A 56692-nucleotide genomic window follows, 5' to 3' on the forward strand; every position below is an offset into this window, starting at 1 on the left:
TCCCGCCGTAGATGCTGGACCCTTCCGGCAGCGAAGGGTGCGGGATCTCCTCAAGGCTCTGCTTCTCGGTTTCGGTCAACTCGGACACGTGCTCTCCTTTTGTTCGGTGGATACTCTTCTCACCACGGTGCTATCCGTAGAGCTTTTCGAAAGTGCCGCGGAAAACGAGGTCCGCGAGTTCACCGCCACCCGTGGCGGCGCGCAGCCGCGCGTACTCGCCCTCGTGGTCTCCCCAGGGCTGGTCGCTGGCGAACAGGATCCGGTCGTGCCCGATCCCGCGCCGGTCGATCTCCTGGGCCAGCCAGCGAGGCGCGAAACCGATCGACCACGAAAGGTCGGTGTAAACCCGCTTACCGGCCTCGATCCAGTCGAAGAACCGGTGCGAGACCAGCTTGATGTGACCGCTCATGCCGCCACCGAAATGCACCAGGTGCACCGCCACGTCGTCGCCGTAGGTGTCGACGAGGTTCCCGACCTCGTCGATATCCGAAGCCGCGCCGGGCGAGGTGTGCACATGGACCACGAGCCCGTGCTCGCGGGCCACCGCGAAGATCCGGTCCAGGCCGGCACGGCACGCCGGATCGTCCGGTCGGCCGCCGAGCAGGAAGCTGAGCTTGAGCGCCCGCACGCCCGGTTCCCCCGCCAGGGCCAGCGCGGCCGCGGTCCGCTCCGCGTCGCGCGCCAGCGGGGAGACCCACAGCCCGGCCCGGATCCGGTCGTCGCGGCCCGCCGCCTCCACGCACAATTCGTTGAAGGAGAAGGCGATATCCGGATCAGGAACACCGTAATTGGGAATGACGAGCGCCCGCTCGGTACCCTCGGCGTCCAGATCCGAGATGAGTTCGTCGATCGTCGCCCGGGCGCTGATGTCGGGCCGCACCGCGGGACCCCCGTAAAAGGGGTACGCGGGCATCACACCGATATGCCGGTGCGCGTCGTGAACGCCTCGGTCAGCCATGGCACCAATTCCACCGGTCGATCATTTCCGAATCATGTCCTCAGGAAAAAAGCGGCGTTTCATGACTTCAGGAAGGTTGGACCGCTTCAGGCCACGGTGCGGGTCGCCGTCCAGTACTCGTCGCTGGGAAAGGTGCTCTCCGGCGTCCCCGCGATCCACGGCACCTCGCTGGCGGCCCCGTCGCGCCGCGCCGACGCGATGCACGACGCGAGATACGCGGCGTCGTCGGCCACCCCGCAGAACCGGCCGGAGCCCCAGGTGTGCTGCCAGGGCAGCCCGATGAAGTACAGGCCCGGGCAGCTGGTGACGCCGCGCTCGTGTGCGGGATACCCCCGCCCGTCGAAGACGGGGACGTCGATCCAGCGGTAGTCCCGGCCGAACCCGGTGCACCACACCACCGAGGTGATCTGTGACGTGTTGACGTCCAGTTCGGACGGTTCCGCGCCCGGTTCCCACACCGGCACGTAGCGAGCCTCGATGGGGGCGTCCACCCCGCTGGCACGGATGTGGGCGTCGATCGCGTCCTTGATTCCCTCCGACACCGCGTCGGCATGATCGAGGTTCTGCTTCAGATCGGGTGCGAAGCGCAGCACCCCGTCGCGGATGTCGGTGAGCCTGCCGTACAGCCGCATCCCGCCGCGGGCGAACGCCCGCAGATCGATGTCTCGGCCGCCGTCGCGACCGGTGACATAGTGGTTGGCCCGGAACCGCACCGCGTCGGCGTCCTCGAACTCGTCGATGCTCCGCCGGTAGTACCCCATGTCCTCCAGCCAGGCGACCACGTCACGCCCCCGGTAGAACCGCGCGACCCGCGGCGCGCTGCCCACCGCGAGATGCACCCGCCGCCCCGCCAGATGGAGGTCCTCCGCGATCTGGCAGCCGGACTGGCCGGTGCCGACGACGAGTACCTCGCCCGGCGGCAGTTCCGCGGCGTTGCGGTATTCGGAGGAGTGCAGTTGCACCACGTCCGCGGGCATCCGCTCGGCGAGCCGCGGCTTGAGCGGCACCTGGTACGGTCCGGTCGCCAGCACGACCTGGTCCGCGGTCAGCTCTCCGTGCGTGGTGGCTATCCGGAACCCGCCTCCCTCGGCGAGCCGCAACCGGGTCGCGGTCACTCCCTGGACGAGCGGGACGTCGAAGGACTCCGCGTAGTCCTCGATGTAGCGCACGATCTCGTCGCGGACCATGAACCCGTCGGGATCGGCGCCCCGGTAGGGGAAACCGGGCAGTCGGCACTGCCAGTTCGGGGTGACCAGGCAGAACGAGTCCCAGCGCCGGTTCCGCCATTCGCTCCCCGGGCGGTCCCGCTCCAGCACGACGTGGTCGATGCCCGCCCGGCACAGGTGGTAGCTCGTGGACAGCCCGGCCTGCCCGCCGCCCACGACCACCACCGAGCGGTGCACCCCCTCCAGGTCCGTCTTCACCGCTCGAATCCCTCCACCACGACGCTCGCCTCCTGGTCGGCGAACTCGGCGGCCTTGCTCTCGATGTCCGCCATCTGCACCACCGTCTGCGCGCATCCGAATCCGTAGATCTCGCGCACCCGCTCCGAGGCGGCGGTCAGCGCCTTTCTGCTCAACGTGACGAACTCGGCCACGGAGTAGGAGCCGCCAGCGCGGAAGACGTCCTCGACCACGGTCGAGGGGGAGTAGCAGCGGTGGACCGAGTCGTCCGGCCAGCGCACGCGGAACAACACTTCAGGCACGATCGCCTCCTGCACTCCATTGACGACGGAGACCAGTGGACCGGGCGCCCGTTTCCGACCTGTTTCATCCGGAACATCTGCGAGTTATCGATCGCCGGAGGCCGTTACAGTACGGTTCCGACTCGTGCCGGTGGCAGAGGTGCGGCGGCTCGGTCGCAGCCGCACAGCACGGTCCCACGCCGCGTGGCGGCCGTCGGCCCCGATCACTGGCCTCGACGCCTCACCGCGCGGCTCTCCGGCCCACCACGGCATCCCGCTCGCGCCCACGCTGACCGGCACGGCGCCACCCGACTCCTGCCGCTGCTCGACGCGCTGTCGTCACAGCGGTGTGGGCACCGTCACCCACGTCGGCGCCGCGACCGTCCCGCTGGAGGTCGGCGGACTGCGCCTGATCACCGATCCGGTGTTCGACCCCGTCCACTCGGAGTACGACCACGGGTCGCGGTGCGCGACCGGAACGCGATCCTGGGCGCGGACCGCCACCTGCTCGCCGACCGCGGCTACCACGTGCCGCTCAGCGTGGTCGCGCGAGGCCGGTGTGCGACCGGGCTGCTCTGTACCGGTGCTTTCCCAGCCGTCCGCACCTCGCCCTCGCCGTGTTCGAGGAGAACTTCGCCGGACTGGAGGCCCTCGCCGCCGAACCGGACCCGGGCGCCTTCGCACGGCTGTGGCGCAGGCTGCCGGACCCCACCGTCGAGGAGACCGCGTTTGTCGAGATGGGATGGACGCCCGCCGCAGCGTCCCCGACCACGACGGCGACCGGCGACTGCGGGCGCTGGTCGAGGACCCGTTGCGCCGCGTCCGCCGGGCCGGACTCGTGGACGCCTACCCCACCCCCGACGACGTGCTGCTGGCCCAGCGCATGGTGCACGGCGTGGCCGTGACGGCGCTGGGCCGCTTCCCCGCGTTCGCCGGATCTCCGCGACGTCCACCCCGCTCTGCTGCGTCTTCTGTTCCGGCCGTGCGGCGGCGGGTGCGGCCGGTGTCAGGAGTCGCGGCGGGAGGTCCAGGGGACGGTCGGCTGGAGCACGGCCTCGGTCAGGGCACGGGTGCGCAGGCCGGTGATCTGCTGGTACCCGGGGTCGGCGACCATGCGGCCGAACGCCTCCCGGCTTGGGTAGCGCACGAGCAGCACCGCGTCCCAGGCCTGCCCCTCCTCGGCGACCAGGGGTGTCGCACCGTCCCCGGCGTAGAGCACCTCGGCTCCGTACCGCTTCAGAAACTCCCCTGCCCGCCGTGTGTACTCCGCGTACGAGGAGCGGCCGTCCGGGGTGAACCGCAGCAGGTTGAGCATGATGACGGGGCCGCCCGGGTCCTCGTCCAGCATGCGTGCGAGATCGGCTCCTGCGGGGTCGACTGCCATGGTGGCTCCTTGTCCTGGTCGGCCGCCGCGACGCGGCCGCACTCGCCGTGCCGGGGCGGCGGAAAGCCCGGGCGTGCCACGCCAGTCTTACATACCATCTGGTCGGTATCCGCGTCGGGGGTGCTTCCGTGCGGGCGTTCCGGGCACCGCCGCGAGAAATACGACAGGCCGCTCGAGCAAGCACGGGCGACCGGGTCGGAAGCAGGCGACACACCGCGATGCGGCGAACGTGTCCACCGCGGTCCGGGTGGGACGGGTCGCGACAGCGGAGACAACCCGTCCCACCGTGTCCGCGAGGGCCTCGGTCAGGTGCCGACGTAGGCCGCGAGGTGCTCGCCGGTGAGGGTGGAGCGGGCGGCGACGAGGTCGGCGGGGGTGCCCTCGAAGACGATCCGGCCGCCGTCGTGGCCGGCGCCGGGGCCGAGATCGATGATCCAGTCGGCGTGCGCCATGACCGCCTGGTGGTGCTCGATGACGATGACCGACTTGCCGGAGTCGACGAGCCGGTCGAGCAGGCCGAGCAACTGTTCGACGTCGGCGAGGTGGAGGCCGGTGGTCGGCTCGTCGAGGACGTAGACGCCGCCCTTGTCTGCCATGTGGGTGGCCAGCTTGAGCCGCTGCCGCTCGCCGCCGGACAGCGTGGTGAGCGGCTGGCCGAGGCTGAGGTAGCCGAGCCCGACGTCGGCGAGCCGGTTGAGGATGGCGTGCGCGGCCGGCGTGCGCGCCTCGCCGGCGCCGAAGAACTCCCCGGCCTCGGTCACCGACATCGCGAGCACCTCGCTGATGTCGCGGCCGCCGAGGCGGTAGTCCAGGACCGCCGCCTGGAACCGCTTCCCCTCGCACTCCTCGCAGGTGGTGGCGACACCGGCCATCATCGCCAGGTCGGTGTAGATGACGCCGGCGCCGTTGCAGTTGGGGCAGGCGCCCTCGGAGTTGGGGCTGAACAGTGCCGGTTTCACGCCGTTGGCCTTCGCGAACGCCTTGCGGATCGGGTCGAGCAGTCCGGTGTACGTTGCCGGGTTGCTCCGCCGCGAGCCCTTGATCGCACCCTGGTCGACCGACACCACGCCCGCGCCGGCGGGGACTGACCCGTGCACCAGAGAGCTCTTGCCCGAGCCCGCGACACCGGTGACGACGACAAGCACCCCGAGCGGGATGTCGACGTCGACGTCGCGCAGGTTGTGCGTGTTCGCGCCGCGGATCTCCAGCGTGCCGGTGGGCTTGCGCACCGTGTCCTTGAGGGCGGCCCGGTCGTCGAGATGGCGGCCGGTGAGGGTGCCGCTGGCCCGCAGCTCCTCGACGGGGCCCTCGAAGCAGACGGTGCCGCCCGCCGTACCGGCGCCTGGGCCGAGGTCGACGACGTGGTCGGCGATCGCGATCGTCTCCGGCTTGTGCTCCACCACGAGCACCGTGTTTCCCTTGTCCCGCAGCCGCAGCAGCAGGTTGTTCATCCGCTGGATGTCATGGGGGTGCAGGCCCGCGGTGGGCTCGTCGAAGACGTAGGTGACGTCGGTGAGCGCCGAGCCGAGGTGGCGGATCATCTTGACGCGCTGCGCCTCGCCGCCCGACAGCGTGCCCGCCGGCCGGTCGAGCGAGAGGTAGCCCAGCCCGATCTCCACGAACGAGTCGAGGGTCTGCCGCAGCGTGGTGAGCAGCGGCGCCACCGACGGCTCGCCGAGGTCGCGGACCCATTCCGCCAGGTCGCTGACCTGCATCGCGCAGGCATCGGCGATGCTGATCCCCTTGATCTTCGACGACCGGGCCGCCTCGTTGAGCCGGGTGCCGTCGCACTCGGGGCAGGCGGTGAAGGTGACGGCCCGGTCCACGAACGCCCGGATGTGCGGTTGCAGCGCCTCCCTGTCCTTGGACAGGAACGACTTCTGGATCCGCGGGATCAGCCCCTCGTAGGTCAGGTTGGTGCGGTCGATCTTCACCTTGGTCGGCTCGCGGTACAGGAGGTCGTCCAGCTCCTTCCTGGTGTAGTCCCGGATCGGCTTGTCCGGGTCGAAGAAGCCCGACTCCGCGAAGAGACGCACATACCAGCCGTCGGCGTTGTAGCCGGGGATGGTGAACGGCCCCTCGTTGAGCGACTTGCTGTCGTCGTAGAGCTGGGTCAGGTCGATGTCGGTCACGCTGCCCGTGCCCTCGCAGCGCGGGCACATTCCGCCGAGGAGGGTGTACGTCGCTTTCTTGGTCTTGCCCTTGCCGGCGCCGCGCTCGACGGTGATCGCACCGCTCGCCCGGACCGAGGCGACGTTGAAGGAGAACGCCTGGGGCGAGCCGATGTGCGGCTGACCGAGTCGGCTGAAGAGGATGCGCAGCATCGCGTTGGCGTCGGTGGCGGTGCCGACCGTGGAGCGGACGTTGGCGCCCATCCGCTCCTGGTCGACGATGATCGCGGTGGTCAGCCCGTCCAGTACGTCGACCTCCGGCCGCGCCAGCGTGGGCATGAAGCCCTGCACGAAGGCGCTGTAGGTCTCGTTGATCAGCCGCTGCGACTCCGCGGCGATCGTGCCGAACACCAGCGAGCTCTTACCCGAGCCGGAGACGCCGGTGAACACCGTCAGCCTGCGCTTCGGGATCTCGACACTGACGCCCTTGAGGTTGTTCTCGCGCGCGCCCTGCACGCGGATCAGATCGTGGCTGTCGGCAACGTGCGGCGTAGACGGCCGCGTGTCCGTCCTCGTGGCCATGCTCATCGTGTCTCCATCTGTCGCGCGGGGCCGCCTGTGCGGTCTCCGTCAGGTGTCGCCTGGCTCGATCCAACCAGTCCCCGGGGACACTTCCGTGCTCTCGTCGGCGTGGTCGCGGCAACGGTCCGTTGTCCGCCTGGTCGGCGGTGTCGGCCGAGACGTCAGACCAGCCAGCGGCCGTCGCGCATCAGCTCGCGGCCGGGCATCTCGTTCACCTCGCGCCACGCCTGGACGCGGCGCGGGGAGACGCGGAACCAGCGGTACGGCGTGGCCAGCGCACGCGGGTCGAAGCCGGTGCGCGCGGCGAACCGGTCGCCCCGCTCCCGCGGCAGCGCGTCGATCTCGAGGACCTCGACTTCGCCCTCGATCATGGACACGTCGCGGGTGTGGCCCAGCCCCAGCCGAACAGTCCGGTGGGCCGCCAGGTTCCTGCCGGTCGGGCTGTCCGTCGGCGTGGACAGCAGCAGTGTCTCGCCGTCCCAGTCGAAGGACAGCGGCACCAGGTACGGCGCACCGTCCGCCGAGGCACTGGCCACCCAGACATCGATGTCACGGGTGAGCCGGTGCTCGGTGTCGCGGCGGCGCTGAGCGCGGGAGCGGGGGGCGGCACTCATCGGTCCTGAATCAGCTCGGGGACATTGCCGTCGGGGCCGGTGACGGTGTCCGTCAGGCCGCCGGCGTCGCGCGCGGGCTCCTCCACGGTGCCGTCTGTACGGTCCACGGGGCGGCTCAGCGCAGCTCCTGGATGCGGACCAGGTTGCCCGCGGGATCGCGGAAGGCGCAGTCGCGGACGCCGTACGGCTGCTCGGTCGGCTCCTGGACGACCTCGGCGCTGGCCTGCAGCTTCTCGAAGGTGCCGTCGAGGTCGGGGGTGGCAAACAGGATGATGGCGTAGGTGCCCTTGGCCATCATCTCGGTGATGGTGCGGCGCTCGTCCTCGGTGATGCCGGGGTCGGCGAACGGCGGGTGCAGGACGATGGACGTGCCGGGCTGGCCGACGGGGCCGACCGTGATCCAGCGCATCCCGCCGTATCCGACGTCGTTGCGGACCTCGAAGCCGAGGGTGTCGCGGTAGAAGGCCAGGGAGGCGTCCGGGTCGTTGTGCGGGAGGAAACTCGCGTGAATGGTGATGTCCATGGCAGTCACGCTAGGCGCGGCCCGGGGGTCGGCGCTTCTCGATTCCTGATCGGTCTGGTCGCCTGTTTCGCCACGCAGGACGGTATCCCCGCTGTCGCGTGCGCCGCCTGGCGCCGGTAGACGCTGGGCGGCACCCCGACCAGCTCGGTGAAGCGGCTGCTGAAGGTGCCCAGCGACGAGCAGCCGACCGCGAAGCAGACCTCGGTGACGCTGAGGTCGCCGCGGCGCAGCAGCGCCATCGCCCGCTCGATGCGCCGCGTCATCAGGTAGGCGTACGGCGACTCGCCGTAGGCGAGTCGGAACTGGCGGCTGAGGTGCCCGGCCGACATGTGCTCCCCGCGGGCGAGCGCCTCGACATCCAGCGGCTGCGCGTACTCCCGGTCGATCCGATCGCGGACGCGGCGCAGTCGCGCGAGGTCGCGCAGGCGCTGCGCCGCGGCGGGTCTGCTGGTCACCTGCGTGATCGTGCCATGTCCCACCGGAGTGTTCAAGTCCGTTGACGTGGTGTATCCGGGGTGATCCTGCGGCTGGACCAGGCCGTCCCGTCCGCGGGGCGGCCGTGTCCGCTCCATGGTGGCTTCCGGGTTCCGTACTTCCCCGACACCACGCGGCGTCCGTCGGTACGCGGCGGCACCGCGAGTAGCCCGCGCGTTCCCGGCGGGGAGGAACCGTGGCCGGGGTCACGCGTCGGGTCCGCCGATCCGGTGCCCGTCCCGCACGTCCCCGAAGAGGTCGCGGTCGGGCTGCCCCGGCCCGTGCAGCACGCTGATGTCGCCGGTCGTCTCCAACACGACCGCGCGGACCGACTCCATGTCCCTGACGTTGGCGCTGCGCAGCTTCGACACGATGTCGTCCCGGGTGACGCGCGCCTTCCTCATGTTCTCCCGGAGCATCGTTCCGTCGACCATGAGCAGCAGGGGCGTGTTGTCGACGGCGCTCTTGAAGGGGGAGAAGCGGCGCAGCAGGGCGACGGCGACCTGCGTCAGGTACAGCACGGCCAGCGCGGTCATCCCCTCCACCAGGGAGACCTGGGCCACCGCGACGGTCGCCATGAGCGAGCCGACGGCGACGGTCATGGCGAAGTCGAAGCTCGACATCGTGGAGAAGCTGCGCAGCCCGGCGATACGCGTGTAGGTGATGACGGTGACGAAGATTCCGATCGTGGACACGAGCACGAGCAGCAGTTGGCTGCCCGGAACCAGGAGCAGGCTGTCTAGCATGCCGCTGCCCCTACCCGTCTCCTCCGGAGAAACGCCGCCGGGTGCCGGATCGGTGCCCTGCCGGGCAGGGGCTTCTGCGTGGAATGCCTTCGGGGCGTTCAGTCCGGTCCGGGGCCGGGCGGACGGGCCGGTGAGTCTGCCGGGGCGGTCCTCGGCGCGTCGTCCGCATTGTCCTGGTTGAGGAAGAAGGCGCCGAACGCCGCGGCGAGGGAGGCGAAGACGACCACCGAGTACACGGCGAGCAGCACCTCCAGGACCTGGGCGAAACCGTCGTCGGCGGTCAGCGGTTCCCCGTTGACGGTGGCGAGCGCCGCGTCGTGCAGTGCGGTGCCGTAGTCGGTGTAGGAGCCCGTGAGGTACAGCAGCTGACTGGAACTCAGCAGCACGATTCCGGTCACCGCGGCCAGCCAGGCGATGCGCCCGGACAGCAGCCGCCCGGCCGAACGGGAGCCCCGCACCGCCGCCGACACCACCCCGCCGAGCCGTGCCGTCCGCAGTAGCGTGAGGGCGCGGGCGAACCGCAGGAACGGCAGGACGAGGAAGAGGACCTGCCACCAGTTGCGTGCCCAGAAGCGGCGCCGGTCAGGTGCGAGGTAGGCGCGCAGGGCGAACTCCGCGACGAAGACCAGCCACAGCAGCCAGCCCAGCCACGTCAGCACGGTGACTATCAGGGGTTCGGTGGCCAGCGCCTGACCGAGGACGACGAGCACGAACACCAGTCCCAGCGCCCCCATCGGCCTGTCCAGTCGACGGGCCAGGGCCTCGGCGCCCTCCGAATCGCGCCACGTCCGCAGAGACCGCTGCTGTTCCTGTTCGGTGGAGGTACTCACGGACGCCCCACTACCCGCCCCACGACCGACCACCGGCCTCCCCGCCTCCACCGCAGGCGGGGAGGCCGCCCGCCGCGGTCCCCGCGTTCTCCCGCTCCTCGGGGAGACCGTGTGCGCCGGAACGGGCCTCCGGGAACCGCCCTCACGGTGCCCGCGGAATCGACGGGGTGCTGCGCGTCGGCCTCGGTTCGGCGGCCAACGGGCTGTCCCCGCGCATCCTGGGCGCCTTGCGCACCCGGTGTCCCGGCCGCGCGCTGATGGTGGTGGGGACGCACTTCGCCGATCCGCCCGGGCCGTTGCGCCGAGGCGGATCGGTGAGCGGTCGGCCCCGACAGCCCCCCGGAAGACCGGTCGGGAATGGCCGGAACCGCGCTCGGGAAGAGCTGGACAGGCGCACCGGCCTCACGCGCCGAGGACGCTTCCCCCCGTCACGGAAGAAACGGAGCGGTTCCGCGGCCGGTGCGAACCACCTGAAATAAACCACAAAACAGCAGTAAAGGGGACGGAGTATTCCGCCCCCTTCGCCTCGGGTAAGATGTACCGCTCACCCGTGGGCCGCCTCGTATTCCTCCACGATGGACTTCGGGATACGACCGCGTTCACTGATCGACTTGCCCTGTTCCTGCGCCCACGCCCGGATCTGCGCGCTCCTCTCGCGGCTGAGCACGGTCCGCTGCTTGCCCCGGGACGCGCCGCGCCTGGTCGGAATCCTGCGGGCGGCTTCGACGAACGGGGCGAGTTCCTCACGCAACCGCTTGGCGTTGGGACTGCTGAGGTCGATCTCGTAGGAAGTGCCGTCGAGTGCGAACGAGACCGTCTCCTCGGCCTCACCGCCGTCGAGATCGTCAACGAGAAGCACCTGAACTTTCTGCGCCATGAATCTCTCCTGAGGGAACCGGAAAACAATTGGCCGCACCGGCCGATACTCCCCCTTCATCCCCCAGGGGTGGGGATCAAACATGGGAGGAGAATCGTCGGCCCTCCAGCACCTGGAACAACATAATTGTCGCCTGTTTTCCGTGCCCGCTCACACCCGCCGAAGGTGCCTGACGGACGGAAACGTCGTTTGCCGACCGTGGCCGGTGGCCGGAACGGTCCGGGAGTCCCGCCCCGGCCACCGCACTCCGCCGGGCTCAGTGGCCGCGGTCGGTCCGCTCCTGGGGGCGGGGCGCTCCTCGCCGATGGTGGCCACGAACCTCGTGTGCCCTCGGCTCCACTTTCTGTGGACGGAGCGGTCAGGTGCAGCGGCGCGTGCCGCGTCTGCCGCCAAGGCGCGGTGTGCCGCCGGAGAATCCGTGACCTCGTAGCACTGGGACGGTGGACGACGGGCCGTCCCTCCGCTCCGTGCCGAACCGGTCGAAGCCAGCGGTCCGCGAACGTCCCGTACTCCGCACGGACGACGCGGGTCCGCCCGTGTGGACCGCGGTCGGCCGCGCGGCGGAACATCGTGAGATGTTCCTGCCCTTCGGAATCGCTGCTCCGGCTACGTCGACGAATGCCGTTCTCATCAGAACCGCGGCCAGGACTCCACCCGGTCGTCCGGGGGAAGGACAGCCCCGGGGCGGCCCGCGGGCGGGTGGAGGGACCGCCGGGGCGTCGGTGCGGGCGGGAACGGCCGCCGGGCCGCTCAGCCGCAGGAACTGAGGATCAGCAACAGCAGAAGCGTCCCGCCGATCGAGACCGCGAGCGAGAGCAGACAGCCGAGTCGGCTGCTGAAGAAAACGAACATGGCTTCCCCCGGTTCCTCGGTATCCGGCCGCTGCCCTGTCAGGAGCACCCCAACCGTCGCCGGGCGTCAGGACTCGCGCGGCGGGACGGCGGCCGGACGGGCGGTCCCGCCGCCGTCCCCGCCTTCCTCAGGAATTGCGTTCGACGACCTTCAGATAGGGCCGAACCAGCAGGGAGGGATCGGGGTCGTCCACCGGAGGGGCGTCCGACCGGTCGGGCCGCGCGACGGCGTGCGACCCGGATCTGCGGTGGCGTCCCCGGTAGTCGGATTCCGGTCGCCCCGCCGGACGAACGCGCCCGGCCTCCTGGGGGGTGTCTCCGTGGACCGCGATCCACTGACGCACCGCCGAGGCGAGCTGGCGCTCCACCGCTGCCGTGACCTGCGCGCCGTTGTCCCCTCCCACCTTGCCGGGACGGTGGTGGGGGGGAACGGGAGGCTGCGAGTCGCGCTTCCGGTCGTACCCGGGACGTTCCGGCGCGGGGGGCCGCCGCAGGGGCTTGGTGTGCTGCCGACGCGGCGGTCGGGTGTCCGTGCCCGTCCGGAACGGCGGCGGTCGGAATTCGAGAACGACCTGGCGCGTCCGTTCCGCCGCGTTGTCCAACAACTGCCACGCCCTCGCGAGGAATCTTTCCGGTTCGGGCTTCCGGTGCCGGGGATGATCGGTACTCTCTGCCATGTCTCCACCTGGTTGAGCAGGTCGGGGTCCGCGCCCCGGAGGTGTTGCCGCACCTGCCGGGGTCCTGTGCCGCTCCAGGCGTATTCGTCTGGTCCTGTCACGGCCGGGGGAGAAGGCTCCGAAGGGGGAGCCGCGGTAACGCCTGCCCCGGAAACCGGAAAACGAACTTCGGGTATGTCGCGAATTGGTCTCGGATGGTTCGCTCCTCCCGGCCGCGGCACTCCCGGGTCGGCCCTGACCTCTCCCATCACGGACGGCGTCCCTGCGTCGGGTGCTTCGGAAACGGGACGGCCGAGGTCTGCGTGGACAGTCGGATATCCGGCCGCCGACAGCGGGTCAGCGGCGCGCGGGGCACAAAAGCGCCGAGGTGCCGACCGTCCGGAGAATCCGGAGTCCGGAAACCAGATCGAGGTTTGATGGCCGGATTCCGCGGCGGACACGGTTCCGCCGCCACTCCCGGCGAGGTCGAGGCATTCCACCGAACCCTCCAGAAGCGGGCCACCACCGGCTGCCGGTGTCCGGTCGAGGCGCCCCCGGCGCCGAGCCCAGGCGCCGCCAACCCGTGGCGGCCCGCCCCGGACGGCCGGGGGGGGAATGCCCCACCCCTCCCCGGGGTCTCCGGAAAGAACCCCCGCGCCCACCGCAGAAGCGAACACTCACACCTCGAAGAGGTGCCTGTCCTCAGCGGAATGTAACGTGGGCGACCTGCAGTTGGCGTTCACGACGAGGAGCAGCCCGTGGGAACCGGTGGATTCTCCCCTTCCCGACTCGACCGCATGCACGAGGCCATGGCCGCCCATGTCGCACGGGGGGAGCTTCCCGGTCTGGTGACTCTGGTGCACCGCCGGGGTGAGACGCACGTCGACGCGATCGGCACGATGGCGGTCGGGGGCGGGACTCCGATGCGCCGCGACACGATCTTCCGCATCGCGTCGATGACCAAGCCGGTCCTCGCCGTGGCCGCGATGGTCCTGGTGGAGGAGTGCCGTCTGCGGTTGGACGACCCGGTGGACCCCCTCCTGCCCGAACTGGCCCACCGCAGGGTCCTGCGGCGGGTCGACGGGCCGCTGGAGGACACCGTTCCCGCGAGGCGGCCGATCACCCTGCGCGACCTGCTGACCTTCCGGTGCGGTTTCGGGCTGGTGCTCGACCCGCAGGACTGCCCGATCCAGCGGGCGGTGCACGAGGCCGGGATCGCGGCCGGACCGGACCCCTTCCCGCACTCCCCCGACGAGTTCATGCGGCGGCTGGGAGAGTTGCCGCTCGTCTGCCAGCCCGGCGAGCGGTGGCTGTACCACACCGGTTTCGACGTTCTGGGGGTGCTGGTCGAGCGTGCCGTCGACCGGCCTCTGGAGTCCTTCCTGCGGGAGCGGATCTTCGAGCCACTGGGCATGCGCGACACCGGTTTCCACCTGCCGTCGGAGAAGTCCGACCGGCTGCCGCCCCTGTACCTGACCGATCCGCGCACCGGCGCGCCCGTGGTCGCGCGGAGTCCCCACGACTGGAGCCGCCCGCCCGCCTTCGCGTCGGGTGGCGCCGGACTCCTCTCCACCGCCGGCGACTACCTGGCGTTCCTGCGGATGCTGCTGAACGGGGGCCGCCACGGCGGCGAGCGTGTGCTGTCCCGCCGTTCGGTGGAGTTGATGACCACCAACCACCTCACCCCGGAGCAGCGGGCGGGCGCGGGAGAGATCCTGGACGACAACGCCGGGTGGGGGTTCGGGGTCACCGTCACCCTCACCCGCGACCGACTGGAGGCGACTCCGGGGCGGTTCGGCTGGGAGGGCGGTCGGGGCACGGCCGCCTACGCCGACCCCGCGGAGGACATGGTGGGCGTCCTGCTGACCCAACTGGGCATGGACTCTCCCCACTCCCCGAAGGTCTTCTCCGACTTCTGGACCTCGGCCTACCAGGCGATCGACGACTGAGCGGCCGACAGGCCCGGCTCAGGCGTCCGCCCGCTTCCTGCGGCGGACGTAGACCTGTCGGCGCACCCTCGCCACCAACCGACCGTCGGCGTCGACGATGGTCGTGTCGTACCACTTCAGGAACTTGTCGCCGTTCTTCGTCGCGGCGCGGATCTGCTCGGCCTCCTCGGGCGGCAGTGTCATCGTGGAGGTGAGTGTGCCGCGCCCGGGAGACACGAACTCAATCTCGGCGGCCTTGTCCCAGACGATGTAACCGCGTCCCAACTGGTGGAGTGCCAGGAGCGCGAAGAACGGATCGGTCATCGCCGACAGCGAGCCGCCGAACGCGGTTCCGAAGGCGTTGCGGTTGAGCACCCCCAGTTTCAGACGGACCGTGGCGCTGCTCCAGTCGTCGGCGATGTGGACCACCCTGATGCCCGCGCACCGAAAGGTGGGCCACAGGTTCATCAGCCGCCGCAGGCGTGCCGGAGTCGCGGTCATCAGAGCCATCGCGACTGTGTCCTCTCTGGGGCGTCCGCTCTCCGTCTGGCGGGTCGGCGGTTGCCCGTCCGGGAACCGAGCAGTTCTCCCGGAATCCTATTCGGGCTTCGGAGGAGCGGGGGAAACGGATTCCGGCCTCGGGTGCGGTTCCCGGCAGGGCGGATCGCGGTGCGGGGCGTCCCCCGGACCGCGACCGGTGGCGCCGCCGGAGACTCCGTGGGCCTCGCCCGAAGTTCTGGGGCCGTCTCGGTGCCGCGCCGCGGTGCCAGGAGGCTTTTTCGGCTGTTACAGCCATGCGGAAAACACCAAAGAGGCGAACCGTAACAGGTTCCGCCTTCCCGCTTCTTGCCCTGGGACATCATCCGCCGGTCCGCCCTCCGCCCACAGTTCGCGAACGACACGGAACGCTCCGGAACACGGCCGGACCGGCTGGAGCACGGTCGGACGCCGATGCGCACAAACGTCGGCGCTCTCCCGTTGGACCGGGAGGTCCCCCTGTCCTCCGGCGGACGTCCGGAGCGGACACAGCGGGCTCATTCCCCGTGCTGGGGATTGCACCGTACGACCGTTCCGGTAACTTCTCTTCCACGGTTCATGGATTTGTGAAGGGATTCACCGTTTTTTTCTCCCACGGCGACGGCCCGTCCTTTCCGGGCCGTGTCCTGGCAGGCGGCCCGTTCACGTTCGCTTTTCGAGGGAGTGGTGGCTCCGTGATCGTTTGCCCCAGTACCAGCGAGTCCGCCGGAGTCCGGGAGGTGCGGGCATGACCTCTGACATTCTCAACCCCAGCGGTCCGAACTCCTCGATGCGCAGGCCCGCGCCACCGACCGTCTACCGGATCGCTCCCGACGCCCACCCGCGGCGGGTGCGCCGCGGCCCCGACGGGGTGCTCTACGGCGAGGTGCCGCTGGTCCCCGACACGGACGGCGAGACCGGCCGTCACGACCGGGACGGCCGGCAGCAGGGGAAGCCGGACCGGCCCCCGAGACTCAGGGCCGTGCCCGACCTGGACGGCCACGACAACCGGCCCGACCCCATGGCCGCCACCACTCCAGCGGAGTTCGTGGCGGCCATGCGTCTCTTCCGCCGCTGGGCGGGCAGTCCCTCCTACCGCCAGATGCAGCAGAACTGCGGTGGTCGGTGCTCGGCGACCTCGTTCCACACCGCGCTGAGTCAGAAGCGGCTGCCCAAGCTCCCCCTCGTCGAGGCGTTCATCACCGCGTGCGGTGGAGACGACGCGGAGTACCGCCGCTGGGCCACCGCCTGGCGCAGACTGGAACTGGGAGTCGGGGAGGAACCCGACCGGACCCCGCCGCGGCGTCCCGCCTCCTGACCGGGGCGGCGCGCCCGGCCCGCCGGGGCCTGGGCCCAGTACACCACCAGGAAGAGGACACGACATGACACAGCCACACGAGACGTTCCTGCCCCGGGTGAGGGCGTCCCAGGACGCGCTCGTCACCGATCTCTCCCGGTTCCGCGCCGACGACGCGTGGGCACGGAAGGACTCCCTGCTGCCGGGGTGGAGCCGCGGCCACGTCCTGACCCATCTGGCCCGGCAGGCCGACGCCGTGTCGACCATGCTGGAGCGGGCGCTGGCCGGTGAACTGGTCGCCCAGTACCCGGGCGGCGAGGAGCAGCGCTCCGGCGACATCGAGCGGGGCGCGCACCGCCCGGTGGAGGTGCTGCTCGACGACGTGGCCACGGCGTCGCGGCGACTGGTCACCGCGGCCGAGGCGTTTCCCGCCGACCGCTGGGACGACGACCTGCTGTTCCGTTCCGGTCCGAGGCCCGCGTACCAGGCGCTGGTGGCCCGGTGGCGCGAGGTCGAGATCCACCGGGTGGATCTGGGCTACGGCTACCGTCCCGAGGACTGGCCCGAGGAGTTCGTGGCCTTCGTGCTCCCCCTGGAACTGGACCGCCTGCCCCAGCGCGCCCCGGGCGTCGCCGTGCCCGAGGGGCACGGCGACGCCGCGGTGCTCGCCTGGCTGCTGGGCCGCTCCGACGACCCGGCCCTGCCGGAGCTGCCGCCGTGGCTGTGACCCCGGGGCCCTCCCGGGCTCAGGTGCTCCTCGCGACGAACAGGTCGACGACGAGGAAGCCCGCCAGGGAGACCGCCCAGACCGGCATCAGCCACCCCAGGCCGACGGCCGCCGCGACGACGGCGATCTTCGCCCACAGCGGCAGGCGGCGCCAGGTTCCCCTGGGGAACGGCCGCCCCATGGCGAACCCCTCGCGCGCGGTGGGGCGGCGCTGCCACCACATGCGGTACCCCCACGCCACCAGGGTCAGGAGCGCCAGCACCAGAACGGTCAGCGCCAACTGGTTGGGCAGCCCGAACAGCAGCCCCATGTGCGCGGCGATCCCCCAGGTGGTGAGCTTGGCCATGAGGGGGTAGTCGGCGAAGCGCAGGGTCTCGACCACCTCGCCCGTCATGGGGTCGACCAGGGCCGAGTCCTGCTGGACCGGCCACTCCCGGCCGGTCTCGGCGACCTTGTAGGCCTGGGTCTCCGAGACCGGGTAGGTCACCTCGACCGGTCCGTCGATCCCCGCCTCGCGCGCCTCGCCCACCACCTGGTCCACGCCCACGGCGAGGTGGTGGTGTTCGTGTCCGCCCGCGGCGGCCTCCCCGCTCTCGCCGTGGTGCCCCTCCTCGAAGATCTCCGCGCTCAACGAGGGGGTCTGCCAGCCCATCGCCCGGCGGATGTCGCCGATGTGCTGTCCGGCGTAGGCGGACCAGGTCAGCCCGGTGGCCGAGAACGCGAGCACCCCCAGCAGCACCCACACGCCAACGGACCCGTGCCAGGACATCGTCCGGCGCCGCCCGGCGGCGCCCTTCTCGGGGAGCAGGACGCGGCGCACCCGGGCTCCGGCGCGGCCGCGCCCCACCCACAGGACGACCCCGCCCAGCGCCACCACCCACAGCCAACTGGCGGCCAGTTCGCTGTAGAGGCGCCCGACGTCGCCCAGGTGCAGGTGGCGGTGGAGCATACTGATCCAGGTGCGCACCGGAAGCGCGCCGCTGGAGCCGTAGACCTCCAGTGTGCCGAGCACCTCGCCGGTGTAGGGGTCGACGAAGACGCCGGAGCGTACGCTTTCGGGCAGGCCGTCGACATCGAACAGGACCCGGGTGCTGTCCTCGGGACCGCCGATGCGGACCGCGCTGAGCGTCCCCTCGGGATGGGCGGCCACGGCGGCGTCGACCCGCATGCTCACCGGGATCGGCTGCCCCCGGTCCACGACGCGCAACTGGTCGGCGTACATCCACTGCTCCAGTTGCGGGGTGTAGGCGTAGAGGAGCCCGGTCACCGCCGCGACCACGACGAACGGTGCGACCAGGATTCCGGCGTAGAAGTGCAGGCGCAGGACCAGTGCCCGCAGCGGGACCCACGTCGACGTGTGGGGCGCGTTCCCGGCGTCCTCGGAGGTCGCGGTCGGTTTCGGGGAAGGACGCGGGGTGTGTTCCTGTGTGGACATACCTCTCCTCTGTGTGTGCCCCCACGGTGGACAGAACCGAATGACCCCACACGTCCTCCCAAACGCCGGCCATTCACTCTGGATTGCCATACAACTACACAAAGTAAGATAAGATACTTTCTGTTGCCCACTGGTCACCCTCCGGGCACAGAGCCGTGGTGGATCTCCTCCCACCGCGTGTCCACCGCGCAAAGAACCCGCGCCGACGGCGGGAGGCGTGAGAATCGGTGACCATGAGCGACCACACCGAACACGTCCCGCTACGCGACCGACTGCGCGCGATCCGGATGTTCGACACCGACCTGCCCGGCTTCGACCCGGCGGAGGCCCCCGACAGCCCGGTGGCGCTGTTCACGGAGTGGCTGGACCTGGCCCTGCGGTCAGGGGTCCCCGAACCGCACGTGGTGAACCTGGCCACCGCCGACGTGGCGGGCCGTCCGTCCTCGCGGTTCCTGATCCTCAAGGACGTCGACGAGGCGGGCTGGCGCTTCGCCTCCAGTTCCGCCAGCCCCAAGGGCCGCGACCTGGCCGCCAACCCCAATGCGGCGATCGCCTGCTACTGGGCGAAGCAGGGACGCCAGATCCGGGCGCGCGGGCCGGTGGTTCCCGAACCGCCGGAGCGCAGCGCCGCGGACTTCCTGGCCCGCTCCCCGGACGCGCGCGCCGAGGCCCTCGCGGGCGGGCAGAGCGAGCCGCTGGACTCCGAGAAGCGTGCCGTGGCCGTGGCCGAGGCGCGGGCCAGGATCGCCGCCGATCCCGGCACCGTGGCGCCCGACTGGACGCTCTACACGCTGCAACCCGAAAGCGTCGAGTTCTGGCAGGCCGCCCGGAACCGCGAGCACGTCCGTCTGCGCTACACCCGTGAGGGGTCCGGCCGCTGGACGCGCACCCTGCTGCGCCCCTGACCGGGCCACCGGGGCGCCGGCAAAGGTCCCGGGGCTCAGCCGCCCAGGGTCAGCAGCAGGCCCGCCACCCCCGACACGAGCGCGCCGCCGCCCAGCAGCAGGGCGCGGGCGACGGGCTGCCCGGACACGGGCGGCGGCGCCTCCTCGCCGTGCTCGATGCTGAGGCGGCCGTCGTGGGGGGCGACCACCACAGGACGGCCGCCCCGCAACTCCACCCGGCCGCGCACGACGATGGGGTCACCGGCCCGGATGGCGCGCTCCCGGTACTCGAACTCGATCGTCTCGCCCCGGAAGACCCCCGAGATGCGGCCCTTGACCCGCCCCAGCAGGTCGTCGGCCGGAGCGGGAACGCCGCGCTGCGGGCGGCTGACCACACGCTGGAGGCACAGGTTGATTCCTGTGGTGTCGGCCTCCCCCGGGTCCACCAGAATCGGCGGCTCGCCCGGCCGCCCTCCGTGGGAGCCGGTGATCGCGAACGGTTCGGGGAAGCCGTAGTCGGCGATCGAGTCGTCGCCGAGCACCTGCTGCCGCTCCCCCGTCCCCTCCGTGGTGCGCCAGGTGGCGTAGTGCCGCACCACCTCGTGCCCGTGCCAGACGCACTCGACTCCGGCCAGTCGGGACTCCACGACCCCTCCCGGTCCCGCCGCCGCCAGACCGTGCAGGGTGACCTCGCTGCCGGCCAGGGCGGCGAACGCCCTGGGGCGGAGTTCGGCGAGCGCACGCTGGTGCGACCAGCGTCGGAGGGCGAGAAAGCCCAATGGTGCCAGAATCGCCGCGCCGACAAGGAGGGCAATTCCGATCACCAGCATGGAAGACGCCTCTTCTCCGTTGTCACTCGCCGCAGGCTACCCATGGTCGCGTGTTCCTCGTCCGTTCCTTACTTCTTTACCAGGGTCTGTCACGGGATCGGGCCACAGCGGTGTCGCCCGGGAACGACTCCAGTGATACCCGAAACGGACGACGCCTGCGCGAATGACGGATGGACGTTGCCGGAGAAGACAACAAAGACCGTGGTGGGAAGGGTGATGTCCGGATCCGTTCGGAACCTCGGCGGGTACGGAAGGGTGCTCCGACGCCGCTAGTCTCGGACACTATGCAGCCTGAGATTCATCCGGAACTGGCGAAACTGTCATTCCTCCTGGGCCGGTGGGAGGGGGTCGGCGTCGCGGGCTATCCCGGCGTCGAGGGATTCCAGTTCGGTCAGGAGATCGAGTTCACCCACGACGGCCATCCCTACCTGAACTACCGGAGCAGGGTCTGGCGGATCAACGCGGACGGCTCACTGGGGGAACCGGTGACCTCGGAGTCGGGGTACTGGCGGGTCCGTCTGGGCGGCGACGCCGAGGCGGAGGAGGGGGGTTCCGCCGAGCAGAAGGACGACGAGCAGCCTCCGGTGCACCTTGAGGTGCTGATCTCCCACCCCGAGGGGTTCAGCGAGGTCTACCTCGGCACGATCTTCGCGTACCGCGTGGAGATGCGCACCGACGTCGTGATGCGCACGGAGACGGGACTCCCGGTCGCCGCGAGCCACCGGCTGTACGGGCTGTTCGGCGACAACCACGAGACCCTGGGATACGCCTGGGACCTGGCGGCCGACGGCCACGAACTCCAGTCGTACATGTCCGCTCAACTCAAGCGGGTGGCTCCGAAGTCGTGAGGCGGGACGTCCCCGGACATGGGCGGACCCTCGGGCATCTTGTCCGGCTCGCGCCGGGGCCGGTCGGACAAGGCCGGCCACCCGAGGGTCCGGGTGTCCACCGTGGATTCGCCAGGGCGATCCGATCGTGGTCGCCCTAGCGGACGAACACCTCGCGTGTCCGCAAAGAAATCACTTTCGGACCACCTCCTTTCTCGCGTGCCTTCGACGTTACGCGGACAGGAGTGATCAGGGCAAATACTTTTTTCCGACTGCCTTCGCCGAGGAGAGGGGGAGGACGTCCGGCCCGCCGCGGCCGGGGGGACGTAGGCTCACAGACATGACTTCGCCGCTGCTCAAGCGTCCCGGCGCGGTGGCCGCCGAGACTCCCGACACCGACATCGCCGCCCACTACGGGGAGCCCGTCCAGGAGCAACGCGCCCTGGAACGCGGCTCGGGCTGGATCGACCGGAGCAACCGGGGTGTTGTCCGCGTCTCCGGTCCCGACCGGCTGGGGTGGCTGAACGACCTCACCAGCCAGCTCCTCAGGGACCTGGCTCCCGGAACCGCCACCGAGTCCCTGGTGATGGACGCCAACGGACGTCTGCTGCACCACCTGTCCGTCGTGGACGACGGCACCGCGCTGTGGGCGCACGTGGAACCGGGAACCGCCGCCGGACTCACCGCCTTCCTGGACTCCATGCGGTTCATGCTGCGGGTGGAGGTGGCCGACCTCAGTGACGAGCGCGCGGTCGTGACCGTCGCGGGTCCCGAGCGCTCCGCCGTCCTGGACGCGGTCCGCGACACCCTGCCGCCGGGGACTCCGCTGCGCCCCGCCGTGGACGAGACCGACCTCTTCCTTCCCGTCACGGCGTTGGAGACCGTCACCGAGGCGCTGACCGCCGCCGGTGCCCGTCCCGCGGGGCTGTGGGCCTACGAGGCGCGCCGGATCGCCGCGCACCGTCCCCGCCTCGGCCTGGACACCGACCACCGCGCGATCGCGCACGAGACGGGCTGGATCGGCTCCGCCGTGCACCTGGAGAAGGGCTGCTACCCCGGCCAGGAGACGGTGGCGCGGGTGCACAACCTGGGCCGTCCGCCGCGCCGCCTGGTGATGCTGCACCTGGACGGCACCGCCGAACGGCTGCCCGAGCGCGGTGCGGCCATCGAACTCGACGGCCGCACCGTGGGCACTGTCGGCTCCTCCGCCCGCCACTTCGAACTGGGCCCCATCGCCCTGGGACTGGTCAAGCGGACCGTCCCGGTGGACGCCGAGTTCGTCGTGGACGGCATCGCCGCCGGTCAGGAAGTGGTGGTCAGCCCCGACACCGGCGCCAACGCGCAGATCTCGCTGCGGCGACGCCCCAACTGAGCGCCGGGCCGCGTCAGTGGAGCCGGAACACCTGGGACCCGGAGGTCTCGTAGTCGCTGTACACCTTGGCCACGTAGGTGCCGGGGCGGGCGTGGACGACGTCGTCGCGGCAGTCCCGCCAGGAGCGGGTGCGGTCCCAGGTGATCTCGACGTCGTGGGGGACGCCCCGGCGCAGCTCCACCGGCTCGGCGGTCCGGTTCTCCACACAGTCGAGGCTGGACCAGATGCGGTCGTCGCCGGAGGTGATGCGCAGCTCCAGGGTCTTCGTGCCCACCTCGGCCGTACAGGTCTTCGTGCCGGTGTTGACCAGGGTGAGGGTGAAGGCGGGATGGACGCCCGCGGCGTAGTCGTCCCTGTCCGACTCGACGGTCACGACCACGTCCCCGGGGCGGCAGGGGGCCGCGGTGGGCCGGGAGCCGCCGCCCCCGGCGGAGCCGCTCCCGCCCCCGCCGGAGCCACCCGCGACGGCGCCCCCGGCGGCTCCACCGGCGGAGCCGCCGTCCCCGCCGTCCCCGTCGCCCCCGGCGCCGTCGCCGGCGCCGTCCTCGTCGTCACCCCCGGCAGCGTCCTCGTCGTCGGAACCGGCGTCGGCCGAGGGAGAGGCTGGAATACTGGGATCCACCGGCCCCTCGCCGGGGGAGTCCGGCTCGGCGGTGGAATCGGTGCTCGTCGGGTCGGACGCGTCGTCCTCGTCGGCGAAGGGCCGGAACGCGAGCACGATCACCGTCAGCACCGCGAGTAGCCCCACCAACAGGAAGACACGTCGCCGCCAGTACGTCGCTCTGCTCACCGGTCCCGAAGCCATGGGCGTAAGTATCCCGGCTTCCGGAGTTTTACACCTACCCGACCCGCCGCTGGACTTCTGATTGCCTATGACCGCAAACCCCTACCGCACAGCCGTTCTCGCCTGGTATGACGTCAACGCCCGGGACCTTCCCTGGCGGGCCGACGACGCGACCCCGTGGGGCGTTCTGGTGAGCGAGGTGATGCTCCAGCAGACACCGGTGGCCCGCGTGCTCCCGGCCTGGGAGGCGTGGCTGGAACGCTGGCCCGTCCCCGCCGCCCTGGCGGCCGAGCCCGCCGGTGAGGCGGTGCGGATGTGGGGCCGGCTCGGCTACCCGCGCCGCGCGCTGCGGTTGCACGCCTGCGCCGCGACCATCGTGCAGCGGCACGGCGGTGAGGTGCCGAGCTCGCACGCCGACCTGCTGGCCCTGCCCGGTGTGGGGGCCTACACCGCGGCGGCGGTGGCCAGTTTCGCGTTCGGGCAGCGGCACGCCGTACTGGACACCAACGTGCGGCGGGTCCTGGAGCGGGTGGTGAACGGCCGGGAGTATCCGCCCAAGGCCCCCACCGGGGCCGAGTACCGGCTCGCCGAGTCGCTGCTGCCGGAGGAGCCCGCGGTCGCGGCACGCTGGGGGGTCGCGGTGATGGAGTTGGGCGCTCTGGTGTGCACCGCGCGCAACCCCCGGTGCGGGGAGTGCCCGGTGGTGGACCGGTGCGCCTGGGTGCTGGCCGGAAAACCCCCGCACGACGGTCCGCCGCGGCGGGGACAGCGCTACGCGGGAACCGACCGCCAGGTGCGCGGCAGGCTGCTGGCGGTACTGCGGGAGGCTCCGGGGCCGGTGCCCAAGTCCGTGCTGGACGCGGTGTGGGACGAGGCCGCCCAGCGGGAGCGCGCCCTCGACGGCCTGGTCGCCGACGGTCTGGTCGACCCGCTGGAGACGGGCGACTACGCGCTGCCGAGCTGATCCGCCCGCGCCTGCCGCACCGGCTCAGCCGCTCGGTGCGCCCACACCTCCCGAACAGGCCGCTCCCGGCTCCGGGGTCTGCGGTCCCTGCACGTACTCGCGGAGGAAGTCCACCACCCGTCCGTCCTCGGCGTCGTCCACGGTGAGCTGCTTGCCCCAGGCGGAGAGCACCACCGGGGCGGGCAGGTCCGGAGCCGGGCTGATGATGATGTAGTCCCCCGGCGAGTACAGCGCGTGCAGGGCCGCCACCTGACCGGCGTCGAGGCCGGGGTCGTGGGTGATCCACACCGCGCCGTGCTCCAGGGAGTGCACGGCGTTCTCCGCGAGGATCTGCTCGGTGTAGATCCCGCAGTTCAGCCACGCGGAGTTGTGGTCACCGCCGACGGGCGGGTGCTGCGGGTAGTCAACCGTCCCCTCGACGTGGTTGTAGGAGGGGACCTCGAAGGTGCGCACGCCGGGGATGTCCCCCGGCTCCTCCGCCCCCTGGGCGGCTTCGGGGCGGGTTCCGGAGCCCGCCTCACCGCTGCCACCACCCGTGTTCAGGACGACGACGACCACGACCACCGCGGCGACGGCGAGGAGGAGCGCCCCGGCGGAGCAGCCGATGATCCAGCCGAGCGCTCCGGAGCCGCCCCGTCCGGTGGGGGGAGGCGTCCCCGGCTGCTGGTGGTACGGGCCCGGCGGGTACTGCCCGTGCGGTCCGGGCGCCCCCTGGTACACCGGAGGCCCCTGGGGCTGCCAGGGCTGCGGCCCGCCTCCGGGAGGCTGGGAGCCGAAGGGCTGTTGCGAAGGATGGTTCACAGGCGCAGACCCTACCGCCACGGCCCCGTCCGCCAAAGACCGATATCCGTAACCGTCCGGTCGCGCGGTCTGTCCGCCCCGCCCCGGAACGGACGGCAAGGGGAGAGGGACGGCCCTGGGACCGCCCCTCTCCCCTTGTCACTCTCTCGGTTGTGCGCCGACGCGGTGCGGGCCGCGCCGCCGTCAGCCCTGCTGCGCGCCCACCTCGGCGGTCTCAGGAACCGCCTGGGGCTTCGGCACGCCGCGGAAGGTGAACCTGGCCTCGGCGCCCTCGCCCTCGGCGTCGACGATGACGATCTGTCCGGCCTTGAGGTCGCCGTAGAGGATCTTCTCCGACAGGGCGTCCTCGACCTCGCGCTGGATCGTGCGGCGCAGCGGCCGGGCGCCCAGCACCGGGTCGTAGCCCCGCTCGGCGAGGACCTTCTTGGCGTTGGTCCGGACCTCGATGCCCATGTCGCGGTCCTTGAGCCGCTCGTCCAGCCGCGCCACCATCAGGTCGACGATGGCGAAGATCTCCTTCTCGGTCAGCTGGTGGAACACGATCGTGTCATCGACACGGTTGAGGAACTCGGGGCGGAAGTGCTGCTTGAGCTCCTCGTTGACCTTGGCCTTCATGCGGTCGTAGTTGGTCTTGGTGTCGTCGACCCGCGCGAAGCCCATGGGCTGGCCCTTGGAGATGTCCCGGGTGCCCAGGTTGGTGGTCATGATGATGATCGTGTTCTTGAAGTCGACGTTGCGGCCCTGGGCGTCGGTGAGACGTCCTTCCTCCAGAACCTGGAGCAGCGAGTTGAAGATGTCGCCGTGGGCCTTCTCGATCTCGTCGAACAGCACCACCGAGAACGGCTTGCGCCGCACCTTCTCGGTGAGCTGACCGCCCTCCTCGTAGCCGACGTAGCCGGGAGGCGAGCCGAACAGGCGGGAGACCGTGTGCTTCTCCATGAACTCGCTCATGTCGAGCTGGATCAGCGCTTCCTCGTCGCCGAACAGGAACTCCGCCAGCGTCTTGGACAGCTCGGTCTTACCCACACCGGACGGTCCGGCGAAGATGAAGGAGCCGCCGGGACGCTTGGGGTCCTTCAGGCCCGCACGGGTGCGCCGGATGGCCTGGGAGAGCGCCTTGATGGCGTCCTCCTGACCGATGACGCGCTTGTGCAGCTCCTCCTCCATGCGCAGCAGGCGGGAGGACTCCTCCTCGGTGAGCCGGAAGACCGGGATGCCGGTGGCGGTGGCCAGGACCTCGGCGATGAGCTCCTCGTCCACCTCGGCGACACTGTCCATGTCGCCGGCCTTCCACTCCTTCTCCTTCTGGGCACGCTTGGCCTGGAGCCGCTTCTCGTCGTCACGCAGCGCGGCGGCCCGCTCGAAGTCCTGGGCGTCGATCGCGGCTTCCTTGTCGCGACGCACCTTGGCGATCTTCTCGTCGAACTCACGCAGGTCCGGCGGAGCGGTCATGCGGCGGATGCGCATGCGCGAACCGGCCTCGTCGATCAGGTCGATCGCCTTGTCCGGCAGGTAGCGGTCGCTGATGTAGCGGTCGGCCAGCTGGGCGGCGGCCACCAGCGCGCCGTCGGTGATGGACACCCGGTGGTGCGCCTCGTAGCGGTCGCGCAGGCCCTTGAGGATCTCGATGGTGTGCGAGATCGTGGGCTCGTCGACCTGGATGGGCTGGAAGCGGCGCTCCAGCGCGGCGTCCTTCTCCAGGTACTTGCGGTACTCGTCCAGCGTGGTCGCGCCGATGGTCTGGAGCTCACCGCGGGCCAGCATCGGCTTGAGGATGGAGGCCGCGTCGATCGCGCCCTCAGCGGCTCCCGCGCCGACCAGCGTGTGCAGCTCGTCGATGAACAGGATGATGTCGCCCCGGGAGCGGATCTCCTTGAGGACCTTGCGCAGCCGCTCCTCGAAGTCACCCCGGTAGCGGCTGCCCGCGACCAGAGCGCCCAGGTCGAGCGTGTAGAGCTGCTTGTCCTTGAGGGTCTCGGGGATTTCGCCCTTGACGATCTTCTGGGCCAGGCCCTCGACGACCGCGGTCTTGCCGACACCGGGGTCGCCCACCAGGACCGGGTTGTTCTTGGTGCGCCGCGACAGCACCTGCATGACCCGCTCGATCTCCTTGTCGCGACCGATGACCGGGTCGAGCTTGCTCTCGCGGGCAGCCTGGGTCAGGTTCCGGCCGAACTGGTCCAGGACCAGGGAGGTGGACGGAGCGGACTCCGAGGCCGTTCCCGCGGCCTGCGGCTCCTTGCCCTGGTAGCCGTGGAGTAGCTGGATGACCTGCTGGCGCACCCGGTTGAGGTCGGCGCCCAGCTTCACCAGCACCTGGGCCGCGACGCCCTCGCCCTCGCGGATGAGGCCGAGCAGGATGTGCTCGGTACCGATGTAGTTGTGGCCGAGCTGGAGCGCCTCGCGCAGCGAGAGCTCCAGGACCTTCTTGGCACGGGGCGTGAAGGGAATGTGGCCGGACGGGGCCTGCTGCCCCTGACCGATGATCTCCTCAACCTGCTGGCGGACGGCTTCGAGGCTGATGCCGAGGCTCTCCAGAGCCTTGGCCGCGACGCCCTCGCCCTCGTGGATGAGGCCGAGCAGGATGTGCTCCGTGCCAATGTAGTTGTGGTTGAGCATCCTGGCTTCTTCCTGTGCCAGGACAACCACGCGCCGTGCGCGGTCGGTAAACCTCTCGAACATGTCTCGTCGCTCCTCACAGAGCGGTCAGGCAGGGACGGAAGTTCCGACCCTCACTTTTCCGCCTATCGGCCCCCTGAGGCGAAAGGGATCCTCCGGGGGCACTTTCGCACCCGTCTACACCGCGCCGACCGGCTTCCCGGACGGCCACACGAATACACCCACCACCGATCTCTTCACACGGTGCTATGCCAAGAGACTTTCCCCGACGATAGGGCGTTCATCCTCATCCAACTACCGATCGCCCCTCATGTGTTCCGAGTACGCCGCAAGCGAACGGCCCGTGCCTCTCCTCGACGTGAGAGAACACGGGCCGTGATGCGTGTTCGCGGGATTATTTGCTCTCAGCGAACAACGCCTCCCGGGCGCCGGGGGATGCGGACGGTCCCTGCGGAGCCTGATTCACGCCCTCAGCGGCGAGGCATGAATCCGCCGCGGCCCCCGCGGCTCAGCGCTGGGCGGCGTGGTACTCGTCCATGATCGACTGGGGGATGCGCCCCCGCTCGTTGACCTGCTTGCCCGCGGCCTTGGCCCAGGCCCTGATCTCGGCGCTGCGCTCGCGACTGGGCGTGCTGCGCTGCTTACCGCGCGTGGCGTTGCGCTTGCTCGGGGCCTTGCGGGCGGCCTCGACGAAGGGTGCGAGCGCGGCACGGAGCCTGGCCGCGTTGTCACCGCTGAGGTCGATCTCGTAGGAGGATCCGTCGATTCCGAACGAGACCGTCTCCTCGGCCTCACCCCCGTCGAGGTCGTCGACGAGAAGCACCTGAACCTTTTGTGCCATGCCAGAGTCCTTTCTCAGCAGAGAAGGGCGTTAACGATCATTGAATATAAAGCTATACCGCACACATAGGAAAGACAATTCGCACTGCCCCGAATAAAGTTACTTTCGGACGCCTGGCAAGGTAGCGGGAAAAACATTCGGGCATGGGTCGGGTCCAGGCGGCGAGAACCCGCCCGGCGGTTCATAACACAGCCGTCAGTGTGACATTCCGCGATGTCAGCGCTTAGCGGCCGTCGGTCTCTTCCTTGCTCCCGTGGACTTCGCCGGAAGCGTCCTCCGCTTCCTTTGCGTCGCCATCGGCGGCGGCTTTGCCGTCCGCCCGCTGCGGCGACGCCGATTCGACCTCCTCGACCAGTCTCCCGTCCGAAGTTCTGGGCGCCATCTCCTTACGCAGCAGGGTGTAGATGGCAACGCAGAACACTGTCGCGACAACAGCGGGAGGGATCAGTGCTGACAATACGTCCCACATCAGACGCACCCTTCTCCTGGCCGTTCCTTTATACAGCGATTGCCCCGGGCAGGGGATGTCCGGCCGGTCCCGCGGCGGGACGACTTCGACCGACAACAGGCCCAGGTCATCGCGGGCGGGCCACCGAGACGTTCCACCGGGGATCCGCGTCCTGTTTAGCCCGTCCAGGAAGCGGCTAAAGGCCCGTCGGGATCTCACTCAGCCTAAAACACCCCGCACACCGGGCCAAAAGGCAACGGCGTGTAGCCGACATGGAACTCGAACGGCCGACCCCGGGTGGACACCGCAATAAACTCGGAGACGCTTGCAAAGCGTTCCGCAACAGCCTGTCCGGACAAGACCCGCCCACCTTCTTGTCCTCATTGCACAGATTACCGCTCCCTATCGGCTCCGCCGTCCAACACGGCTTTAACGACCGCTCCACCGGGAAGTTGTGGGATCGTTGCAGGGTGACCGGACGGACCGGCGGGCCCCGGCGCGACACGCATGCGATCACCGGGACGCCCACCGCCATGGGCTTTGGGAGGACCCCGTCGTGGAGTTCCACGCCGATCTGCATATCCACTCCAAGTACTCGCGGGCCTGCAGCAGGGATTGCGACCTGGAGCATCTCGCGTGGTGGGCCGCCCGCAAGGGGATCGCTCTGGTGGGAACCGGTGATTTCACTCACCCGGCCTGGCGGGCCGAACTGGAACGCGATCTGGTTCCGGCCGAGCCGGGCCTGTTCCGGCTGCGCCCCGAAATCGAGTCGCGCATCCTGCGGACCCTGCCGCCCAACTGCCACGCCCTGCCCCGGTTCATGCTGTCGGTGGAGATCTCCACGATCTACAAGCGGGACGACCGCACCCGCAAGGTGCACCACCTGCTCTACGCACCGTCGCTGGACGCCGCGGGAGCGATCACCGCCGATCTGGGCAGGATCGGCAATCTCGCCTCCGACGGCCGTCCCATTCTCGGATTGGACTCCAGGGACCTGCTGGAAATCACCCTCGCCAGCGATCCGGGCTCCTATCTGGTCCCCGCGCACATATGGACGCCCTGGTTCTCCGCACTGGGGTCCAAGTCGGGGTTCGACGCCATCGCCGACTGCTACGCCGACCTGGCCGACCACATCTTCGCGGTGGAAACCGGACTGTCCAGCGACCCGGCCATGAACTGGATGGTGTCGTCGCTGGATTCCTACACCCTGGTCAGCAATTCCGACGCGCACTCACCGCCGATGCTGGCACGCGAGGCGACCCGGTTCGACACCGATCTGGACTACTACGCGGTGCGGCGGGCGCTGGAGACCGGAGCGGGATTCCGCGGTTCGGTGGAGTTCTTTCCCGAAGAGGGAAAGTACCACCTCGACGGGCACCGCAAGTGCGGTATCCGCTTCGATCCCGAGGCCACCCGCGAGCACAGGGGCCGCTGCCCGGTGTGCGGGAAACCGTTGACGGTCGGCGTGTTCCACCGGGTGAGCGAACTCGCCGACCGCCCGGAGGGCTACCGGGTGCCGGAAGCGGCGGACTTCACCAATCTGGTCCCCCTTCCCGAGATCGTCAGTGAGATCGTGGGCGTGGGCCCCAAGAGCAAGCGGGTCACGGGCGAGGTGACCCGACTGGTGGCCGAACTCGGTCCGGAACTCGCCGTTCTGAACTCGGTGCCCCTGGACGAGGTGACCAGGGTCGGCGGTGAACTGCTCGGTGAGGCGATCGCCCGGCTGCGGCGCGGCGAGGTCGTCCGGGAGGCCGGATACGACGGCGAGTACGGGGTCATCCGCATGTTCCACCCCGACGAACTGCGTGCCGAGGCCGCCACGATGGCGCTGTTCGCCGAGCACGAACTCGTCCCGCCTCCGGCTCCGACCCCTCCCCGACGCGGACCGCGCCGACCGGCACCGCCCGCCGACGGGGCTCCCGGGAAGCCACCGGAGGAGGACGCCGAGCCCGCGCTCTTCCCGGAGGAGGAGACGTCCCCCCGCCCCCGGCCGCACAGCCTGCTGGACGGGCTCGACCCCGACCAGCGCGCGGCGGCCGAGCACACGGCCGGTCCGCTGCTCATCGTGGCCGGTCCCGGCACCGGCAAGACCCGCACCCTGACGCACCGGATCGCCCACCTGGTGGCCGAGCGCGGGGTGCTCCCGGAGGAGTGCCTGGCCATCACCTTCACCCGCCGGGCCGCCGACGAACTGCGGGAGCGGCTGCGCGCCCTGCTCGCCGAGCGCGCCGCGGCGATGACGATCACGACCCTGCACGGCCTGGGTGCGCTGATCCTGCGGGAGCAGCACGAACGCGCCGGGCTGGGCGCGCGTTTCACCGTCGTCGACGAGAGCCTGCGCCAGGAGCTCGCCGCCGAGGTCGCGGGCTCCTCCGCTGACGGACGGCGGCTGCTGGCCCGCCGCGACACCGAGCCGCACGACACCACCGACGACGAGATCGCACGGTTCGAGGCCCGGCTGCGCGAGGCGGACCTGGTGGACTTCACCGACCTGATCCGTGTCCCGGTGCGGCTGCTGTCCGCCGACGGGGAACTCGCCGCGCACTACCGCAGGCGCTGGACGCACATCAGCGTGGACGAGTACCAGGACGTCGACGAGACGCAGTACGCGCTGCTGCGGCTGCTGGCCGCACCGGAGGCGAACCTCACCGCGATCGGCGACCCCGACCAGGCCATCTACGGCTTCCGAGGCGCCGACGTGGGATTCTTCCTGCGATTCACCGAGGACTACCCGACCGCCCGCACGGTCCAACTGGTCCGCAACTACCGGTCCAACTCCACCATCGTGAACGCGGCGGTGCAGGCCATCGCCCCCGCCTCGCTGGTGCCGGGACGGGCGCTGCGCGCGGTCGGGGAGTTCGGCGACCCGCCGCGGATCGGCGTCCACGTGGCCGCCGACGAGCACGCCGAGGCGTCCTTCGTGGCGCGGGCCATCGACCGCCTGCTCGGGGGGACGTCCCTGCACTCGCTGGACAGCGGCCGGGTGACCGAGGACGGGGACGAGTCGCTGTCCTTCAGCGACATCTGCGTGCTGTACCGCACCGACGCCCAGAGCGAGGCGGTCATCAGCGCGTTCAACACCTCGGGAATCCCGTTCCAGAAGCGCTCGCACGACCGGCTGCTGGCCCGGCCCGAGGTGCGGATCCTCACCGCCGAACTGCCGCACCATCCGGAGGGGCCGGTGGTCGAACGGGTGCGCTCCGCCGTGGGGGCGCTGTGCCGCCGCTACGCCGACAACGAGCGGCGGGTGACGGACCTGATGACCGCGGGCGAACTGGTGACCCCGTTGGCCGAGCGGTGCGGGACGGACCTGGCCGAGTTCCTCTCCGCGCTGTCGCTGGGCGCCGAGGTGGACGCCCTGGACCCGCGCGCCGACCGGGTGTCGCTGCTCACCCTGCACGCGGCCAAGGGACTGGAGTACCCGGTGGTGTTCCTGGTGGGCTGCGAGGACGGACTGCTGCCGTTCCGCTTCCCGGGGGAGGAGCGCGGTGACGAGGCCGAGGAGCGCCGCCTGTTCTTCGTGGGCCTCACCCGGGCGCAGCGGCGGCTGTACCTGTCCCGGGCGCGCAGGCGCACCCGGCGCGGGACCGCGTACGACGCGGCGGCCTCACCGTTCCTGGCCGCGCTCGACCCGGCGCTGACCATGCGGGTGGACGCGGAGTCGGCCAGCCGGCGACGTCCGAAGGACCGGCAACTGCGGCTGCTCTAGCGAGGACACGTCCGGGAGGGCTCGGTCCGGGGCCTCCCGGACCGCCGGACCGGACGGTTCAGGGATCCAGGTGCAGCAGCATGCGGACGTTGCCGAGGGTGTTGGGTTTGACCCGTTCCAGGCCGAGGAACTCGGCGACGCCCTCGTCGTAGGAGCGCAGCAGTTCCTCGTAGACGCGGGCCGAGACGGGTGTGCCGTTGATCTCGGTGAAGCCGTGCCTGGCGAAGAACTCGGTCTCGAAGGTGAGGCAGAAGACCCGACGCACGCCGAGTTCGCGGGCGGTGTCCAGCAGCGCGGAGACGATGCGGTGGCCCACGCCGCGTCCCTGCACCACCGGATCGACGGCGACGGTGCGCACCTCGGCCAGGTCCTCCCAGAGCACGTGCAGCGCACCGCAGCCGACGACTTTGGCGTTCTCCCCGTCGCCGAGTTCGGCCACCCAGAACTCCTGGACGTCCTCGTACAGGGTGACCGTGCTCTTGGAGAGCACACGACGCTCCCCGCTGAAGATGTCGATGAGTCGACGGATGTGGACGACGTCGCGGGTCCGCGCCCGGCGGACGGTGATCGGTTCTTCTGTTGTCATCGCCGAGCCAGCCTATCCGGTCCGCGACCGTGGCACCGTGCTGCCCGTCCCCCGTCTGACGCGGACTCACCGCGTTCCGCGACGAGGAGCGGACGTGTCGGTCAGGACGACCGGGCGGCTCTCCACCGCACCACGGGGCGGGCTTCGGCGTGCGGGGATCAGATCAGGTGTCGGCGGGCGGCCCACACGACCGCCTCGATGGGGGTGTTGACCCCGAGCCGGTCGCAGACCGACCGGAGCCGGCGACGCAGGGTGCGTGCGCTCAACTCCAGGCGGCGCGCCGCCACGTCGGTGGTGACACCGGTGGCGATCTCGGCCAGCATCTGGAGGTCGGCTTCGTTGAGTCCACCAGCGTGCACGATCCCGGCGTCCAGGTCGTGCTCCCGGGCCTGAGCGGGCACGAGGCAGCAGTCTCGCAGAGCTGACCCGTTCGACTCCTTGCTGGTCGCCTGACGTACGAGTGTGGCCTGTTCCACTCCGTCCTCCTCATCCATCCTGGTGAGTGCGGAACAACGACTCAATCGCCGCGAAGACACACATTGAGATGAAATACGAGGCTTTTTGGTTCGCACTTTGGGTGCTTTTCTCGAAACTCTGCGCCACTTCGGCCGCACGCCATCCCCTGGCACCGGAACGGCGGGACCGATGTGTTTGGGCTCCGAGCACCCACTCGCGGCGGTCTGGGACGGACAGAACGCGCGCGGATGTGCTCGCCAGACAGTGATCGAAACGGCTGTGACCGCCTCGCCCCCTCGCTTATCTGTTGTGGCCCTCCACGACGGACGAGCGGATTTCTCCACCCATCGCAAAACGCTAAGCGGATGACGACAGACCGTCAAGGGCCATTTGGCTACAAACCGTACCAAGGCAGACGCAAACAGTTACAAAAGAGCGTGGAAAGAACCTGCACAGAAGCCGTGACCTGCGGGAACAACATCCGCCACCATTGCGGAAGACCGCCCCCAAAAGATCAAACAATATTCCCAGGGCGGTCTTCCGGACAGGTGTTTCGGGGTTTTGGGGCGATTCTGGCCGGGGTCGGCCACGCACGCGGCCCGCTCGGACACGCGGATGACACGCGCGAACGGGCCGCTCCGCTCACTTCTCCGCCTGGCGCACCAGGGGGAACAGGATCGTCTCGCGGATGTTCTTTCCGGTGAAGGCCATCAGCAGCCGGTCGATTCCCACACCGACACCGCCCGTGGGCGGCATGGCGTATTCGAGGGCGCGCAGGAAGTCCTCGTCCAACTGCATCGCCTCGGGGTCGCCCCCGGCGGCCAGCAGCGACTGCTCGGTGAGGCGGCGGCGCTGCTCGACCGGGTCGACCAGTTCCGAGTAGCCGGTGCCCAGCTCCATGCCGAACCCGATCAGGTCCCACTTCTCGGTGAGCAGCGGGTCCTCGCGGTGCTGACGGGTGAGCGGGCTGGTCTCGACCGGGTAGTCGCGCACGAAGGTCGGCTGGACCAGGGTGTGCTCCACCAACTCCTCGAACAGGTGCTCCACGAGCTTGCCCTGCCCCCACTCCGGGTTCCACTCGACTCCGCGCGCGTCGGCCAGCTTGCGCACGGTCTCCAGCGGGGTCCGCGGGGTGATCTCCTCGCCCACCGCCTCGGAGACCGCCCCGTACAGGGTGGTCTCGGGCCAGTCCCCGCCCAGGTCGATCTCGGAGTCGCCGCGCCGGACCACCGTGGTGCCGAAGACCGCGGTGGCGGCCTCCTGGATGAGGTCGCGGGTGATCTCGGCCATCACGTTGTAGTCGGCGTAGGCCTGGTAGAACTCCAGCATCGTGAACTCGGGGTTGTGCGTGGAGTCCGCACCCTCGTTGCGGAAGTTCCGGTTGATCTCGAAGACCCGCTCGACCCCGCCCACGACCATCCGCTTCAGGTACAGCTCGGGCGCGATGCGCAGGTAAAGGTCAAGGTCGTAGGCGTTGATGTGGGTGACGAAGGGACGCGCCGTGGCCCCGCCGTGCACCTGCTGCAGCATCGGGGTCTCGACCTCGACGTAGCCGCGGTCGTGCAGCCCGTCGCGCAGCGCGCGCACCGTCCTGGCGCGGCGGGTGACCATCTCCCGTGCCTCGGGGTTGACGATCAGGTCCACGTAGCGCTGGCGGACCCGCGCCTCGGGGTCGGTGAGGCCCTTGTGCTTCTCCGGCAGCGGACGCAGGCACTTGGCGGTCAGCGTCCAGGAGTCGACCAGGATCGACAGCTCACCGCGCCGGGAGGTGATGACCTCTCCCTCGACGCCGACGTGGTCGCCGAGGTCGACGTCGCCCTTCCAGTCCGCCAGGCGGTCGGCACCCACCCTGTCCAGGGACAGCATGATCTGGAGGTCGCCGGAGGCGTCCCGGATCGTGGCGAAGCACAGTTTGCCCCCGGTGCGGTACAGCATGACCCGTCCGGCCAGCGCCACGCGCTCACCGGTGTGGGTGTCCGGCGCGAGGTCGCCGTGTTTGGCCCGGACCTCCGCGACGGTCGTGCTGCGCGGGAAGGCGACCGGATAGGGGTCGACGCCCTCCTGGCGCAGTCGGTCCAGCTTCTCGCGGCGAACCCGCATCTGTTCCGGCAGATCATCCAGTACTTCGCTCACACAGCCGATCCTATCGGCCCGGGGAACGCGGCCATTCATGAGCAGAGGGCGTGTGCCGCTGGTGCACGGGCAGGACGATCGACGACGAACTGATCACCTCGGCCATGCGGAAGTTCGACGCGCGGACCGAACGCGAGGCGGTCGCCCCGCGCACCGGTTCGGTCCCCGTCCGCGGCGACCGGGCCTTCGACCACCCGGCCGAGGTGTTTCCCGGGCTGCGCGCCCAGCGCCACAACCGCTGATCAGGTGTTGCGTTCGAAGACCATGCGCAGGCCGATGAGGGTCAGCCAGGGCTCGTGGACGTCGACCGTCTCGCACTCGTCGACCACCAGGGGCGCCAGACCGCCGGTGGCCACCACGGTGACGTCGTCCACGTCGTCGGTGAGCTCCTGGGCCATGCGGTCCACGATGCCGTCGACCTGACCGGCGAACCCGTAGACGATGCCCGACCGCAGCGCCTCGGTGGTGTTCTTGGCGATGACCGAGCGGGGCTTGACGATCTCGACCATGTGCAGTTGCGCGCCGCGCCGGGACAGCGCCTCCACCGAGATGTCGATGCCCGGGGAGATCGCGCCGCCCACGTACTCGCCCCTGACACTGACCGCGTCGAAGGTGGTGGCGGTGCCGAAGTCCACGACCACGGCCGGACCGCCGTACAGCCGCACCGCCGCCAGCGCGTTGACGATGCGGTCGCTGCCGACCTCCTTGGGGTTGTCCATCCGGATCGGCACCCCCGTCTTGACGCCGGGTTCGACGATGACGGCGGGCACGTCCCCGTAGTGCCGGCGGAACATCTGCCGCATCTCGTTCTGCACCGCGGGCACGGTGCAGCACATGGCGATGCCGTCGATGTGGTTGCGCAGCAGCGAACCGGAGTGCACCAGTCCCTGCACGACCACCGCCCACTCGTCGGACGTACGTCGTCCCTTGGAGGAGACTCGCCAGTGTTCCAACAGATCCTCGCCCTCGAACAGACCGAAGACGGTGTCGGAGTTGCCGACATCGATCGTGAGCAGCATGGGGACCTACCAAAGGGGATTGCTGTGCCGGTCAGGGGGTCTCGCGGAGATCGAGCGCGATGTCCAGAGCGGGACTGGAATGGGTCAGCGCGCCAACCGCAAGATAGTCCACTCCGGTGGCCGCCACATCCGCCGCGCGGTCGAGGGTGAGCCCGCCGCTGGACTCCAGCCGCGCCCGACCGGCCACCAGGGCGACGGCTTCGCGCAGTTGGGGCACGGTGAAGTTGTCGAGCAGGATCTCCTCGGCCCCGGCCGCCAGCGCCGGTTCGATCTGGTCGATGCGGTCCACCTCGACCTCCAGCGGCGTGTCCGGGAAGCGTTCCCGCACCGCCCGCACCGCCTCGGACACCCCTCCGGCCGCGGCCACGTGGTTGTCCTTGACCAGGGCCGCGTCGGCCAGCCCGAAGCGGTGGTTGACGCCGCCGCCGCAGCGGACCGCGTACTTCTCCAGGACACGCAGCCCGGGGAGGGTCTTGCGGCTGTCCCGGATCGCCGCGCCGGTCCCCGCCACGGCGTCCACCCAGGCGCGGGTGGCGGTGGCGATGCCCGACAGGTGGGTGAGGAAGTTCAGCGCGGTGCGTTCGGCGGTGAGCAGGTCGCGGGTGCGGGCGGTGACGGTCATGAGGACGTCGCCGCTCTTGACGGGGTCACCGTCGGCTGCGTGGCGGACCACCTCCAGCACGCCCCCGCACACCGTCCGGAACACCAGTTCGGCCACCGGCAGCCCGGCGACCACCCCGTCGCGGCGGGCCACCACGTCGGCGGTGCGGGTCTGGGCGGCGGGGATGGTGGCGACGGTGGTGACGTCGACCTGCTCCCCGGAGCGGTCCTCGGCCAGCGCCGTGCGCACCAGCTCCTCGTGCCAGGCGGCGGGGCGCTCGCCCGACCGGCCGGGGGCGGCCCCGCGCCGCATGGCCTCCGGAACGGTGATCCGGTCCAGCTCCTCGACCAGTTGCGCGGGAAGCGTGTAGGGACGCATCGACCTCTCCTCCCTGATCCCCGAACCGTCGAGGACGAAGGTCCGGGAGCGTGCCTCGGCGGACGGCTGTTCGTGGTCGGACCGCCAGTGCGAGCCGCGGGTCTCACACCGGCGTGCCGCCGCCCGCACCAGCGCCCAGGCGACGGTGAGCAGATTGGCGGCCTGCCATGCGGGCACGCCCGGCGGCACGTCGGCGGTGTCGCGGGCGGCGAGTTCCGCCAGTGCCTCCGCCGCCGTGGCCAGTCCCCCGGCCTCGCGGCGCACGCCGACGTGCCGGGACATGATCTCGCGCAGCTCCGGCAGGATTGCCGGGTCGGCCAGACCGGCCGGACCGGGACGTCCGGGGCGGGCGGGGACGGTGGCGGGCGGGCGCTCCTCCGCCAGCGCGGCGGCGATACGGTCGGCGAAGACCACCCCTTCGAGCAGGGAGTTGGAGGCGAGCCGGTTGGCGCCGTGCACGCCGGTGCGGGCGACCTCGCCGACCGCGTAGAGCCCGGGGACGGCCGTGCGGCCGTCGTGGTCGACCCGGATTCCCCCGGAGGCGTAGTGGGCGGCGGGGGTGACCGGGATGAGGTCGGTGACCGGGTCGACGCCGTGGGCGCGGCAGGAGGCGAGGATGGTCGGGAAGCGGCGCTCCCACCTGGCCGCGCCGAAGTGGCGGGCGTCCAGGTAGACGTGGTCGGCACCGGTCTCGGCCATCGCGCGGGCGATACCGCGCGCCACGACGTCGCGGGGTGCCAGGTCCGCGAGCTCGTGGGCGCCCGCCATGAACCGGCGGCCCCGCACGTCCACGAGGAACGCGCCCTCGCCGCGCACCGCCTCCGACACGAGGGGCTGGCGGCCTCTGGCGTCGGGGCCCAGCCACAGCACCGTCGGGTGGAACTGGACGAACTCCAGGTCCTGGACCTCGGCCCCGGCGCGCAGTCCCAGTGCCAGTCCGTCACCGGTGGACACCCCGGGATTGGTGGTGGAGGCGAACACCTGCCCCATTCCGCCGGTGGCCAGGACGACGGCTCCGGCGCGCACCGCCCCCACCCCGTCGCGCTCCCCCTCCCCCATGACGTGCACGGTGATGCCGTGGACGCGGGACCCGCCCCGGTCGTCGGCGCCGAGCAGCAGGTCGGGGACGAAGGCGTGCTCGATCAGCTCGATGCGGTCCCGGGCGCGGACCGCGTCGACCAGGGCGCGTTCGATCTCCGCGCCGGTGGCGTCGCCCCCGGCGTGCGCGATGCGGTCGGCGCGGTGGCCGCCCTCGCGGGTCAGCGACAGTTCCCCGCTCTCGGTCCGGTCGAAGGCGGTTCCCTGGGCGATGAGCCAGCGCAGCGCCTCGGGGCCCTCGTCGACCAGGAGCCGGACCGCTTCGGGGTCGCACAGTCCCGCCCCCGCCTCGACGGTGTCGACCAGGTGCGCCAGCGGGTCGTCGCCGGGATCCACGGCCGCGGCGATGCCGCCCTGCGCCCAGCGGGTGGAGCCGTTGGCGAGCAGGTCCTTGGTGACGAGCACGACCCGGCCCGAGCGGGTCCGTTCGACGTAGCGCAGCGCGGTGCTGAGCCCGGCGATTCCGGAGCCGACGACAACCACGTCGGCCTCGATGGTCCATCCGGGCTCCGGCGCGGTCAGCCGAAGCGGCAGCGGGGCAGGGCTCGTACTCACGACGAAGCTCCCTCGGTGGCGGGAAGACGACAGTTCACAGCGTCAGCGGAACGTTATCAATCAGCCTGGTCTCGCCCACCCACGCGGCCACCGCGAGCACGGCCTCGCCCCGGTAGTCGCCGTCGACCTCGACGAAGGTGGCGGGGTCCACGAGCGCCAGGTAGTCGACGCTGACCGGGGGTGTGACGTGCACCGCCTCACCGAGCACCGCGCGGGCCGCCGCCAGTACTCCGGCGGGCCCCGAGGCGGCGGCGTCGGCTCCCGCGAACAGCGCTCTGGACAGCGCCAACGCGCTGGCGCGCTCCTGGTCGCTCAGGTAGACGTTGCGGCTGGAGGTGGCCAGGCCGTCGGGGTCGCGCACGGTCGGTCCGGCCAGGACGGTGACGGGCAGGCACAGGTCCCGGACCATGCGGCGCACCACGGCCAACTGCTGGGCGTCCTTCTGCCCGAAGACCGCCACGTCGGGGCGGACGAGGTTGAACAGCTTGTTGACCACGGTGAGCACGCCCCGGAAGAAGCCGGGACGGAACTCGCCCTCCAGCACCCGGCCCATGGGACCGGGGTCGACGGTGACGATCTGCCCCAGGTCCTCCCTGCTCCTGTCCACGTCGGGGTACATGACCTCCACCGGCGGCGCGAAGACCACGTCCACCCCCTCCTCCGAGCAGGCGAGGAGGTCGGCGTCGAAGGTGCGGGGGTAGCGGTCGTAGTCCTCGTTCGGGCCGAACTGCAACGGGTTGACGAAGATGCTGACGGCCACCGAGTCGGCGTGCTCGCGGGCCGCGGCGATGAGGCTGCGGTGCCCGGCGTGCAGGGCTCCCATGGTGGGGACCAGGGCGAGGCGGCCCAGTTTCGGGCGCAGTGCCCGGAGCTCCTCGGCGGTGCGGGTCACGACCGGGGTTCTGTGTGCGGAGTCGGTCGATTCGGTCACGGCTGGTCTCCGTCGGTCGTCGGGAAGTATGCGTGTCAGGTGAGGACGTCGAGCAGCCGCTCGGCGTCCTGGGGTTTGAGCAGGCCCGCCGCGAGCGCGCGGTCCGCGGTGAGGCGGGCCAGCGCGACGTAGCTCGCGGCGCTCTCCGGGGCGTGCTCGCGTAGTTGGGCGATGTGCGTGGCGACGGTGTCGGCGTCGCCTCTCAGTACCGGCCCGCTGAGGCCGTCGATACCGAGGCGCAGCGCGTTGTCCAGTGCCGCTCCCAGCAGCGGCGAGAGCATCCGGCCCGGATGGTCGACCCCGGCCAGGGCCAGCAGTGACGCGCTTTCGGTGACGAGGGTGACGAGGTGGTTCGCACCTCCTGCGAGGGCCGCGTGGTAGAGCGCCCGGTACTCCTCGGCGATCCACACCGGTTCGGCTCCCATCTCCACGACGAGCGCCTCGGCGATGGGGCGGAGCGGTTCGGGTGAGGTGACCCCGAAGGAGCAGTTGGCCAGGCGGGTGAGATCCTCGTCCCGGCCAGTGAAGGTCATCACCGGGTGGAGGGCGAGCGGCAGTGCTCCCGCCCTGGTGAGGGGGGCGAGCACGCCGTGGCCGTGTGCTCCGCTGGCGTGCGCGACGAGTTTTCCGGCGACGTCGACGCCGGTCGTGGCGAGCCCGCTCGCCAACGGTGCGAGAGCGTCGTCGGGCACCGTCAGCAGGACGAGGTCGCTTGCCCCGACCACTTCGGCGGGTTCGCCGATCCGTGCGTCGGGCAGGCGTGCCGCGACTCGGGAGCGTGACGCCTCGGAGACCGCGGTGGCCGCGACGACCCGGTGTCCGGCGCGTTCCAGCGCCGCTCCGAGAACCGATCCGACCCGGCCCGGGCCGATGACCCCGACCGAGAGCCGGGCGGGACGCTGGCGTGTGTCATGCGCCGTGTTCATGGAGTTCGTTCCAGTCCACTCTGGTACCGGACCTGCCGACGGCTGGGCATGCTTGCCGGGTGTTTTCCGAAGACAGCGGTGTGGCGGCCCCGAATCCGGAACGGTCCGTCGGACACGCCCTAGGCTACTCGCCGGTCGGTAGCCGACTGTACGCGGGGCGCGCCACCGCGGAGACGGCGACGGCCGACGCCGACCGGGAGAGGTCGGCGTCGGCCGTTCAGCGGACGTCACCAGGATTGTTCTGACATCGGCGTGGCCGTGCGGGCCGGGGGGTGCCGATGCCGGGGAGGCCGGGGGCTAGTCGATGACGCCGGCGCCGGAGGTCCAGCATCCGGCACCCGCGAGGCCGAGGACGGCGATCGCGTTGCCGCAGACGTTGGCGGGGACGTTGGCGTCGGCGACGAGCTGGTTGCCGCTCAGGACCGAGCCCGTGCCGGAGGTGATGACGTCGTCCCCCGAGTGGGCGAGAGCGGTGCCCGTCAGGGTCATGCTCGCGGCGGCGGCGACGGCGGCGACGGCGAGGGTCTTCTTCAGCACGGTCGTTCTCCTCACAACGGATCGGAGCATCGGGGGGTCCGACCCGGATCGACAATGGGTACTTCGCCGAACACGTTTTGTGTTCGCGCTCCATCTAGCCACATCACCGGACGACGGGGGGCGCTTTTTCCGAAAGTGAATAACACAGGGGAGTTATTCAGTGACCCTTTGCAAGTGACATGTCATGATTTGCCGCAGAGAACTTCCCGTCAAATCATCCCCAACGTGTCTCAAGTCACATCAGATGGCGGCTCGGCGGAAAGTCGGCAGCCCACCGGAAAGCCCGTAGCGGCGGGGTTCCCAGGAGAGGGCGAGCCGTCCCACAGCCCGGCGGAGAAGCTCCGGACGGCCTCCGGGACCTGCGACGCGTCTGCCCCGGCCACTGCCGCCGACGGCCGGCCTCACCCGTCCGCGGCGCCCTCGGCCTCCCAGCGCAGCAGGTCTCCCGGCTGGCACTCGAGCGCCTCGCAGAGCGCGGCGAGCGTCGTGAAGCGCACCGCCTTGGCACGGCCGTTCTTGAGCACCGCCAGGTTGGCGGGCGTGATCCCGACACGCTCCGCGAGCTCGCCCACGGACATCTTCCGCCTGGCCAGCATCACGTCGATGTCGACGACGATCGGCATCAGATCACCTCTTCCAGCTCGGCCCGCATCCGCGCCGCCTCGACGTCGCGCGCGATGGCCTGGGCGAGCAGCATCCGCAGCACGAGCACGATGAGCGCGACCCCCAGGACCGCCACGACGGCCCCGCACATCAGGAGGATCATGCCCGGGGGGACGGCGTCGCCCGGCGCCAGGAGGACCGCGAGCGCGAACAGCAGGAGGGCGGCCGCCACGATCGCACCGATCACGACGTGCACGTACCGGAAGGCGGCGGGGGAGAACACGGTTCCGCGCCGCACCATCGTCACCAGCCGCCACACGCAGACCAGGACGACCTGGACCGTCACGACGCCCAGGACCGTGATCACGAGGAACGGGACGCGCAGGTAGGCGAGATCCGCGTCGAGCTCCCCCAGATCGACGGCCAGCAGCGGCACCATCACCGCCTGCACGAACACCGAACCGGCGAGCAGCACCGCGAGCACTGCACGCAGCGCGAGCACTGTCAGTTTTCCCATCGCCTCTCCTTCGATCGAATCACGATGGGAATCTATCGATAGTCGATAGGTCTGGCAAGAGGGCGGTGGACGATCAGGGCGCCCCGGCACCGCGTCCGCCCGCGCCTCCGCCTTCCCGCGCTGGGCAGGTGCGGTGCACCACGGGCTTCCCAGCCCCGTGGTGTGGGATGTTTCCCCCGCCAACCCGTCGGTGGAGGCGGGGCCGGGGTGCTGCGCGCACTTGTCCACCGCGTTGCCGAGGGTGTGGCGGGCCGCGAAAGGCGGTGTCCCCCCGCCTCCGCGCCCTGGACGGCGTGTCCAACCGGGCCCCGCAGCAGGTCCGGGCCGGTGCCGACGCCGCCGGCACCGGCCGGAGGGACACCGGCCGGACGAACCAGACGATCGCGCCCTCGGCCGGTCCCGAGGAGGACCGGCCACCAGGGTCCGCCTCGCCCTGCGCGGACGGGTTCTGGGGCGTGCCTCAAAGTCGGCCGCCCTACTGCGCGACCTACGGCCCTCGCCTGGCGGGGGCCCGAAATCACCTCGCCTCCGCTCGCCTCGCCCGGTACGGTCGCGAGAGTGTTCTCCCTGCGGGGAGCCCATGGGATCCTCGCGCGGCCACCCCGGCAGTTCCCACGCTGAGAGTAGGTTTCGTCAATGGCATGCCGTATCAGTGAGCTCGTGCTCGATTGCCACGACCCCGAGGTGCTGGCGCGGTTCTGGTGCGAGGTCCTGGACTTCACAGTGCTCGATCGTGACGAGGGCGGCATCGAGATAGGGCCGCGCGAAGGGTTCGGCGGCCCGCAGCCGACGATCATCCTCAGTCGCAACGACGAGCCGAAGAACGGGAAACTCCGGCTGCACATCGACGTCAACGCCACCGACCGCGATCAGGACGCCGAACTCGAACGCCTCCTGGCCGCCGGGGCCGAACTCGTCGACGTCGGTCAGACCGGAGAGGAGTCCTGGCACGTCCTCGCCGATCCCGAAGGCAACGAGTTCTGCCTGCTCAAGGCCCGCCTCGACCCGCTCTGACGGCCCTGCTCGGCCACGGGGGCCGCACCCGGGTGGAGGGTGTGTGGGCGACGTGCCCGGCCTGCAACAGCAGGAGAAGCGCTATCCGATCCAGGTGATCGCGCACACGTGGACCGACTCGGCGTCGTCATCGACCCGGAACGGCAGCAGCCCCCGGTCACCACCGAACGTCGTCTCCCGGAGAGTCGGGGCGTCGCCCGGCGCTGCGATGTAGGCGTCCCACAGCGCGTCGGCCAGGTCGTGTTCCAAGGCGGGCCGCAGCCATTCGTCGATCGCGGCGATGTGGACGGTGGCCTGGTGGCGGACGGCGAGCCCGTCATAGCGGGCGGCCGCCGCCCGGTGGCGTTCGACCCGGTCGACGCCGCACTCCGCAGCGTGGCGCTGCTTGTAGACCCGGGGGCGAAGGCCACCGGCCGTCCGCGGCACACGGATGCCCGCAGCACCGGGACGGACTGCGGGCTGCCGATCGCGCTGACCGGCGCCCAGCACGGTCCGACAGCGGCTCGCGGCCTTGTTCGCGGCCCGCACGCCGAACAGCGCTCAGTCGGAGTGGGCCATCACAGCCGACTTCGATACGGGCTCTAGTCCGCTGCCCCGCGGATGGCCCAGCGTTCGGGGCCCGCGGTGTCGGCGCGGGCCTGCCTCGCGTACCCCACGACCCGGTCGAGCACCTGACGCGCCTCGCCCAGCTCCCGGTCGGGGGCGTGGGCGCGAACCGGTCCCGGCGGGGTCTCCACCTCCACGGCGGCCGTGCCGCGCCGCTTCGCCAACGGCCCCATCCGCAACCGCACGGACTGCATCCGCGCGTGCGGCACGATCTCGACAACCCTGCAGAAAACACCGCGCCGGGTGACGAAGAGCGAGTCGTTCACGCCCAGCTCCTCCCTGCTGCCGTCGCGATGGGCCGCGACGAAGCGGACCGAGGAGAGGTCGCTTCCCGGCAGCAGCTCCTTCAGCAGTTCGTAGGCGAGCGCCTTGGGCACCACCGGCAGCAGCGTCGCCGAGTCCGTCTGCCGCTGCCCCGCGTACCCGGCGATGTTCGCCTCGACGCGCACCACCCGCAGCCACCGCCACAGCAGCGGCTCGACGATGCGCACCGCCTGCACCCGCCCCGGCGGGACCGTCTGCATCCGCGCCTGGAAGACCCCGTAGCGCACCCGCAGCCCGTCCGGTGAGAGCGAGGCGTAGAAGTCGATGTACCGCAGCAGCGGCCCGAGGAAGCCGTGGAGCAGCCCCAGCAGCAGCGGCACCGCCCCGCCGAGCACCCCCGGTTCGTCGAACGCCATCCCCGCCGCGATCAGCAGGCTGAACAGGACGAAGGCCAGCAGTACCGGCAGTCGGAAGACCAGCGCGCCGATCAGCAGCGAGAACCGCAGTTGGTACAGCGGGGTCTCGGGTGCTTCGGGAGCGCGCCCCGACAGTCCCGCCGCGTACGCCAGCAGGGCCGCGCGCAGCGCCTCGGCCTGCCGCCGCCCCAGATAACGCAGCCGCACCTCCGCCCGGTCCCCTCCGGCGGTCTCCAAGCGCACCTCGGAAAGCCCGACGACCTGCATGAACAACGGGCGTACCAGGTCAACGGCCTGGAGGCGGCTCAGCGGGACCTCGCGCGACCGCTGCCGGAACAGACCGGTCTGCACGACGAGACGGTCCTCCCGCAGCCCGAAGCGGGTGTGGTACCAGGACACCAGCGACGTCGCGACCGCTCCCAGAGTCACCCCCAGGAGGGCCAGCAGCGCCCAGCCGAGACCGAGCTGCAGCAGGAACGGGCCGGGCAGCGCCAGGAACACGAGGACGACGACGGCGGAGCGCAGGGCGACCGTGGCGCCGTGCAGGCGGTGCGTGCCCGTGACGACGTCGTCCTCGCTTCCCGCGTCGGGCGTGCTTGTGAACCTGGGCTGCGGCCACGAGGAGGAGCCCGAGGGGGGCGGTGCGAACCGCACGTGCGAGCCGGTCGGCGGGGATGCGGGCCACCGCGGGGGAGGCTGGGGCCCCGAAGCGCCGTGCCCGGTCGGGACACCGGGCGGCGGATGCCCCGGCCGCGCGGGAGGAGACGGCGGGGCGCCGCCCGCTCCGGGATGGCCCGGCAGCGGCACCGGAGGCACGTAGGGGCGCCCCTGCGTGACCGAGGTGATCGGGGAGGACGGGTAGGCGGGCGCGAACCGGGGCTCCCGGGGCCGCGCGGGTCGCCGGTCGCCGCCGGGACCCGGCTGTTGGCCGGCTGTCCACAGCGGAGCCTGGCCCGGTCCGCGCTCCCCCGGGGGCCGCTCTCCGGGACCGGGGCGGTCCCGGTCGGGTGCGGCGGCCGTGCCGTGCGGCGCGGGCCTGCGGCGGCTCTCCGCGGGGATTCCCCAGAACGGGGTGCGACCGGGCCGGTGTCCGGTCTGCCGTGCCGGGGGTTCGGACCGGCCCTCCTCCCGGCCCGCGCCCGGGTTCGGGAGAGGAGCGACCCGCTCCGCGTCGGGAGCGGCGGTGTCCCGCTCCCGCGGTTCACCGCCCTGCCTCCGGTGGGCGGGCGCCTCCCGCCGCTCCGGCTCGGGAGCGGCACAGGAAGCCCGCCCCGCGGCGTCGCGCAGATCGGTGAAGGACCAGGCGGCGAGCGGGTCGACGGCCGGGTCGTCGCCGCGGTCCCTGTCGTTGGGAGCGGTCACCTCACGCAGCGGCGGAACCTCGACGTCCCGCCACCGGCCGTAGTGGACCCACCCCTCCTCCGCGGAGCGGTCGTCGGCGTCCTCCCCGGAGGCGCCGTGGACGTCCTCCAGCGGCTCGGGCTCGGGGAGCGGATCCGCGCCCGGCCGGCCGCCGGCCTCCTCCGGACCGTGGCTTCCCCCGCCCAGCGGCTCGGGCTCGGGAAGCGGTTCGGCGTCCCGGTGCTCGCCGTCCCTCTCCTCCGGGCCGCTGCGGACGTCCCGCGGCCGCCCGGGCTCGGGAAGCGGTTCGGGTGTCGGCAGGTCGCCGTCACCGGGAACGGGAGCCTCGCCCCCCGGGGGCCAGCGCGGGCTCTCCCGCGCGTGGTCGTCCGCCACGTCGGGGTCGCGTGGCTGCTGCGGTGGAGTCGGCTCCCGCTTCGGATCGGTCACTCGTCACAGCCCCGTGGGAAAGGTCTCGCCGCGCTCCGCCAGGCGGTCCCGCAGCGCGGCGGCGTCCGCCAACCGCAGTCCCGGAACGCGCGCGTCGGCGGTGCTCGCGGCGGTACGCACCCGCACCGTGGCGATTCCCAGCGCCTGCTCCAGCAGGTTGGCGGTGACGTCCACCACCTGCATCCGGCCGTAGGGAATCACGAGCAACTGCCGGATCACCGTCCCGAACGTCAGATAGAAGTCGCTGTCCCCTTCCGCGTACCCCCAGGCCGTCCTCGCCCGCTCCGAGGCGACCCAGGCGACCGCCAGCGCGAGCAGCGCGATCACCGCCACGGCCACGCCCACGGACCAGTGCAGCCACAGTCCCGTGCCGGTTCCCCCCAGCACGGCGACCGGCACCGCGGTCAGCACCGCCAGCAGCCTGCGGTACCGGGTGAACGCCGGATCCACTCGGCACCACTCGGTCCCCGGGGGCGCGGCGAAGGCCGTCTCGACCGGAGAACCCTTCGGCTCCGGGAGGACGGGGGCCGCCATCCGCGGCGTCCTGGGAGATTCGGCGAAGTTCACGATTCCAGTCAACCATCCCCGAACAGACGAACCGCTGCACTACGCACTAAATTACTCACCGCCTGTCGGTCAACCGGCAGCCGACACGGCCCGGCTCACCCCTCGGCTCCGTTCTCCTGGTCGTCCTTCGGCACCCGGCAGGCGTACTCCAGAAAAGCCCCCGCGACGATCAGCAGCAGACCCGACAGGGCGGTGCCGCCCGCGATGAGGGCGTCCGAACGGGCGTGCGGGCTGTGCAGCCAGTCCAGCAGCGCCAGGGCGAACCCGCCGAACCCGCCCAGGGCGAGCGCACCGAACAGGATGCTGGCCTTGGCCAAGGCCACCAGCCGGGCCGCGCTGATCGGCTCGACCGGTTCGGTTCCCGGCTCGCCCCGGATACGGCGGCGCGTGTGCACCGCGGTGATCAACTCACCGAGCGCGAGCAGCGACAGCGTGGGAATGGCCGTCCACGGCAGCAGGAGCAGACTGGAGTACGTCTCGCGCACCACCAGGAACACCACCACACCGGTGACGACGGTGACCAGCAGCGGCACCCGCCACCCCGTGGGACGCAGCCGGTCGCGGCGGTCGTCGTGCGGCGGACTCACTCGGGCACCCGCAGCACCAGGTCGTCGCGCCGCCGCACCTCCTGGTCGGCCACTTCCGCCAGCAGGTCCCGTACCGCTCCCCGGCCGGGGAGTTCGGCGCCGGGGTCGATGTCGGCCCACGGCCGCAGCACGAAGGCGCGCTCGTGCGCCCGCGGATGGGGGAGGGTCAACTCCGGGGCGGTGCGGACCTGCCCCCCGTAGGCGATGATGTCGACGTCCAGGGTTCGGGGTCCCCACCGCACGTCGCGGAGCCGGTGGAACGCCTCCTCCACTCCCTGCGCGCGTTCCAGCAGTGTCTCCGGGCTGAGGAGGGTGTCGGCGACGGCCACCGCGTTGAGGTAGTCGTCCTGCTCCGGTCCGCCCACCGGAGCCGTCTCGTACACGGGGGACAGCCCCACCAGGCGCAGCCCGCGCGGGTCGAACAGGGCGTCGACCGCTCCCTGGAGGTTCTCCAACCGGTCCCCCAGGTTGCTGCCGAAGGCGAGCACGACCCTGCTGGCCTCGTTCCAGTCAGCTCTCACGCGCGCCTCCGCGAGATGGTGACGGTCACGTCGTCGAACGGGTGCCGGATGGGGGCGTTGGGCTTGTGCACCGTCACCCGCGCCTCGACCACCCGGGGCGAGGCCAGGCAGACGTCGGCGAGCCGTTCGGCGAGCGTCTCGATCAGGTTCACCGGCTCTCCTTCGACAACCGCCACGAGGCGGTCGCTGAGTTCGCCGTAGTCGACGGTGTCGGAGACGTCGTCGCTGCGCGCGGCCGGACGGGTGTCCACCCCGAGCACCACGTCCACGACGAACTCCTGCCCCTCGCGCCGTTCGAAGTCGAACACCCCGTGTCTTCCCCTGGCGCGTAACCCGCGTACCGCGATCCGGTCCGGCGATTCGAGCGTCTCAGTCATTCACCCTCGCCGTCTTCTTGGAGCATCACCGGCGACGCGTGGTGCGACCACAGCCGCCACCCCTGGTCGGTCTCGATGAACAGGTTGGTGGTGACCACCTGGCCGCCCGCCACGAAGCCGGGGTTGTCGTCCTCGGCGGTCAGCACGTTCTCCTCGCAGGTGACCATCGCCACGTCGCCGCTGACCCCGACGTGGGTCTCGGTGAGCACGTACTGGATGTAGGGGACGTTCGCCATGACCAGCGACCACGCCCGCATGATCTCGGAGCGCCCCCGCAGCATGGGCCAGCCGGGATTGACGCAGACCAGGTCGGGCGCCTGGTCCTCCTCCGCCCACACCCGGCCCATGAGGTCGATGTCACCGGTCTCGATGGCCTGGTAGAACTCCGCGTTGGCGGCGGCCACCCGCTCCTGGATCTCCTGCCGGGACCTCACTGGCCGCCCCGAGCGCGTGGGGCGTCGGCACGCCCGTGGACGAGGTCGGCTCCTCCGGTGCGCCAGGCCCGGGCGACCCGGACCGCGTCGGCGTTGGGGCGCACGTCGTGCACCCGGACCCCCCAGGCGCCGTGGAACGCGGCCAGAGCGGTCATGGCGACGGTGGCGTCGTCGCAGTCGGTGAAAGCGCGGGGACTGCCCTCGGCGTCGCTGAGCAGCCGCCCGAGGAAGCGTTTGCGGGACCCGGCGATCAGGACCGGGCGCCCCAGGTCCGCGAGGCGGTCCATGTGGGCCAGCAACGCCCAGTTGTGTCCCCGGTCGGGACTCTTGGCGAACCCCAGTCCGGGATCGATGACGATCTGGCCGGGATCGACCCCCTGGTCGACCACCACGGCCATGCGTCGGCTCAGTTCGTCGTGGACCTCTTGGACGACGTCGGTGTACACGGCACGCTTCTGCATGTCATGACTATGCCCACGCCAGTGCATCAACACATACGAGACGCCACTGGCCGCCACCAGCCGGGCCATCTCGGGATCGGCCAGCCCGCCACTGACGTCGTTGACCAGCACCGCGCCCGCGTCGACGGATGCCGCGGCGACCTCGGCCCGCATCGTGTCGACGCTCACGGCCACCCCCTGGCGGGCCAGTTCGGTGACGACGGGCAGCACCCGCCGCAGCTCCTCGTCCGCGGGAACCCGCTGCGCGCCCGGCTGGGTGGATTCGCCGCCCACGTCGACGATGTCCGCGCCTTCCTCGACCATCCGCAGCCCGTGCTCGATCGCCCGGTGGGAGTCGAACCATTGACCGCCGTCGGAGAACGAGTCCGGAGTGACGTTGACGACACCCATCACCAGACAGCGCTCTTCGACCGGAAGGCCGGGAAGCTCCTTTGTCGTCGCCATAGTCGTCAGCCTACAGATCCCCCGTCGGTGTCAGGTTTTCTGGCCTTCTCCCCGGTATCCCCCGGGCCGCGCACACCCGTGGGTCAAGATCTGCGAAAGGAATCGCCGCCTGAGGTCAGCGGTGTCCCATGATGAGCCCCATCGCCTCGGCGCGGGTCTTGTCGCTCTCCCGGAAGGCGCCGCGCACGGCGGAGGTCACCGTCTTGGCTCCGGGCTTGCGCACGCCGCGCATGGTCATGCACAGGTGCTCGGCCTCGATGACCACGATGACGCCGCGGGGATCGAGATGCTCCATCAGCGCGTCGGCCACCTGCGAGGTCAGCCGCTCCTGCACCTGGGGGCGGCGGGCGTAGACGTCCACCAGCCGGGCCAGCTTGGACAGCCCGGTGATCTGGCCGTTGACGTTGGGGATGTAGCCCACGTGCGCGGCCCCGTAGAAGGGAACGAGGTGGTGCTCGCACGTGGAGTACAGCTCGATGTCCTTGACCAGCACCATCTCCTCGTGGTTGGCCTCGAACACCGTGGTCAGCACGTCCTCGGGGCGCTGGTGCAGCCCCGCGAACTGCTCGGCGAAGGCCCGGGCGACCCGGGCGGGGGTCTCCACGAGACCGTCCCGGTCCGGGTCCTCGCCGATCGCCGACAGGATCTCGCGGACCGCCTTCTCGATGCGTGGCTGGTCGATGCCTGTGGGCTCCAGGCCGGTGTCGATGTCACCGGCCTGGTACTCGTACTCGGTCACGGTCGGTTCTCCGGGTTGGTGTCGCCCGAACCGCTCTCACGGTTCCCGCGCTGGTCCCAGGTGAGATCGCTGGTCGCGTTCGCCCGGCCGTTGGTCCCACCGATCAGGCCCTCGACGTCCTGGGGGCCCGTCAGCGCGAGCTCCTTGGGGGTGAGCACCGGAGGCTTGTCCGAGGGGATCCGCTTGCCGTAGCCCTTGTAGGACCCGCGCGACGGCCGCTTGCGCACCGGCGCGAAGATCTCCAGGACCTGCTCCTTGGACAGGGTCTCCTTGTCCAGCAGTTGCAGCACCAGCTCGTCGAGGACGTCCCGGTACTCGACGAGGATCTCCCAGGCCTCGTCGTGGGCGGCCTCGATGAGGCGGCGCACCTCCTCGTCGATCAGGGAGGCGATCTCCTCGGAGTACTCGCGGCTGTGCGCCATCTCACGGCCCAGGAACGGCTCGGTGTTGCCGTTGCCGAACTTGCGGGCGCCCAGCCGCTCGCTCATGCCGTACTCGGTGACCATGTTGCGGGCGAGCGCGGTGGCCTTGTCGATGTCGTTGGCCGCACCGGTGGTGGGCTCGTGGAAGACGAGCTCCTCCGCGGCGCGCCCGCCCAGCATCATGGCCAACTGGTCCATCATCTCCGAGCGCGAGGTGAGGAACTTGTCCTCCATCGGCAGGGACATGGTGTATCCCAGGGCACGGCCGCGCGGCAGGATGGTGATCTTGTGCACCGGGTCGGCGTTCGGCAGTGCGTGCCCCACCAGGGCGTGGCCGCCCTCGTGGTAGGCGATGACCTTCTTCTCCGCGTCCGACATGACCCGGCTCTTGCGTTCCGGTCCCGCCATGACCCGGTCGATGGCCTCCTCGAAGATGGCCATGTCGATCTGGTTCTGTCCGCGCCGGGCCGCCAGCAGCGCGCCCTCGTTGACGACGTTGGCCAGGTCGGCCCCGGTGAAGCCGGGGGTGCGCCGGGCGAGCACGTCGAGGTCGACGTCGGGCGTGGTCGGCTTGCCCTGGATGTGCACCTTGAGGATGCCCTTGCGGCCCTCCAGGTCGGGTCGGTCCACGACGATCTGCCGGTCGAAGCGCCCCGGACGCAGCAGGGCGGGGTCGAGGATGTCGGGACGGTTCGTGGCGGCGATCAGGATGACCCCGCCCTTGACGTCGAAGCCGTCCATCTCCACGAGCATCTGGTTCAGGGTCTGCTCGCGCTCGTCGTGGCCGCCGCCCATGCCCGCGCCGCGGTGTCGGCCGACGGCGTCGATCTCGTCGATGAAGATGATCGCCGGGGCGTTGGCCTTGGCCTGCTCGAACAGGTCGCGCACGCGGGAGGCGCCCACACCGACGAACATCTCGACGAAGTCCGAGCCGGAGATGGAGTAGAACGGAACCCCGGCCTCTCCCGCGACGGCGCGCGCCAGCAGGGTCTTGCCGGTGCCGGGCGGACCGTACAGGAGCACGCCCTTGGGGATCTTGGCGCCCAGGTTCTGGAACTTGGCCGGGTTCTGCAGGAACTCCTTGATCTCGTGGAGTTCCTCGATGGCCTCGTCCGCGCCCGCCACGTCGGAGAAGGTGGTCTTGGGCGTGTCCTTGGAGATCAGCTTGGCCCGGGACTTGCCGAAGTTCATGACCCGGGAGCCGCCGCCCTGCATCTGGCTCATGATGAAGAAGAAGAGGGCGATGATCAGCAGCAGCGGAAGGAAGCTGAACAGCAGGGACAGCCAGACGTTGTCGCCGGGGACCTCGACGTCGTAGGCCTCCAGGTTGCCGTCCTGGTTGGCGCGGAGGGCCTCGGCGAGATCCTCGCCCTGGCCGTCCACCCAGTAGGCCTCGTACAGATCACCGTCGACGGTGGTCAGCTCGATCCGCTGATCCTTGTCGATGATCTTGGCATCCCTGACCTGGTCCTCCTCGATCAGGGTGAAGACCCTCGAAGTGTCGGTCTTGACGTGCTCGGGTCCACTGCCCCATCCCATGAACTGGGAGACCACCAGCAGCATCAGCAGGATGGCAATGAACCACAGCCACGGTCCACGGTACAAACGCTTCAGATTCATCTATACGGAACCCCGCCGGGCCCGTCCCTTCTAACAGCGGTCCCTCCGAGTAGCGCAGAGGTGTCGGCGAGGGCCGACGACCCGGGGCGACGGTTGCCGTCGCACCGGACTCCGTCGGTCCGCCACGGCACCTCGTGCCGACCGCCGGAAGCGGGACCTATCGGACATGTGCTCCCTACAATGATGCCGGGATAATCGACGGTACACCCTGACCTTCTCGTACCACCCGCATGGTGCGATGGTAGGTCGAGGTTGCCCCGTCATGAGCGCAACGCTTGGCGACGCCCCTGTTGTTCCCGATTCGGGGGCAGGGGGCGCGGCTCCCGCGACGCCGCCGAGCGGCTTCCTCAGTCGTACATGTGCGCTGCGAGGGTGCCGATGAACGGCAGGTTGCGGTACTTCTCGGCGTAGTCCAGACCGTACCCGACGATGAACTCGTTCGGCAGGTCGAAACCGACGTACTTGACGTGCAGGTCGATGTTGAGCGCCAGGGGCTTGCGCACCATGGTGCAGATCTCCACCGACTCCGGACGGCGCGACCTGAGGTTGCCGATCAGCCACGACAGGGTCAGTCCGGAGTCGATGACGTCCTCGACGACCAGCACGTTGCGGCCCTGGATGTCGGTGTCGAGATCCTTGAGGATGCGGACCACCCCCGAGGACGTGGTGCCCGCGCCGTAGGAGGAGACCGCCATCCAGTCCATCTCGCAGGGGTGGTGCAGCTCCCGCGCCAGGTCTGCCATCACCATGACCGCGCCCTTGAGGACACCGACGAGCAGCAGGTCCCTGCCCGCGTAGTCGGCGTCGATCTCGGCTGCCATCTCCCGGGTCCGGGTCCTGATCTCTTCCTCGGTGACCAGGATCTTGTCCAGGGCGGAGCCCATGTCCTTCGCGTCCACGCTTCAGGTCCTCGCTGCTCAGCTAGGGATTCTTCAAGCGCAACCAGGATAAGCGGACCGAACACCGATGTTTCGCGCAGCCCGCGGCAAACGGGTGGCCGCCTCTCCCCACGCGTGTCCTCGTCAACTGTCGGCGGAGACGACGATCCGCCCGTCGGTCCTGCGGCCCCGGCGGGCCCCGGGGAGGTCGACGTGGGCCTGTCCCCTCCAGTCGGTGACCAGCCGGTCCAGCGCGAAGACGTGCCCCGCCGTGAGGGCCCCCGCCGGGCACCCGGCCGCCAGGGCGACGCGGCGCAGCAGGCGGGTGCGGACCGCCCTGGGCAGGGCGGCCAGTTCGGCGGCGTCCAGGGCGGTCGGCCCGCGCCCGGCCTGCCGCTCGGCCCGGTCCGCCCACTCGTCCAGGGCGTCGGCGTCGTCGCGCAGCAGGGTGGCGGTGCGGGCCAGCGCCTCGGCGACCCCCGGCCCCAGCACCCGCTCCAGGGCGGGCAGTGCGTCGTGGCGTACCCGTGAGCGGGCGTAGGCGGGGTCGGCGTTGTGCGGGTCGGACCAGGGGTCGAGGCCCATGAGTCCGGCCGCGGCGTGCACGGTGCGCCGGTCCAGTTCCAGCAGGGGCCGCAGGTAGCGTCCCGAGCGGGGGGACATGGCGGCCAGCGAACGGGCGCCCGATCCCCGGGCCAGCCGCAGCAGCACCGTCTCGGCCTGGTCGTCGCGGGTGTGGCCGAGCAGGACGGCGGAGGCGCCGTGGGCGTCGGCCGCCTTCTCCAGCGCGGCGTAGCGGGCGGTCCGGGCGGCTCCCTCGGGACCGCCGACCGTCCCGACGGCCACGGCGATCCGCTCGACCGGGTCGAGTCCCAGACCGCCGAGCACGGCGGCCACCGCGTCGGCGCGTTCGGCCGAGCCCTCCTGGAGTCCGTGGTCGACGGTGACCCCGCCCGCACGCAGCCCCAAGCGGGGCGCGACGAACGCGGCGGCTCCGGCCAGCGCCAGCGAGTCGGGGCCGCCACTGCACGCCACCAGCGCCAACGCACCGGCGGGCAGGCCGTCCAGCGCGCGGCGCACGGCCGCCCGCACCAGCGCCACGGGCGGCGGCGGTCCGCTCACGTGCCCTCCAGACCTGGTTACTCGGACTCGGATTCCCCACCCGGCGGGATCGGCAGCGGCGGGTGGACGACGCGGGCGATCCAGGCGTCGGGGTCGCGGATCTCGGCCAGGGTGGGCAGCGTCTCGGGGGACTCCCAGACCCGGTTGAAGTCGGCCATGCCGACCCGGGCGACCACCGCGCGCACGAAGGCCGAGCCCTCCTCGTACTGCTTCATCTTCAGTTCGAGGCCGAGCAGTTGGCGGATGACCTTGTCGAGCCGGTTGCCGCCTTCGCGGCGGCGCTGGAAGCGGCGGCGGATCTCGGCCACGCTCGGCACCACCTGGGGGCCGACCGCGTCCATCACGTAGTCGCCGTGCCCTTCGGCCAGGGTCATGACCGCGGTGATGCGGTCGAGGATCTCGCTCTGCTCCTCGCTCTGGAAGACGTCGATGAGGTTGGCCTCGTTGCCGCGGACCACCTCGGCGACCGCCTCGCCGACCGCGCGCAGCCGGTCCAGGAAGTCGAAGGCGCTGAGGTTGGACGCGCGCAGGTAGTCGGTCATCAACTGCTGCACGTGGCCGCGCAGCCACGGGTTGGCGGTGAACTGGGTGCGGTGCGTCTCCTCGTGCAGGCACACCCACAGGCGGAAGTCGTGCGGGTCGACGTCGAGTTCGCGTTCGGCGTGCACGATGTTGGGCGCCACGAGGGTGAGGCGGCCGGCCGGGGCCCTGCCCTCGGGGTCGGGCGGCAGGAACAGCTCGTACTGGCCGAGCACCCGCCCGGCGAGGTAGGAGAGCACCGCGCCGAGTTGCGCCCCGGTGACCCGGGAGCCGACCGCCGTGGTGATGGTGCCGACGGGAGAGTCCTTCGGGCCCGAGGGGCCGAGAGTGTCGAGGATGGGGTCCAGAACCACCCGGAAACCGTCGACATTCGCCCGGATCCATCCAGGGCGGTCGACGACGGCTGCGGGGCCTACGGGTTCGAGACTGTTCATGCCGGTGAACTCGCGCACGTGGGCCTGCGCGGTCACCGAGAGTTCGCGCAGCTGGGCCACTGCCTGTCGAGCCTCGGTGAGGCTGATCTGCGGCCCGGGCCGCACGAGGCGGACACCGGTGTTGACGGCTACTTCCCAGTCGATCAAAGTCACGTTTTCACCGTACCCAGTGAACCGGAGTCATTCGGGGGACGCGGACGATTCGGCGGCGCGTGTTCCGAAACCAATGCCGGGAGGCCAGGCGGGCAGGGCATTCCACCCCAGCATCCCACGGGCTCCCCAGCCTCACGGGGAGGTTCCCAGGCCACCCGAAGCCCCCTCCAGGGCCGAGGTCACAAGACCCCCGGGGGCAAGGCCACCTGGAGACTCCCCACGGGGTTGGGGTTTCACGACCCCCTCACCCGAAACACCCCACAGAAGCGAACACAAGTTCGAAAAAGGAGGTATGCTCCCCCCATGGTCGAACGGCGGTTGCCCCAGGAGTGGCCCGCGGGAGTCCATCCCTTCTGGGCCGACGACTTCGCGCAGAGCGCGGTCGAGTGGCTGTTCGGACTGCTTCCCGGCGACTACCGGTTGCACGGGGTGCTGCGCAGGCATCCGGTGGCGCTGTCCCGACTGGCGCTGCGCCACGTGGCGGCCGGTCTGGAGGCCGCCCGGGAGGGGTACCGGGCCGCCCCGGACGACCTGCGGGACCACCTGCCCTCCTCCGCCGTCGAGCAGGTCCGGCGCCTCTACCTCACCGAGGGGACACGGCTGGCCGAGACACTGCGCGCCGTCGAGGCCGTGGACCGGGCGCTGCGCGCCCGCTCCGGCGGATCGGCCGTCCGGTGAGCGGCCGGTCAG

58 protein-coding genes (2 of these 58 only partly in view) are annotated in these 56692 nt (G+C 70.8%); 12 read left to right on the forward strand and 46 right to left on the reverse strand.

Annotated elements, in window-relative coordinates:
* The 5 genes from NI17_RS18170 to NI17_RS18190 form a co-directional block, all read right to left on the reverse strand.
* Positions 1 to 88, reverse strand: partial view of an MSMEG_0572/Sll0783 family nitrogen starvation response protein gene (locus NI17_RS18170; protein ID WP_068691061.1) — the 5' portion only. The gene continues 425 nt to the left of window position 1, outside the view; 88 of the gene's 513 nt are visible here — the first part of the coding sequence; it begins with the start codon at positions 86 to 88; its stop codon lies beyond the left edge, outside the window.
* 42 nt (positions 89 to 130) lie between these two features.
* Positions 131 to 958 (reverse strand): amidohydrolase family protein, encoded by an 828-nt coding sequence (locus tag NI17_RS18175; protein ID WP_068691063.1) that lies wholly within the window; start codon positions 956 to 958, stop codon positions 131 to 133.
* A gap of 86 nt (positions 959 to 1044) precedes the next feature.
* Entirely contained in the window at positions 1045 to 2382 is a 1338-nt protein-coding gene (locus NI17_RS18180; RefSeq protein ID WP_234401904.1) for an MSMEG_0569 family flavin-dependent oxidoreductase, read from the reverse strand.
* Positions 2379 to 2663 carry an MSMEG_0570 family nitrogen starvation response protein gene (locus NI17_RS18185; RefSeq protein WP_068691065.1) on the reverse strand — a complete coding sequence of 95 codons (285 nt, stop codon included), beginning with the start codon at positions 2661 to 2663 and terminating at the stop codon, positions 2379 to 2381. Before NI17_RS18185 ends, NI17_RS18180 begins: the two co-directional genes overlap by 4 nt.
* Positions 2664 to 2981: 318 nt before the next feature.
* Complete coding sequence (locus tag NI17_RS18190) at positions 2982 to 3170, reverse strand: hypothetical protein (protein ID WP_068691068.1); 189 nt, start codon at positions 3168 to 3170, stop codon at positions 2982 to 2984.
* A 29-nt stretch (positions 3171 to 3199) separates the two neighbouring features.
* Here NI17_RS18190 and NI17_RS18195 point away from each other — a divergent pair, with 29 nt between their 5' ends.
* On the forward strand, positions 3200 to 3547 hold the full coding sequence (locus NI17_RS18195) for a hypothetical protein (RefSeq protein WP_068691070.1): 348 nt from the start codon (positions 3200 to 3202) through the stop codon (positions 3545 to 3547).
* Positions 3548 to 3648: 101 nt separating this feature from the next.
* On the opposite strand, the gene NI17_RS18200 is transcribed toward NI17_RS18195, so the two are convergent.
* From NI17_RS18200 to NI17_RS18240, 9 genes are all read right to left on the reverse strand, one after another.
* Positions 3649 to 4026 (reverse strand): DUF1330 domain-containing protein, encoded by a 378-nt coding sequence (locus NI17_RS18200; RefSeq protein ID WP_068691074.1) that lies wholly within the window; start codon positions 4024 to 4026, stop codon positions 3649 to 3651.
* Between the two features lie 305 nt (positions 4027 to 4331).
* Positions 4332 to 6725, reverse strand: coding sequence for an ATP-binding cassette domain-containing protein (locus NI17_RS18205; RefSeq protein WP_119268078.1), 2394 nt, complete (start codon positions 6723 to 6725; stop codon positions 4332 to 4334).
* Between the two features lie 155 nt (positions 6726 to 6880).
* The gene (locus tag NI17_RS18210; RefSeq protein WP_068691076.1) at positions 6881 to 7333 is read right to left on the reverse strand and encodes a pyridoxamine 5'-phosphate oxidase family protein; all 453 of its coding nucleotides are present in this window, start codon (positions 7331 to 7333) and stop codon (positions 6881 to 6883) included.
* Between the two features lie 115 nt (positions 7334 to 7448).
* Positions 7449 to 7856 (reverse strand): VOC family protein, encoded by a 408-nt coding sequence (locus NI17_RS18215; protein ID WP_068691339.1) that lies wholly within the window; start codon positions 7854 to 7856, stop codon positions 7449 to 7451.
* Between the two features lie 5 nt (positions 7857 to 7861).
* A complete protein-coding gene (locus NI17_RS18220) occupies positions 7862 to 8311 on the reverse strand; it encodes a helix-turn-helix transcriptional regulator (RefSeq protein WP_068691337.1) in 450 nt (149 codons plus the stop codon).
* A 225-nt stretch (positions 8312 to 8536) separates the two neighbouring features.
* Positions 8537 to 9076: a DUF421 domain-containing protein gene (locus tag NI17_RS18225; RefSeq protein WP_068691078.1), complete on the reverse strand. Its 540-nt coding sequence runs from the start codon at positions 9074 to 9076 to the stop codon at positions 8537 to 8539.
* Positions 9077 to 9174: 98 nt separating this feature from the next.
* Positions 9175 to 9906 (reverse strand): hypothetical protein, encoded by a 732-nt coding sequence (locus NI17_RS18230; RefSeq protein ID WP_211329485.1) that lies wholly within the window; start codon positions 9904 to 9906, stop codon positions 9175 to 9177.
* Between the two features lie 544 nt (positions 9907 to 10450).
* Positions 10451 to 10783 (reverse strand): histone-like nucleoid-structuring protein Lsr2, encoded by a 333-nt coding sequence (locus NI17_RS18235; RefSeq protein WP_068691083.1) that lies wholly within the window; start codon positions 10781 to 10783, stop codon positions 10451 to 10453.
* Positions 10784 to 11762: 979 nt separating this feature from the next.
* Positions 11763 to 12311, reverse strand: coding sequence for a hypothetical protein (locus NI17_RS18240; protein ID WP_199860032.1), 549 nt, complete (start codon positions 12309 to 12311; stop codon positions 11763 to 11765).
* Positions 12312 to 13048: 737 nt separating this feature from the next.
* On the opposite strand from NI17_RS18240, the gene NI17_RS18245 reads away from it, so the two are divergent.
* Positions 13049 to 14239: a serine hydrolase domain-containing protein gene (locus tag NI17_RS18245; RefSeq protein ID WP_234401905.1), complete on the forward strand. Its 1191-nt coding sequence runs from the start codon at positions 13049 to 13051 to the stop codon at positions 14237 to 14239.
* An 18-nt stretch (positions 14240 to 14257) separates the two neighbouring features.
* Here NI17_RS18245 and NI17_RS18250 read toward each other — a convergent pair whose 3' ends face one another.
* A complete protein-coding gene (locus NI17_RS18250) occupies positions 14258 to 14728 on the reverse strand; it encodes a DUF4442 domain-containing protein (protein WP_084012588.1) in 471 nt (156 codons plus the stop codon).
* A 754-nt stretch (positions 14729 to 15482) separates the two neighbouring features.
* On the opposite strand from NI17_RS18250, the gene NI17_RS18255 reads away from it, so the two are divergent.
* Both NI17_RS18255 and NI17_RS18260 read left to right on the forward strand, forming a co-directional pair.
* The gene (locus tag NI17_RS18255) at positions 15483 to 16052 is read left to right on the forward strand and encodes a hypothetical protein (RefSeq protein WP_068691087.1); all 570 of its coding nucleotides are present in this window, start codon (positions 15483 to 15485) and stop codon (positions 16050 to 16052) included.
* A gap of 64 nt (positions 16053 to 16116) precedes the next feature.
* The gene (locus NI17_RS18260) at positions 16117 to 16758 is read left to right on the forward strand and encodes a maleylpyruvate isomerase N-terminal domain-containing protein (RefSeq protein WP_068691089.1); all 642 of its coding nucleotides are present in this window, start codon (positions 16117 to 16119) and stop codon (positions 16756 to 16758) included.
* Between the two features lie 19 nt (positions 16759 to 16777).
* On the opposite strand, the gene NI17_RS18265 is transcribed toward NI17_RS18260, so the two are convergent.
* The gene (locus tag NI17_RS18265) at positions 16778 to 18193 is read right to left on the reverse strand and encodes a PepSY-associated TM helix domain-containing protein (protein ID WP_068691091.1); all 1416 of its coding nucleotides are present in this window, start codon (positions 18191 to 18193) and stop codon (positions 16778 to 16780) included.
* Positions 18194 to 18426: 233 nt separating this feature from the next.
* On the opposite strand from NI17_RS18265, the gene NI17_RS18270 reads away from it, so the two are divergent.
* Positions 18427 to 19098: a pyridoxine/pyridoxamine 5'-phosphate oxidase gene (locus tag NI17_RS18270; protein WP_068691345.1), complete on the forward strand. Its 672-nt coding sequence runs from the start codon at positions 18427 to 18429 to the stop codon at positions 19096 to 19098.
* A 35-nt stretch (positions 19099 to 19133) separates the two neighbouring features.
* Here NI17_RS18270 and NI17_RS18275 read toward each other — a convergent pair whose 3' ends face one another.
* Complete coding sequence (locus NI17_RS18275; protein ID WP_068691093.1) at positions 19134 to 19907, reverse strand: hypothetical protein; 774 nt, start codon at positions 19905 to 19907, stop codon at positions 19134 to 19136.
* A gap of 284 nt (positions 19908 to 20191) precedes the next feature.
* On the opposite strand from NI17_RS18275, the gene NI17_RS18280 reads away from it, so the two are divergent.
* Positions 20192 to 20755 carry a nitrobindin family protein gene (locus NI17_RS18280; protein ID WP_068691095.1) on the forward strand — a complete coding sequence of 188 codons (564 nt, stop codon included), beginning with the start codon at positions 20192 to 20194 and terminating at the stop codon, positions 20753 to 20755.
* Between the two features lie 319 nt (positions 20756 to 21074).
* Positions 21075 to 22106, forward strand: coding sequence for a CAF17-like 4Fe-4S cluster assembly/insertion protein YgfZ (gene ygfZ, locus NI17_RS18285; protein ID WP_068691097.1), 1032 nt, complete (start codon positions 21075 to 21077; stop codon positions 22104 to 22106).
* 13 nt (positions 22107 to 22119) lie between these two features.
* Here the strand turns inward: ygfZ and NI17_RS18290 are convergent, their stop codons facing one another.
* The gene (locus NI17_RS18290; protein WP_234401906.1) at positions 22120 to 22896 is read right to left on the reverse strand and encodes a hypothetical protein; all 777 of its coding nucleotides are present in this window, start codon (positions 22894 to 22896) and stop codon (positions 22120 to 22122) included.
* A gap of 82 nt (positions 22897 to 22978) precedes the next feature.
* On the opposite strand from NI17_RS18290, the gene NI17_RS18295 reads away from it, so the two are divergent.
* Positions 22979 to 23854 (forward strand): HhH-GPD family protein, encoded by an 876-nt coding sequence (locus NI17_RS18295; RefSeq protein ID WP_068691101.1) that lies wholly within the window; start codon positions 22979 to 22981, stop codon positions 23852 to 23854.
* A gap of 24 nt (positions 23855 to 23878) precedes the next feature.
* Here NI17_RS18295 and NI17_RS18300 read toward each other — a convergent pair whose 3' ends face one another.
* From NI17_RS18300 to NI17_RS18315, 4 genes are all read right to left on the reverse strand, one after another.
* On the reverse strand, positions 23879 to 24655 hold the full coding sequence (locus NI17_RS18300) for a DUF3105 domain-containing protein (RefSeq protein ID WP_234401907.1): 777 nt from the start codon (positions 24653 to 24655) through the stop codon (positions 23879 to 23881).
* A 183-nt stretch (positions 24656 to 24838) separates the two neighbouring features.
* On the reverse strand, positions 24839 to 27337 hold the full coding sequence (locus NI17_RS18305; protein ID WP_119268025.1) for an ATP-dependent Clp protease ATP-binding subunit: 2499 nt from the start codon (positions 27335 to 27337) through the stop codon (positions 24839 to 24841).
* Between the two features lie 445 nt (positions 27338 to 27782).
* Positions 27783 to 28115: a histone-like nucleoid-structuring protein Lsr2 gene (locus NI17_RS18310; RefSeq protein ID WP_068691108.1), complete on the reverse strand. Its 333-nt coding sequence runs from the start codon at positions 28113 to 28115 to the stop codon at positions 27783 to 27785.
* Between the two features lie 223 nt (positions 28116 to 28338).
* On the reverse strand, positions 28339 to 28584 hold the full coding sequence (locus NI17_RS18315) for a hypothetical protein (RefSeq protein WP_068691110.1): 246 nt from the start codon (positions 28582 to 28584) through the stop codon (positions 28339 to 28341).
* Positions 28585 to 29119: 535 nt separating this feature from the next.
* On the opposite strand from NI17_RS18315, the gene NI17_RS18320 reads away from it, so the two are divergent.
* Positions 29120 to 32272, forward strand: a complete 3153-nt coding sequence (locus NI17_RS18320) for a UvrD-helicase domain-containing protein (RefSeq protein ID WP_068691112.1) — start codon at positions 29120 to 29122, stop codon at positions 32270 to 32272.
* Between the two features lie 58 nt (positions 32273 to 32330).
* Here NI17_RS18320 and NI17_RS18325 read toward each other — a convergent pair whose 3' ends face one another.
* The 3 genes from NI17_RS18325 to lysX all read right to left on the reverse strand — a co-directional run bounded on the left by NI17_RS18325 (position 32331) and on the right by lysX (position 35486).
* Positions 32331 to 32858, reverse strand: coding sequence for an amino-acid N-acetyltransferase (locus tag NI17_RS18325; protein ID WP_068691114.1), 528 nt, complete (start codon positions 32856 to 32858; stop codon positions 32331 to 32333).
* Between the two features lie 158 nt (positions 32859 to 33016).
* A complete protein-coding gene (locus NI17_RS18330; RefSeq protein WP_170163070.1) occupies positions 33017 to 33334 on the reverse strand; it encodes a helix-turn-helix domain-containing protein in 318 nt (105 codons plus the stop codon).
* Between the two features lie 622 nt (positions 33335 to 33956).
* Positions 33957 to 35486 (reverse strand): bifunctional lysylphosphatidylglycerol synthetase/lysine--tRNA ligase LysX, encoded by a 1530-nt coding sequence (gene lysX, locus NI17_RS18335; RefSeq protein ID WP_068691118.1) that lies wholly within the window; start codon positions 35484 to 35486, stop codon positions 33957 to 33959.
* A gap of 11 nt (positions 35487 to 35497) precedes the next feature.
* On the opposite strand from lysX, the gene NI17_RS18340 reads away from it, so the two are divergent.
* Positions 35498 to 35689: a hypothetical protein gene (locus NI17_RS18340; protein WP_068691120.1), complete on the forward strand. Its 192-nt coding sequence runs from the start codon at positions 35498 to 35500 to the stop codon at positions 35687 to 35689.
* Here NI17_RS18340 and NI17_RS18345 read toward each other — a convergent pair whose 3' ends face one another.
* From NI17_RS18345 to NI17_RS18375, 7 genes are all read right to left on the reverse strand, one after another.
* Positions 35690 to 36466: a type III pantothenate kinase gene (locus tag NI17_RS18345; protein WP_119268027.1), complete on the reverse strand. Its 777-nt coding sequence runs from the start codon at positions 36464 to 36466 to the stop codon at positions 35690 to 35692.
* Between the two features lie 31 nt (positions 36467 to 36497).
* Entirely contained in the window at positions 36498 to 39098 is a 2601-nt protein-coding gene (locus tag NI17_RS18350; protein ID WP_119268028.1) for an L-aspartate oxidase, read from the reverse strand.
* Positions 39099 to 39132: 34 nt separating this feature from the next.
* A complete protein-coding gene (gene panC / locus NI17_RS18355) occupies positions 39133 to 40029 on the reverse strand; it encodes a pantoate--beta-alanine ligase (protein WP_068691124.1) in 897 nt (298 codons plus the stop codon).
* A gap of 35 nt (positions 40030 to 40064) precedes the next feature.
* A complete protein-coding gene (locus tag NI17_RS18360; protein WP_068691127.1) occupies positions 40065 to 40955 on the reverse strand; it encodes a Rossmann-like and DUF2520 domain-containing protein in 891 nt (296 codons plus the stop codon).
* A gap of 297 nt (positions 40956 to 41252) precedes the next feature.
* Positions 41253 to 41492: a chaplin family protein gene (locus NI17_RS18365; RefSeq protein ID WP_068691128.1), complete on the reverse strand. Its 240-nt coding sequence runs from the start codon at positions 41490 to 41492 to the stop codon at positions 41253 to 41255.
* Between the two features lie 401 nt (positions 41493 to 41893).
* Complete coding sequence (locus NI17_RS18370) at positions 41894 to 42115, reverse strand: helix-turn-helix domain-containing protein (protein ID WP_068691130.1); 222 nt, start codon at positions 42113 to 42115, stop codon at positions 41894 to 41896.
* On the reverse strand, positions 42115 to 42612 hold the full coding sequence (locus NI17_RS18375; protein ID WP_068691132.1) for a DUF2975 domain-containing protein: 498 nt from the start codon (positions 42610 to 42612) through the stop codon (positions 42115 to 42117). The genes NI17_RS18370 and NI17_RS18375 overlap by 1 nt, the downstream gene beginning before the upstream one ends.
* 636 nt (positions 42613 to 43248) lie before the next feature.
* On the opposite strand from NI17_RS18375, the gene NI17_RS18380 reads away from it, so the two are divergent.
* Entirely contained in the window at positions 43249 to 43626 is a 378-nt protein-coding gene (locus NI17_RS18380; RefSeq protein WP_068691135.1) for a VOC family protein, read from the forward strand.
* A gap of 81 nt (positions 43627 to 43707) precedes the next feature.
* Here the strand turns inward: NI17_RS18380 and NI17_RS18385 are convergent, their stop codons facing one another.
* The 13 genes from NI17_RS18385 to NI17_RS18445 form a co-directional block, all read right to left on the reverse strand.
* On the reverse strand, positions 43708 to 44154 hold the full coding sequence (locus tag NI17_RS18385) for a hypothetical protein (RefSeq protein ID WP_211329478.1): 447 nt from the start codon (positions 44152 to 44154) through the stop codon (positions 43708 to 43710).
* Positions 44155 to 44207: 53 nt separating this feature from the next.
* Positions 44208 to 46703, reverse strand: a complete 2496-nt coding sequence (locus NI17_RS18390; protein WP_234401909.1) for a PH domain-containing protein — start codon at positions 46701 to 46703, stop codon at positions 44208 to 44210.
* Between the two features lie 3 nt (positions 46704 to 46706).
* Positions 46707 to 47237, reverse strand: coding sequence for a PH domain-containing protein (locus NI17_RS18395; RefSeq protein ID WP_199860033.1), 531 nt, complete (start codon positions 47235 to 47237; stop codon positions 46707 to 46709).
* A gap of 128 nt (positions 47238 to 47365) precedes the next feature.
* The gene (locus tag NI17_RS18400; protein WP_243597544.1) at positions 47366 to 47857 is read right to left on the reverse strand and encodes a DUF3180 domain-containing protein; all 492 of its coding nucleotides are present in this window, start codon (positions 47855 to 47857) and stop codon (positions 47366 to 47368) included.
* Positions 47854 to 48378, reverse strand: coding sequence for a 2-amino-4-hydroxy-6-hydroxymethyldihydropteridine diphosphokinase (gene folK / locus NI17_RS18405; RefSeq protein WP_068691138.1), 525 nt, complete (start codon positions 48376 to 48378; stop codon positions 47854 to 47856). The genes NI17_RS18400 and folK overlap by 4 nt, the downstream gene beginning before the upstream one ends.
* The gene (gene folB, locus NI17_RS18410; RefSeq protein ID WP_068691140.1) at positions 48375 to 48755 is read right to left on the reverse strand and encodes a dihydroneopterin aldolase; all 381 of its coding nucleotides are present in this window, start codon (positions 48753 to 48755) and stop codon (positions 48375 to 48377) included. Before folB ends, folK begins: the two co-directional genes overlap by 4 nt.
* Positions 48752 to 49189, reverse strand: coding sequence for a nuclear transport factor 2 family protein (locus tag NI17_RS18415; RefSeq protein WP_068691142.1), 438 nt, complete (start codon positions 49187 to 49189; stop codon positions 48752 to 48754). Before NI17_RS18415 ends, folB begins: the two co-directional genes overlap by 4 nt.
* Positions 49186 to 50094 carry a dihydropteroate synthase gene (gene folP / locus NI17_RS18420; RefSeq protein ID WP_440571825.1) on the reverse strand — a complete coding sequence of 303 codons (909 nt, stop codon included), beginning with the start codon at positions 50092 to 50094 and terminating at the stop codon, positions 49186 to 49188. The genes NI17_RS18415 and folP overlap by 4 nt, the downstream gene beginning before the upstream one ends.
* A 115-nt stretch (positions 50095 to 50209) precedes the next feature.
* Positions 50210 to 50833, reverse strand: coding sequence for a GTP cyclohydrolase I FolE (gene folE, locus NI17_RS18425; RefSeq protein WP_068691144.1), 624 nt, complete (start codon positions 50831 to 50833; stop codon positions 50210 to 50212).
* Positions 50830 to 52875: an ATP-dependent zinc metalloprotease FtsH gene (gene ftsH, locus NI17_RS18430; protein WP_068691147.1), complete on the reverse strand. Its 2046-nt coding sequence runs from the start codon at positions 52873 to 52875 to the stop codon at positions 50830 to 50832. Before ftsH ends, folE begins: the two co-directional genes overlap by 4 nt.
* A 347-nt stretch (positions 52876 to 53222) precedes the next feature.
* On the reverse strand, positions 53223 to 53774 hold the full coding sequence (hpt, locus tag NI17_RS18435; protein ID WP_068691149.1) for a hypoxanthine phosphoribosyltransferase: 552 nt from the start codon (positions 53772 to 53774) through the stop codon (positions 53223 to 53225).
* Positions 53775 to 53897: 123 nt separating this feature from the next.
* Entirely contained in the window at positions 53898 to 54875 is a 978-nt protein-coding gene (gene tilS / locus NI17_RS18440; RefSeq protein ID WP_068691151.1) for a tRNA lysidine(34) synthetase TilS, read from the reverse strand.
* 17 nt (positions 54876 to 54892) lie between these two features.
* Entirely contained in the window at positions 54893 to 55996 is a 1104-nt protein-coding gene (locus NI17_RS18445) for a zinc-dependent metalloprotease (RefSeq protein ID WP_068691153.1), read from the reverse strand.
* A gap of 309 nt (positions 55997 to 56305) precedes the next feature.
* On the opposite strand from NI17_RS18445, the gene NI17_RS18450 reads away from it, so the two are divergent.
* The gene (locus tag NI17_RS18450; protein ID WP_068691155.1) at positions 56306 to 56680 is read left to right on the forward strand and encodes a hypothetical protein; all 375 of its coding nucleotides are present in this window, start codon (positions 56306 to 56308) and stop codon (positions 56678 to 56680) included.
* A gap of 8 nt (positions 56681 to 56688) precedes the next feature.
* On the opposite strand, the gene NI17_RS18455 is transcribed toward NI17_RS18450, so the two are convergent.
* Positions 56689 to 56692, reverse strand: partial view of a hypothetical protein gene (locus tag NI17_RS18455; RefSeq protein WP_068691157.1) — the 3' end only. 551 nt of this gene lie beyond the right edge of the window; only the last 4 of its 555 coding nucleotides appear in the window; its start codon lies beyond the right edge, outside the window; it ends in the stop codon at positions 56689 to 56691.

The sequence above is a fragment of the Thermobifida halotolerans genome (assembly GCF_003574835.2).
GTDB lineage: Bacteria > Actinomycetota > Actinomycetes > Streptosporangiales > Streptosporangiaceae > Thermobifida > Thermobifida halotolerans.

Bases quoted from the DNA above. Each gene is read 5' to 3' on its own strand.
- NI17_RS18175 (WP_068691063.1), bottom strand. From the start codon at position 958: ATGGCTGACCGAGGCGTTCACGACGCGCACCGGCATATCGGTGTGATG.
- NI17_RS18200 (WP_068691074.1), bottom strand. From the start codon at position 4,026: ATGGCAGTCGACCCCGCAGGAGCCGATCTCGCACGCATGCTGGACGAG.
- NI17_RS18205 (WP_119268078.1), bottom strand. From the start codon at position 6,725: ATGAGCATGGCCACGAGGACGGACACGCGGCCGTCTACGCCGCACGTT.
- NI17_RS18210 (WP_068691076.1), bottom strand. From the start codon at position 7,333: ATGAGTGCCGCCCCCCGCTCCCGCGCTCAGCGCCGCCGCGACACCGAG.
- NI17_RS18215 (WP_068691339.1), bottom strand. From the start codon at position 7,856: ATGGACATCACCATTCACGCGAGTTTCCTCCCGCACAACGACCCGGAC.
- NI17_RS18225 (WP_068691078.1), bottom strand. From the start codon at position 9,076: ATGCTAGACAGCCTGCTCCTGGTTCCGGGCAGCCAACTGCTGCTCGTG.
- NI17_RS18235 (WP_068691083.1), bottom strand. From the start codon at position 10,783: ATGGCGCAGAAAGTTCAGGTGCTTCTCGTTGACGATCTCGACGGCGGT.
- NI17_RS18240 (WP_199860032.1), bottom strand. From the start codon at position 12,311: ATGGCAGAGAGTACCGATCATCCCCGGCACCGGAAGCCCGAACCGGAA.
- NI17_RS18250 (WP_084012588.1), bottom strand. From the start codon at position 14,728: ATGGCTCTGATGACCGCGACTCCGGCACGCCTGCGGCGGCTGATGAAC.
- NI17_RS18255 (WP_068691087.1), top strand. From the start codon at position 15,483: ATGACCTCTGACATTCTCAACCCCAGCGGTCCGAACTCCTCGATGCGC.
- NI17_RS18260 (WP_068691089.1), top strand. From the start codon at position 16,117: ATGACACAGCCACACGAGACGTTCCTGCCCCGGGTGAGGGCGTCCCAG.
- NI17_RS18265 (WP_068691091.1), bottom strand. From the start codon at position 18,193: ATGTCCACACAGGAACACACCCCGCGTCCTTCCCCGAAACCGACCGCG.
- NI17_RS18270 (WP_068691345.1), top strand. From the start codon at position 18,427: ATGAGCGACCACACCGAACACGTCCCGCTACGCGACCGACTGCGCGCG.
- NI17_RS18275 (WP_068691093.1), bottom strand. From the start codon at position 19,907: ATGCTGGTGATCGGAATTGCCCTCCTTGTCGGCGCGGCGATTCTGGCA.
- NI17_RS18280 (WP_068691095.1), top strand. From the start codon at position 20,192: ATGCAGCCTGAGATTCATCCGGAACTGGCGAAACTGTCATTCCTCCTG.
- ygfZ (WP_068691097.1), top strand. From the start codon at position 21,075: ATGACTTCGCCGCTGCTCAAGCGTCCCGGCGCGGTGGCCGCCGAGACT.
- NI17_RS18295 (WP_068691101.1), top strand. From the start codon at position 22,979: ATGACCGCAAACCCCTACCGCACAGCCGTTCTCGCCTGGTATGACGTC.
- NI17_RS18305 (WP_119268025.1), bottom strand. From the start codon at position 27,337: ATGTTCGAGAGGTTTACCGACCGCGCACGGCGCGTGGTTGTCCTGGCA.
- NI17_RS18310 (WP_068691108.1), bottom strand. From the start codon at position 28,115: ATGGCACAAAAGGTTCAGGTGCTTCTCGTCGACGACCTCGACGGGGGT.
- NI17_RS18315 (WP_068691110.1), bottom strand. From the start codon at position 28,584: ATGTGGGACGTATTGTCAGCACTGATCCCTCCCGCTGTTGTCGCGACA.
- NI17_RS18325 (WP_068691114.1), bottom strand. From the start codon at position 32,858: ATGACAACAGAAGAACCGATCACCGTCCGCCGGGCGCGGACCCGCGAC.
- lysX (WP_068691118.1), bottom strand. From the start codon at position 35,486: ATGAATGGCCGCGTTCCCCGGGCCGATAGGATCGGCTGTGTGAGCGAA.
- NI17_RS18345 (WP_119268027.1), bottom strand. From the start codon at position 36,466: ATGCTGCTCACGATCGATGTCGGCAACTCCGACACCGTCTTCGGTCTG.
- NI17_RS18360 (WP_068691127.1), bottom strand. From the start codon at position 40,955: ATGAACACGGCGCATGACACACGCCAGCGTCCCGCCCGGCTCTCGGTC.
- NI17_RS18370 (WP_068691130.1), bottom strand. From the start codon at position 42,115: ATGCCGATCGTCGTCGACATCGACGTGATGCTGGCCAGGCGGAAGATG.
- NI17_RS18375 (WP_068691132.1), bottom strand. From the start codon at position 42,612: ATGGGAAAACTGACAGTGCTCGCGCTGCGTGCAGTGCTCGCGGTGCTG.
- NI17_RS18380 (WP_068691135.1), top strand. From the start codon at position 43,249: ATGGCATGCCGTATCAGTGAGCTCGTGCTCGATTGCCACGACCCCGAG.
- NI17_RS18395 (WP_199860033.1), bottom strand. From the start codon at position 47,237: ATGGCGGCCCCCGTCCTCCCGGAGCCGAAGGGTTCTCCGGTCGAGACG.
- folB (WP_068691140.1), bottom strand. From the start codon at position 48,755: ATGACTGAGACGCTCGAATCGCCGGACCGGATCGCGGTACGCGGGTTA.
- folP (WP_440571825.1), bottom strand. From the start codon at position 50,094: ATGGCGACGACAAAGGAGCTTCCCGGCCTTCCGGTCGAAGAGCGCTGT.
- ftsH (WP_068691147.1), bottom strand. From the start codon at position 52,875: ATGAATCTGAAGCGTTTGTACCGTGGACCGTGGCTGTGGTTCATTGCC.
- NI17_RS18450 (WP_068691155.1), top strand. From the start codon at position 56,306: ATGGTCGAACGGCGGTTGCCCCAGGAGTGGCCCGCGGGAGTCCATCCC.